Genomic DNA, 57671 nt, shown 5'->3' on the forward strand with positions numbered 1-57671 from the left:
CCCAGTAAACGGCGGCCGTAACTATAACGGTCCTAAGGTAGCGAAATTCCTTGTCGGGTAAGTTCCGACCTGCACGAATGGCGTAACGACTTCCCCGCTGTCTCCAACATAGACTCAGTGAAATTGAATTCCCCGTGAAGATGCGGGGTTCCTGCGGTCAGACGGAAAGACCCCGTGCACCTTTACTATAGCTTTACACTGGCATTCGTGTCGGCATGTGTAGGATAGGTGGTAGGCTTTGAAGCTTGGACGCCAGTTTGAGTGGAGCCATCCTTGAAATACCACCCTTATCGTCATGGATGTCTAACCGCGGTCCGTCATCCGGATCCGGGACAGTGTATGGTGGGTAGTTTGACTGGGGCGGTCGCCTCCGAAAGAGTAACGGAGGCGCGCGATGGTGGGCTCAGACCGGTCGGAAATCGGTCGTCGAGTGCAATGGCATAAGCCCGCCTGACTGCGAGACTGACAAGTCGAGCAGAGACGAAAGTCGGTCATAGTGATCCGGTGGTCCCGTGTGGAAGGGCCATCGCTCAACGGATAAAAGGTACGCCGGGGATAACAGGCTGATGACCCCCAAGAGTCCATATCGACGGGGTTGTTTGGCACCTCGATGTCGGCTCATCGCATCCTGGGGCTGGAGCAGGTCCCAAGGGTTTGGCTGTTCGCCAATTAAAGCGGTACGTGAGCTGGGTTCAGAACGTCGTGAGACAGTTCGGTCCCTATCTGCCGTGGGTGTAGGAATATTGACAGGATCTGTCCCTAGTACGAGAGGACCGGGATGGACATATCTCTGGTGGACCTGTTGTCGTGCCAACGGCATAGCAGGGTAGCTATATATGGAAGGGATAACCGCTGAAGGCATCTAAGCGGGAAACCCACCTGAAAACGAGTATTCCCTATCAGAGCCGTGGAAGACGACCACGTTGATAGGACGGGTGTGGAAGTGCAGTAATGCATGAAGCTTACCGTTACTAATAGCTCGATTGGCTTGATCGTTCTCATTGCTTATGTTCATCAGTGCTGCTCAGCAGCACCGATGATGCTTCTCTTTTGTCCTGACGCGCTTAAGCGCTCCGGACAGGCCGCGCCAAACCGGTATTTTGCCTTCGGCAAAAACCTGGGCGCGACGGCCTATCGGCCTGTATGGGAGCTTCCCTGCAGACGAAGGCAGAGAAAACTGACGTGTTCAAAATAAAACAGGCGAATGCCTGCCAGCTTCTCAACAACATTGCCCTTAGCCGACCTGGTGGTCATGGCGGGGTGGCTGCACCCGTTCCCATTCCGAACACGGCCGTGAAACGCCCCAGCGCCAATGGTACTTCGTCTCAAGACGCGGGAGAGTAGGTCGCTGCCAGGTCTGCTAAAGGCAATGTTGTCAGCTAAAAACGCTGAAAAACAATCTTCTCGACACAGCATCGGCCCAAGCCGAAATCTTAGGGCCGCAGAAAGCGGCCCTTTCTGCTTGATAAATAATCTCAAGCGCAACAAAGTTGCGCTCTTGGCGCGGGGTGGAGCAGCCCGGTAGCTCGTCAGGCTCATAACCTGAAGGCCGCAGGTTCAAATCCTGCCCCCGCAACCACTGAGACTTGCAAATTCTCCCACTCCGGCAATTTGCGTGACAGTTCATCGATGTAAGCGTCGATGAGCTTGTTCTTTTTGTCCTCCGTATCGATCTCGCCGGATGCCAGACGCGTCATCAGATCATTCTGAGCGGCTGCGATGAACTGCTGCTGGAGGATATCGATCGCGTCCATGGATGCCATGATGTGGGCGATGTCGCCATGCACCTGCAGGCTTGCCGGCTGGTGGCCAGGCGTCTTGCCGATCACGACTGTCTGGATGAGGTCGCGCACGATCGGCATCAGCCGCTGCTTGACCGCTTCGTCGGCGTTGTTGCGCGCGAGGAAGATGAGTTTGCGGATCCCAATCTCGATGTTTGCCGGGTTAAACTGCGCCTTCAGCTTCTCGATCTTCCCCTGGAAATCTTCTGCCGGCTCCTCGACTGCCGCCAGATCTCGGGCGAGCTGTTCGCGCTTCAGTTCCAGGTCGTCGAGTTGGTCGTCGAGGATGGCGAGCCGCGGCCGGCCTTCGGCGTGCCGGTCCTGGATCTGCTGCATCAGGCTCGTTTGTGCCGCCTTGATCTTTGCGAGTTCAGCCTCCACTTGCGCCTTGCGGGAGGGGCCGTTCTTCAGTTTGGCCACCTCGTGGGCGATCATCTTCTTCGAAATCCGGTCGAAGATGTCGACCGAGTAGAAGGCGACCGGAAGGCAGTTGAGGACGCGCTCTTCCAGTTCATGGCGGGTGATCGTCTTGCTGTTGGTGCAGCATTCCCCGTCAAGCTCATCGATCGGCAGGCGCTTCTTGCGGTTGGTGCAGCTATAGCGGTCCTTTCCGCTGATCGCGTAGGGCCCGCCGCACTCGGCACATTGCAGCATCCGGCTGAGGAGATACTCCGGACGGTGCGTCGCGTTGAGACGGTTGGTCGAGTGCCGGTCATACTCTTCCCGGCTTTCGGCCTGACGTTGCTTTGCCCGTTCCCACAGCTCATCCGAAATAATGCGCAGCTCAGGCTTGTCCCCGAACTCCCATTCGTCCCGGTCGTTTGCACGAGAGGTTCGCCGTTCTGTCGTCGGATCCTTGCGGAACTTCTGCTTGTTCCAGACGACTTTCCCCACATAGAGGGAGTTGTTGAGGATGCCGGTACCGTCAGTGACGCTGCCCCGGATGGTGGTGTCGCGCCAGTATTTGGTCCGTGCACCCGGGATCCCCAGCTCGTTCAGCTTCTGTGCAATGGCGGCCGGCGAGACGCCATCGACGTAATCCTTGAAGATCCCCCGCACGATCTCGGCCTTGACCGGATCGATCTCCCTCAGCCCCTTGATGCGGTCACCGTTGGCATCGCGCTGCTGGGAGAGCTTATAGCCGTAGGAGAGGCATGTGGTTGCCTTTCCCTTGCGGACCGCCGTCTTCATACCCTCGCGGGTGCGCGTCCGGCCCTGCTCGACGAGTTCATGGCTCATGGTGGAGCGCATGTGCAGTTCCATATCTGTGACCGCCCGGCCGGCTTCGACGGTCCAGATGGCGCAGTCGTGGTAATTGAGATCCTTCAGGATCTTCGAGGTGTGCTCGACATCGCGCGACAGGCGGTCGACATTGACGCAGAGCACCACATCGATCTGTTCGCGCTTCACATGCGCGAGAAGCTGCTGGATACCGGGGCGTGAGGTGAACGAGGTTCCGCTGATTGCGGAGTCGGAGTAAACGCCGCACAGCGTCCAGCCCCTGTCGGCAACGAACTTCTTGCCGAGTTCCGTCTGGGTCTCGATCGAGACCTCGTTCTGACGGTCGGTCGAGTAGCGGGCGTAGAACAAAACTTTCTTGGTCATTGGGTGCTCATTCATAAACGGATTGCGCGTGAGAGACATGCTTAGCTTGGCCGGGACAGCTTGGGAGCCCCGGCCAGAGCCAGGTCGTCATGACCTGGCGCTTCGCGTGTGCTTACGGGTGGGGGACCGGCTTCGTCAGGTGGTGCGCGGCCGAGTAGACCTGGCGCTGGACAGCGGATACGAATTCCAGCAACAGCACACGGGCCGCTTCACGATCGATCTCGGCCAGGCGCTTGTTCATCGACAACAGGTCGCCAATGCGCATGCATCCGACGATGTGCGCAAGGGTCAGGGCCTCTACCGAGCGCTCACCGATACGGCGCTCGCAGATCTCGAACTGAACATACGTTCCTGGGCCGCCAAGCTCCTTGCGCCGTGGCGGCTTGGGCGATGCCGTGAAACCTTGATCGGTCACGGTCACCCAGATCGGCCTCCGGAATACGTGGTAACCGTCCCGCACAACGCCGGGTGTTTGTTCGATCAACTCGAGCAAACGGTCTACCGCAGGCTCGTGTTGCCGTTGGTATTCCTCGATCCGCCGGCCATCATCCTCGGAGTGGATGAAGGTGAACGTCCCGCTTGGTGATTGGGGTGCATGCAGCATAGTGGCTCCTTTCGTGCACAGATCTTCGCCGTCGTATTCGACGGTGATCTGCGCCGAGAGCCTTCTCGGGCATGCGGCCGGTGCAGACCCCGAACACGGGCGTGGTCTGGCACTCTGGGTCTCCTGACGGCGGCATAACGGCGCCGGTGACATGGCCGTAATCGAACATGGGCGCCTCCTTTCCGTTCCTTGGACTGGCCTGGGTTGAACACTGCTGCCAGCCAGAGAACACAGGAGCTGCGATCACGCAAGTACCTGTAATTGTTGGTTAGATGGCTGCAGCTTGAGCAAAATCCGGTCGATTCTCAAAATGGGACAGCGCCTTTGCCTGAGAAGTTTGAGCACTTTACCGGCAGCTTATACTTGTTAACCACTTGGCAACCGCTGACTTAGATGGAGCAGTGTTGCCTGCGCGCAACAATCCCACGGTCGCCGACATAGGCCGAGACCCTCTAGAAATCCGATTCAGAATCAAACGCCGTTTTGTGAAGTAACGGGGGGAATGTGTCAGATCTTGCAAACGCGGTTTGTGACAGGCGATGCGCGATAGCGCATCTGTCAGATACCGATCAGGGGCAGGCGAGAAACCTGATCAACCCTCAGGCTCGTCACCGTCTGCCTCGCCCAGGTGAACCTTCCGACGAAAAGGCCACTCGCCCGTGCGGTACTTGGCGGCAAGCTCATCGAACACGGCATCCGATGCTCGCTCATCGAAGCCTTGGCGAACCAGAAGGGCAACAACGCGATCCTGCAGCTCGTCGAGTTCCGCTTCCGCCCGACGGTCCGCCATCGCAGAAATGATCATGAAGAGGGCGGTGCGGGCAACATCGTCGCGGTTTGGCCGCCTTGCCTTCCGGTCGGCATCGCGCAGTCGCTGCTGGCGTTCCCGCTGTTCGCGATTGCGGATCTCCTCCGATTTGCGTGCCATGAAGTCCTCTCACTCTGACAGGTCGACTGCATGCCAGACCGGCATGAGCGCAGCAACCGCGCTCGCGGCTGAATCGAAAATCCCGGTTTATGAATCGGAAATCTTCAACTCTGAATCTGGAGGGTTCTGTGAGGTCCGGCCGCTGAGCGTGCGGCATTCACTGACCGGACCTCATTGAAGCCGGATTGAACGAAGGCGCGGGTTGTTTTGCGCTATGGGGATTTCGCCGCTGCGGTCGATGGCGTCTGGTGGGGTCGTGCCTCAAAGAACCGCGTTGATTGATGAGGCAGGAGAACCAAAGCGGCATACAGGATGTTTTGGGGTGCCCTGTCGGCGGGTTGAGATGGCTCTGACACCAGGCGCCGGTTCTTTTTATGTGCCACCGGCGTAATCGGCCAAAGCGTGGCTCCCGCGGCCGCTTGACATGCCGACGCTGATCGCTGGACTGATCGAATTCCGGGCATAGTCATGAACTGTCGTCCCATGCTGGTCGGCAGACAGGCTGGAGTGGGGTCCACGCGCCTATGATTGTCATGGCTCCACCGCAACAGGGGCATCGGTGTGCCACAGGTGTTGGCCCTGCCTCCGGTTCTTCGACCTGCTGTTCTGGCGGCGGGACGTTGAGCAGCCTTCGGCACAGGTCCAGCTTCACTTGCCGATGACCATTGGCAAGCAGACCGTAATGTCGAATGCGATGGAAGCCGTCCGGCACGGTGTGCAGCAGGAAACGACGGATGAACTCGTGCGCATCGAGTGTCATCAGCTTCTGGACGCCGCCGGTTCGGTAATCCTTCCATCGAAAGGTGACGCGGTCACCGTCCATGCTGACGAGGCGGGAATTGGAGATGGCGATGCGATGGGTGTAGCGACCTAGATAGGCCAGCACCTGTCCGGGTCCTGCAAATGGTGGTTTTGCATAGACGACCCATTCGATACGGCGGGCCGCTTTAAGGGTTCGATTGAAGGCAGCCGGATCAGCCAGGCCGGCAATGTCGCCGAAGAACTGAAGCTGGCCGAGCTCGAAGGCCTGCTTCAAGTGTTCGAGAAACAGCCGCCGGAACAGGCGGGACAAAACGCGCACGGGCATGAAGAAGTTTGGCCTGAAAGCAACCCATCTGGATCGCTCGACAGACAATCCGCCGCCCGGCACGATGCAATGGACATGCGGGTGATACTGCAGGTTCTGGCCCCAGGAGTGCAGCACCGCGATGAAGCCAATCTCGGCACCGAGATGTCTAGGATCGGCCGCAAGCCTGCGCAGCGTCTCGGCGACGGCGCGAAACAGGATGGCATAGACCGCCTCCTTGTTCTGGAAGGCGATTGCCGCAATCGCTTGCGGCACGGTGAACACGACGTGGAAGTAGCCGATCGGTAGCAGGTCTGCCTGCCGCGCTGCAAGCCAGTCGCGGCTTGCCTGTCCCTGGCATTTTGGGCAATGCCGGTTGCGGCACGAATTGTAGGCGATGCGGAGCGTGTCACAATCCTGGCACTGCTGGACATGGCCGCCGAGGCGCGCGGTCCGGCACATCTCGATGGCGCTCATGACCCGACGTTCGACACGCCCGAGATGAGCGTCGTGTGTTAGACGATATCGTTCCCCGTGGCGGCGAAAGATGTCCGCCACCTCCAGTCCCGCCACCATGGCGAGACGTCCTCAGCCCGGCGGCACCACCTCCAGCGTCAGGCGGTCGAGGGGGCTGGTCGTGCTGCGGATCAGCCGATTGGAAACCTTCGTGTAGCGGGCCGTGGTGGACAGATTGTTGTGGCCGAGGAGAACCTGGATGATCCGAATATCGGTTCCGCTTTCCAGAAGATGGGTGGCAAAGCTGTGACGAAGTGTATGCACCGTCACCCGTTTGTCGATGCCAGCGGCAGTCCGCGCCGAACGGCAGGCCGAGTGCAAGACTTGGACACTGATCGGCATAGTCTCGTCCCTGCCCGGAAACAGCCAGAACTGCGGTCGTGCTAGTTTCCAATAAGCGCGAAGGATGCCCAGTAACTGTGCCGAGAGCATCACGGTTCGGTCCTTGCCGCCCTTGCCATGCTCGACGCTGATGACACCTCGTTCACTGTCGATGTTGCCGACTTTAAGACTGACAGTCTCTGAGGCGCGCAGCCCTGCCGCATAAGCCGTCGTCAGTGCTGCTCTTGTCTTCAGGCTTGGTATCGCTTCGAGAAAGCGCACGATCTCGTCGCCATTCAATATCGTCGGCAGCTTGGATGGCGTACGGGGATAGGCGATGCGCTCCGGTATATCATCATGCCCAAGGGTGACGCCAAAGAAGAACCGCAGCGCACAGACCGTCTGGTTCAAGGCCGGCCATGACAGGCCCGTCGACACCAGATGCACCTGAAAGGCGCGCACGTCTTCCAGTCCAAGTCGGTCTGGCGATCGCCCGAAATAGCGCGAGAACTTCGTCACCGCATGCAAATAGGATCGCTGCGTCGCCGGCGACAGGTTGCGGATTGTCATGTCCTCGATCATCCGCCGGCGTAGAGGGCTCATCTTACTCATGATAATCTCCCGTTCAAAGGTTGGCCAAAACAGCCAATCCTTCAAACCAGAGACACGCCATGCAAATCAGACGCCCCAACTGCCGCGAAAGCGGCTTCGTTCAATCAGGAATGCGCAACTTGAGACAGGTTGCAGGTAAATTGCGGCAGGTCGAGATGACTTCAACGGCGCAAACGGCGTTTGCACAAACGTGCTTCCACAGTTCTGAATCGGATATCCAGAGTTCGGAATCGTTGATTCGCAATTTGTCTCGATGTGAGATGGCGGCAGGATGATTTGCGTGCACATTGAGTCAGCTTGCGCGCTGATGCGCCACCGGCGCGATCAAGCCTACGCTTCAGGCCCAAGAAGCTGCTGCATCATCGTGCGCACCCTGATGAGGTCTGGCAGAGAGCTCTCACCAAGGTCAGAGAGCTCTCCGAGACCATCAAGAAGGTGGTTCCACGGAGACGCTTGGGGCGGCCATGCTGGAAAGATGTGAGTAGGGCTCGCGACGACTGGATGCGGCAGAAGGATCAGGTTGCCGATCATCGTCTCCAGGTGCTCGCGGCCGATGTGCAATTGGCTCTGGATGGCCTCGGACTCTTCGTGATTGAAGCCTACCTCTTCGAGGCAGTTGATCAACTGAATGATGCGGCTGACCATCTCCCGGAAGATGCGGAAACCGCTGCGTGTCTTCATCACGGCAAGTTCCTCCATGCTCGTCATATCGAAACGGAGCAGGGCATGATGCGGCGCTTGATAGGCGCGTAGTTCATCGGAGGGGTCCATCAGGATCTGCAGGTCGGCCAAAGAAATCCCTGGGTAGGTTTGGAGCGCCTGCACGCCGCGGTCAACGTCCTGCTCCTCACCCACTGCGAGAGCGCCGACCATGTCGGCAGATACGCCCATGCGCTCAAGGCTCGTGCGGTGGGGACCAAGCACTGAACCGGCGTACAAAGCCCGCTCTATAACGGCCCCCTCGATACCGGTTCGTTCTGCGATGGACGACAGCACCTCTGATGTTGGTATCTCGTCAAAAACCTCCGAAAGCGTAACCCCGATGTCGATGAGCGCCAGCGGAGCGGTTTGGTCGATCGTCTCGATGGTTCTGAGCGCGGACTCCAAGGCCTCAGCCCGGTCGGCGGCAACACGGCTTTTTTTACTCATCGGAACTCCTGATCCCCAAGCGGAACGAATGCGTCAATCATCACGGGTATCGGCGAGAGTTTAAGCGCTGATGAATGCTGGGAGCGACCGGAGGCCAATGCTGTTGGTGTCCACAGTTCGATCACTTCGACACGTCTGGCTGAACTGGTCAGCGAGGCAAGGCACGCTGCGATGCCCGCGTCAGTGCAAACGGCGTTTGCCGAAACGCCATTCCAGCGTTCTGAATCGGATGTCCAGAGGTCGAATCGCTGATGCGCAATTTGTCTTGACGTGCGTGCAGGTTGAGCAGACGCGCGATGACTTGTGAGGGTGGACATGAGCCGTCCCAGCCGTCGCCGCGACCCTCGGCGGCTTTACCTTTGGCGATCGTAAAAATACTTCGAATCGCCTCTGCGTCAAAAAAAAGTGCACTCTGCGTGCCCACGAGAGTTAGGCGGAGCGCACAATTTGAATGTCTCCTAACCGAACTGTATCCGGATCTATTGATATCGATGATATTAATTATAGACATTTAAACATCATTTGTCACATCGGTAGATTAGAGTGGTTAACAAGCCTTTATAATTTTGGTGTCTATACTGATTTTGTGGGTGAAAATGAGCAGAGTTGCTTTGCCTAGCGTTTGAGTGATTTAGGGAACAATTTGCAATTTTCGTAAATCCGGGCGGTAATAGCTTTATCCGATGCCTTCGTGTGTCGGATGATTGTAACGCGTAACTGGAGTACCAGATGAACACCAAGACCAAGACCAAGCCCAAGGCCCCCACCACCCCCGCCCACACATATGAAAAGCTGAAGATCGATCCAGCGCTTCAGGGCCTTCTCGAGAACAAGGCCGAGCGCATCTTCGAGCTCGGACGCCGCTCGACGGAGCAGACCTTCCTGATCGGCGACATCCTCAATGAAGCCGCTGATGTGCTGGAGGGCCCAACGTTCGCGAAATGGGTGAGCAGCCGTTGCGGGATCGCTGCGCGCACGGCGACCGGCTTCATTGCCGTCTCGCGGAACCTTGAGGCGTTCCGCGACGAGATGATCGATCTTAACGTCAGTTCGACCGTCCTGTTCACGATTGCCCATGCGGAGCCGGACAAAATCCGCGATGTTCTGAAGCATGCCGAGGAGCACGGTCAGGTCCGGGTCTCGGATGCCAAGGCCATCCTGTCTGATGGCCAGGAGAAACCCCGCGTCAATCCTTATGACATCGGCGGCGTGAGCGGACTTCAGGCGCTGATCGCCCTTAAATCCCGCGAGGGACAGAAGATCTTCCTTGCTCGGCTTCAGGCAATCGTCGGGGTCATGGATGCGGCTTTGAAGGGCAAGCGGCTCTATAAGGAAAAACTGCAGGAAGTGCTTATGCTGTCGGCAGGCACCGCTCGAAGCGAACTTCGCAATCTGGCGCAGTTCGTCGGTTCGTCTGAGGCGAGGAGCGAGCACCAGAACCTTGTGATGTTCCCGAATGGAAGCCAGTGGGCGCGGGTCGAGGCCGTGCTAACGCGACTGTCCGACAAGGATCGTTGGCCGAAAATGGTAGACCTGCGCAAGTGGCTCGAGGGCGAAGCCGTGCCGGTCCTGTCCTGGGCGATCTCGAAGGATCGGAAAGCGAAGCTGACCGGCCCAGAATTGAAGGACGCTGTCGAAGGTAACGATGACCTTGAAAGCCGTCAGATGCTCGAAGCGGTTCCGTCGCTCGACACGTCTGAACTGACCGAGGTCGGGGACGAGTTTGAGGACGAGGCCGAGGTTGAAGACGAAAACCTCGACGAGGTGACCTCGCCAGTGATGGCGGTGTGACCGGCGTCGAGATCGGGAAGGCGGCAACATTGCCGTCCCCCAAAACCTTCACTGGGGCCGCTTGTCGGCCCTTTTTTTGTTTGGGTGCCTGACCAGTTAAAACCGAACAACGCCACCGGCGTTCAGGGTCGTGAGCCCGCCGTTAACCTTGTACCGGCTTCGTTCTCATTTTGTAAGTTAGGGTCCTTGAGCCCGATCTCGGGTCCTGCCAGAGTAAGCGCGTTCCGATCACCGGAACAAGCGGCCCAAGCCGATGCGCCAACATCGACAAGGGCCTGACCGTCAACCTTGGTTAGAAGGAATCGGGCTATGAGCACGAATACCGCTTCTGTTCCCTGTGGGGAAGTTCTCCGTTCGACTACCAACCTTGTGGGCAACGCCGCTACTGGCTTTGGCCATTCAGGCTCCCGCCCGCGTCCGTTCGGCTTTGGCCGCAACGCACTTTCTGCACCGGCGTGCGTCCCCGCCGTGTTGCGCCGCCATCCGCACCTCGTCCGCGTCGCAGACGTCGAAGCCGATCTCGATGTCCTCATCGATCGCGCCATTACCGCGATCACGGATGGCGAACCGGCCGAAGACGAGATCTTGGGGCACTACGTTCACATCGCCTCGCTGGTGCGTGCGGTGTCGTTCCGGGAGGGCAAGCTGCTTGAGTATGCGTTCGAAAGGGTGGCCCGGGCGAATCCGAACGTTCTGGTGCTGACGCAGTCGCTTAAACTGCCGCTCGTGAAAGCAGCCCTCGAAGCCGTCTCAGGCAATGACTGGTCGAGCCTCGACGGTATCAAGCTCGATTGCGAGTCACCGGCAAAGGGCAGTTACACGCCCGACTTGATCGTCGTGAATCGCGCCCGACATACGGCCTATATCCTAGACCTCAAGCGCTCGCTCGCGTCTTACGGCGACACCAGCCGACTCGAGGAACTCAAGACCAAGATGATGGCTTCGGCGATGGTCTTGCCCGACTGGCTGTACAAGACGCAAAAGCGATTGATGGTCGATACAGTGGAGGTGGCTATCGTCGATGGAGCCAGCCGTCCGAGTGATCACGCCACCGGCATCTGGGCGCTCTCCGAAATCGATGACCTGCTGGAGATCGACGGGGCCGCGGCCTGCATGGCCGAGCTACGCCGCCGCTTCGGTGCCCGAGTGCAGCAGCTTCTCGAGGTCGAAGCGCGCAAGGCGATCGGGGTGGATGAGCGGTTCGTCACGAGCGCGGGCGATGCCGTGGCGCCGCTGATTGCGTCGAAGCCACCTCGGATCAACCTCAACGGTCCGAGCCGAACATTTGAGGAAGAGATGGCTGCCCGATCGTTCGACGAGGATTTGGATCGCGCCCCCTGGGAGGAAGAGCGCTTCGAGCGTCTGGATTCAATAGATGACGACGAGCCGCGCCCGGTCTTCTTCCGCATCGGCTATGCCAGACGCCCTGGGACGCACTGACCCAAACCGCTCGATGATCTGAACGCTGTAGCCAGACGCTTGCCGTCGGGCTGCAGGCGTTGGCCGCAATGGCTTTACGCCCGCGGCTTTCCTCACCATTCCCCATTCCACGTTTGCGCTGGGCCCCGCTACGGTCCGGCAAGGAGTTCCCATGTCTTCTGACATCCGTTCGGAGGGGCTGCCGCACATGCGTTGCGAAGCGCTCACCTCGAACATGCGACCGACGACTCTCGACTGCCACCGCTCCCACGACGTCTTGCTTCGCACTCCCGGCGCACCTGCTCATCGAGAGACTGCCGACGATCCTGCTGTAGTGATCGGACTCGCTCTCGGGCACGTGCGAACGCAAGAAGGGCTGACCGGCACTGTACCGCCTCGCGTGATGGCCCACCTGCTGGTCCATATCGAGCACGGTGATCCAGCCTGCGAAGTGGTCATGGACTGGCTCGTCAAGCGCAGCCGCAACGCAGCCGTGCAGCGCGAGCGTCGCAAGATTCGCGAGCGTCCCCGGCCGGAACCGGGCAGTCTCAGGAAACGCGCGTTGCGGGCGCGAGACCTTAGCCGATCCGGTTTGGCAATTATTGCCGAAACTGCGGAGGTTAACATCGATGAGTAAGGTCGCCCGTCTGTTTGTTCACCGGCTCGAACAGCTTGCCCGGCGCGAGGCGAGGCGCAATGCGCTTCGCAACGGGTTGCTCGACGTGAAAGCTGTCGAGATCGGAGGTCACATGATCCGGCGCTACACGCCCGTGTTCGACACCTCGTCCCTCATCGGCGATCGCGAGAAGGACTTGGCATGGGTACGGCGCCACTTCGGCGACTATCTGCAGCCAATGGCGGTATCGTTCGAAGGCGCATCTGTACCCGCAGGTCTGCGGTCGGCATCTCGGCGGAAGTCCGGTTCCAAAACTGAGCGGCTGTCTGACGCTGATCATGCAAACCGCGCTTATGCCCTCAGCCTCATTGGCCAGGGAGGCAAAAGTCCGCTCGTCAGCAACATCATCGCGGCGATCGTTCTTGCGAGGACGATCGAGAGAGCCCGTGTGACCTTGGCTGCCGTGACACGCGCGGCGGCGATGCCGGCTCCGGTGATCGCACTTCATGCGCCGATCATTGGCTTCGAGCAGGCTATCCGACGGCTGATCGAAGTCCCGGGCTTTGTACCCGGTGGCGATCTTAAGGGGCTTGATGGTGAGTATGTCTATGACGACATGACCATCGCCGGCGACGAAGGCCCGGGCAGGACCTACGTTCTGCTGCTTGGGCACCTCTTGCGTCGCGTGGCAGGCGGCAATCTGCAGCGTCGGCTTCTCAATGCGCTGCGGCGTGACTATCCCGTCGTTGCAATTTGTGAAGACACAAAAGGTGTTCCGGCGGAGATTGCCATCGCAGCCGATATCAATCTGATCGGCGGGAGATTGGACTATCCATTCCTGGTCCTAATGCTCGAAGCCATCTACGGCTCAAACGGAAGGTCAGCGCTCGATCGGTGGACCAATGCTTATGATGTTCACTACCTCACCATCGATGACGTCGTGCTCGCGTTCAGACCGGGTCGCAGTCCGGCCGAAGTCGTTGCGATCCTTGCGTCGCTCACCGAGCGCAACCGCATTGCGGCGCGCGATGGCGACAGTGACGACGATGAGAGCGACGGCTCCTCAAATGGCTCCAAGGCGTCGAAACAAAAGCCGGGCAAGGCAAGCCATGACACGCCTGCTTCGGGGCAAGACAGCAGCAGTGGCGGGTGGAAACGCGACAAGCCGTCCGGGGCGGAAGTCATCCAGCCGGAGCCTTGGAGCGAAGACGGCAGCCCACCGAGCCTCGCGGTCGAGACGCTCCCTGGATACGGCAAGGCGAAGACCTGGGCGCTTGATCTCAAGGCCGACCTTGATGACTACCGAGCCTCGATCCTTCCATGGTCTGACATGAGCACCAAACTGCTCCTCTCGGGACCGCCCGGGACCGGCAAGACGACATTCGCGCGGGCGCTCTGCAATAGTCTTCAGGTGCCGCTGGTGGTCAGTTCGGTGTCGACCTGGCTCCAGGGTGCGCATCTGAGCGACGTGCTCAATCGTATGACCCGGACTTTTGCCGAGGCGCGTGCCGCGGCACCCGCGATCCTCTTCATCGACGAGATCGACGGTATCGGAAAGCGGCAGCCGGCGGAACGCGAGTACGCGGACTACTGGAATAGCGTCGTCAACAAAGCGCTTGAACTGCTGGATGGTGCGGTCAAGGGCGAAGGCCTCATCGTCGTCGGCGCCACTAACAGACCGGAGCAGATCGACGAGGCCTTAAAACGTTCCGGGCGCTTGGAAACCCAAATCGGGATCCCGAGGCCTGACACGGCGACGCTGGCCGAAATCTTCCGGCATCATCTCGGTGAGGATCTGAAGCTGCTGGTCGCCGCGGGGCAGGAAACAAACAAGGAGCGGCCCGCGATCGCCGAGCTGCCCTCGGACACCGGCGCCAGTCTGAGTCAACAAGCAGCGCCGAATGGAGGAAGCCAATGACACATCAAGCCATGACCAATACCGGATCGACCGAGAGCGATGTTCAATCGGTTCTGAAGCGTCTGGGAACCCGCGCGATGGGCCTTACGGGTGCCGATGTCGAGCGCATTGTACGCGAGGCCCGCCAGGTCGCACGCCGGCAGAAGCGGTCGATCCGATATCAGGATCTGGAAGACGGCATCCGGATGAACCGCCCAGAGCTTCCGCACGATCTACGCTGGCGCTTTGCTGTTCATGAGGCGGGGCATGCCATCGTGCATCATGCCCTCAAGCTCGGTCCGATCCAAGGGATCACTATCGACATGCCCGAAGGCGGGTACAATCTCCTGTCGTTCCATAGGTCGGGCAGCGACACGCTCGGCTATCGCGAGGACCTGCTGGCGATGTTGATGGCCGGGCGGGCGGCCGAGCAGATTGTCTTCTGTTCGGTCTCAGTTGGTTCGGCCGGATCAGACGACAGTGACCTCGCGCGTGCGACCGGGCTTGCCCTGGCCCTTGAGCGCAGCCTCGGTTTTGGGGCGGTGCAGCCGCTCCTTTACCGCGACGACAAGGATCCGACCGTGGTGCTCGATGCGCAGCCGGATTTAGCCGCTCGTGTCCATGCTCGGCTTGAGAAGGCACTCGGGCGGGCGGCCGAGATCCTCAATGACAATAGGGCGCGGCTTGATCGGTTGACGGCGGTGCTGTTCGAGCAGCAGGTGCTTGATGGGGATGGGGTGAGCGAAATTCTCAATCATAGGTAAGGGCAACTGGTAGGCGCAAAGGTAACTGTGCGCCTTCAATTTTGGCCATCGTGGGCGAGCTCCGTCGATGGATTGCCGTATGCACGCTGGGTTCAAATTGTTTAATTGGATACCTATTGAATGTATCTCATTGTAGGTTCGTGACGCTGTAGTACAAATCTCATTTATCACTCCTGATACCCTCGAATATTCAGGGGTTTTTATTTAAAATACGATAAGGGTTACTTATCGGAGGTCAGCGACCCCGGGCTCTTTTATGAGAAGTACGGAACCTTAAGCTGCATATAGCTTTCGCTTAACGAATCATTTACCATAAATTCAATGACTTACGATTTTGCAAAATTGCCCATCCAGAGCCTGCTGAGGTAAGCGGGGCTAATCCGGTGGCAATGCCGAGAAAACCTGCAATTTCGGGGGCTTGTGCGCACTGCCAGGATCGGCTGCTGAGAGGGCAGGGTGGTCGTCAGAGACGCGCCGCAACCAGGGAGGCGAGCGGGGCAATAGGATGATCTTTGTCGCTGATCCCCAGCCGATCGCCGAGGTAGTGCCAGAACGACAGGCCGAGCTTCTGGCAGGTCTTCGAAAGGCCCAGCATGCTGTCGCGCGCCTGGCGGCCGTTGCGACTGACGGTGCCCCCGGAAATCTTTCGCTTGATGACAAAGCCCCGCAGATCGCGCTCCGACGCATTGGTGTGAAGCGGGATCTCCGGCCGCTCAAGAACCATGAGCAGCTCCGGCTTGCGACGCCTCAGCCGAAACAGCAGTTTGTCGAGATCGCTGTAGCCGGTGCGGATCGAGAAAATCCGGTCGAAGCGAGCCCGCAGGCCCTTGGCCATAGCTGGGTCAGGCCTTCGTCGATAGGCTTTCAGAGCCTTGTAGAAGTGCCAGATGAGCTCGCGCAGGGTCTCGACGTGCTTCACCTGGCCGGGCGTGGCCGGCATCAGCTTTTGCAGCAGCCGTTCCGCATGCACCCAACACAGCGCGTGTGTACCAACCCGAAACTGCCCGGCATCGTCGGAGACGATCACCGCGTTTCCAACCAGGCCATGATGGCGGATGGCGCCCCATATGCCGGCCTCAGCGAATGGCCGAAGCGTCTCCGTGTCGAAGATGTCGATGCCATGTTCGGCGAGATGCTGGAGGAAGGGCACCCGGTTGGCAAACCGCAGCGGTTCATGGGTGTTCAACCGGGCAGCAAGGGCAGGGTCGACCTGCCGGTCTTCCAGCAGCGCGAAAGCGGCGTCGTTGAGAACATAGTCCTGATAGTTGCCGCGCAGCAGGGCGAGGAAGTTCAGCCTCGACTTCGAAGACGCCGTGCGAAAGGCTGTGAAATGCTCGCCGCCAATATGCGTCGTATGGAAATTGCGGTTGGCGTGACGGGCACCGGTGTCGTCGACGGTCACGTAGGGCGCAGACACAAGGCCGGCATGCAGCACGGCGGCATCCTCGGCATGAAAGCCATCCAGCCTTTCTGTCAGGAACCGCACCACTTGGCGTTTGGAGATCTCGACACCGACGTCGTTGAGCAACGTCGTCATTCGCTGCGTCGTGACCTGCCCATGCGCATGCAGCATCAGACAAAACCGCCGCAGATTGGGCCCAAAGCCACCTCGTATCCCCGCAGGCAGCTGTGCTGTGATGGTGTCTCCGTCCGGCGTCACCCAGCACTCCCGCCGGTAACGAACCACCTCGACCTTGAGCACCAGATCCCGGACAAAGCAGTCCTTGTAGCCCTTGAAGCGCGATCCGGGCGGTACACTGACAGCCAGCACCTCTTCACGCGTCACCCGCTTCGTGTCGTTCTTCGGCCCTCGCGGCCGGGGTGCGGGATCCTTGGCCGAGACCGCCTTGTCGCCCGTTGCTTTTTCCATGCCCGACGGTCTGAAGGGCGGGCGGGGTGGCAGGTTTTTCAGGCGTGCAATCTCGTCACGCAGAAGCTGGTTGTCGATCTTCAGTCGGGTGTTCTCGAGCCTGAGCTGATCGTTCTCATCGCGAAGCCTTTGGTTTTCAGCTTCGAGCTTCTCAATCCGGGCGTCTGCCCGATCAACACGCTCCACCAGGCCAGTCACGAGCTCTCGCAGCGCCTTCAGCGACAGCGTGTCGGCATGCTCGACCATGGGCAGGCGGCGCTTCGTCATAACGGGAGTGAATCATGAATTACCGGAAACAGGAATCTGGAGGGTTCTGTGAGGTCCGGCCGCTGAGCGTGCGGCATTCACTGACCGGACCTCATTGAAGCCGGATTGAACGAAGGCGCGGGTTGTTTTGCGCTATGGGGATTTCGCCGCTGCGGTCGATGGCGTCTGGTGGGGTCGTGCCTCAAAGAACCGCGTTGATTGATGAGGCAGGAGAACCAAAGCGGCATACAGGATGTTTTGGGGTGCCCTGTCGGCGGGTTGAGATGGCTCTGACACCAGGCGCCGGTTCTTTTTATGTGCCACCGGCGTAATCGGCCAAAGCGTGGCTCCCGCGGCCGCTTGACATGCCGACGCTGATCGCTGGACTGATCGAATTCCGGGCATAGTCATGAACTGTCGTCCCATGCTGGTCGGCAGACAGGCTGGAGTGGGGTCCACGCGCCTATGATTGTCATGGCTCCACCGCAACAGGGGCATCGGTGTGCCACAGGTGTTGGCCCTGCCTCCGGTTCTTCGACCTGCTGTTCTGGCGGCGGGACGTTGAGCAGCCTTCGGCACAGGTCCAGCTTCACTTGCCGATGACCATTGGCAAGCAGACCGTAATGTCGAATGCGATGGAAGCCGTCCGGCACGGTGTGCAGCAGGAAACGACGGATGAACTCGTGCGCATCGAGTGTCATCAGCTTCTGGACGCCGCCGGTTCGGTAATCCTTCCATCGAAAGGTGACGCGGTCACCGTCCATGCTGACGAGGCGGGAATTGGAGATGGCGATGCGATGGGTGTAGCGACCTAGATAGGCCAGCACCTGTCCGGGTCCTGCAAATGGTGGTTTTGCATAGACGACCCATTCGATACGGCGGGCCGCTTTAAGGGTTCGATTGAAGGCAGCCGGATCAGCCAGGCCGGCAATGTCGCCGAAGAACTGAAGCTGGCCGAGCTCGAAGGCCTGCTTCAAGTGTTCGAGAAACAGCCGCCGGAACAGGCGGGACAAAACGCGCACGGGCATGAAGAAGTTTGGCCTGAAAGCAACCCATCTGGATCGCTCGACAGACAATCCGCCGCCCGGCACGATGCAATGGACATGCGGGTGATACTGCAGGTTCTGGCCCCAGGAGTGCAGCACCGCGATGAAGCCAATCTCGGCACCGAGATGTCTAGGATCGGCCGCAAGCCTGCGCAGCGTCTCGGCGACGGCGCGAAACAGGATGGCATAGACCGCCTCCTTGTTCTGGAAGGCGATTGCCGCAATCGCTTGCGGCACGGTGAACACGACGTGGAAGTAGCCGATCGGTAGCAGGTCTGCCTGCCGCGCTGCAAGCCAGTCGCGGCTTGCCTGTCCCTGGCATTTTGGGCAATGCCGGTTGCGGCACGAATTGTAGGCGATGCGGAGCGTGTCACAATCCTGGCACTGCTGGACATGGCCGCCGAGGCGCGCGGTCCGGCACATCTCGATGGCGCTCATGACCCGACGTTCGACACGCCCGAGATGAGCGTCGTGTGTTAGACGATATCGTTCCCCGTGGCGGCGAAAGATGTCCGCCACCTCCAGTCCCGCCACCATGGCGAGACGTCCTCAGCCCGGCGGCACCACCTCCAGCGTCAGGCGGTCGAGGGGGCTGGTCGTGCTGCGGATCAGCCGATTGGAAACCTTCGTGTAGCGGGCCGTGGTGGACAGATTGTTGTGGCCGAGGAGAACCTGGATGATCCGAATATCGGTTCCGCTTTCCAGAAGATGGGTGGCAAAGCTGTGACGAAGTGTATGCACCGTCACCCGTTTGTCGATGCCAGCGGCAGTCCGCGCCGAACGGCAGGCCGAGTGCAAGACTTGGACACTGATCGGCATAGTCTCGTCCCTGCCCGGAAACAGCCAGAACTGCGGTCGTGCTAGTTTCCAATAAGCGCGAAGGATGCCCAGTAACTGTGCCGAGAGCATCACGGTTCGGTCCTTGCCGCCCTTGCCATGCTCGACGCTGATGACACCTCGTTCACTGTCGATGTTGCCGACTTTAAGACTGACAGTCTCTGAGGCGCGCAGCCCTGCCGCATAAGCCGTCGTCAGTGCTGCTCTTGTCTTCAGGCTTGGTATCGCTTCGAGAAAGCGCACGATCTCGTCGCCATTCAATATCGTCGGCAGCTTGGATGGCGTACGGGGATAGGCGATGCGCTCCGGTATATCATCATGCCCAAGGGTGACGCCAAAGAAGAACCGCAGCGCACAGACCGTCTGGTTCAAGGCCGGCCATGACAGGCCCGTCGACACCAGATGCACCTGAAAGGCGCGCACGTCTTCCAGTCCAAGTCGGTCTGGCGATCGCCCGAAATAGCGCGAGAACTTCGTCACCGCATGCAAATAGGATCGCTGCGTCGCCGGCGACAGGTTGCGGATTGTCATGTCCTCGATCATCCGCCGGCGTAGAGGGCTCATCTTACTCATGATAATCTCCCGTTCAAAGGTTGGCCAAAACAGCCAATCCTTCAAACCAGAGACACGCCATGCAAATCAGACGCCCCAACTGCCGCGAAAGCGGCTTCGTTCAATCCCTCGTGCCACCGGATTTGCTCCAGGTACTGCTGCGGGTAAGCGGGGCTAATCCGGTGGCAATGCCGAGAAAACCTGCAATTTCGGGGGCTTGTGCGCACTGCCAGGATCGGCTGCTGAGAGGGCAGGGTGGTCGTCAGAGACGCGCCGCAACCAGGGAGGCGAGCGGGGCAATAGGATGATCTTTGTCGCTGATCCCCAGCCGATCGCCGAGGTAGTGCCAGAACGACAGGCCGAGCTTCTGGCAGGTCTTCGAAAGGCCCAGCATGCTGTCGCGCGCCTGGCGGCCGTTGCGACTGACGGTGCCCCCGGAAATCTTTCGCTTGATGACAAAGCCCCGCAGATCGCGCTCCGACGCATTGGTGTGAAGCGGGATCTCCGGCCGCTCAAGAACCATGAGCAGCTCCGGCTTGCGACGCCTCAGCCGAAACAGCAGTTTGTCGAGATCGCTGTAGCCGGTGCGGATCGAGAAAATCCGGTCGAAGCGAGCCCGCAGGCCCTTGGCCATAGCTGGGTCAGGCCTTCGTCGATAGGCTTTCAGAGCCTTGTAGAAGTGCCAGATGAGCTCGCGCAGGGTCTCGACGTGCTTCACCTGGCCGGGCGTGGCCGGCATCAGCTTTTGCAGCAGCCGTTCCGCATGCACCCAACACAGCGCGTGTGTACCAACCCGAAACTGCCCGGCATCGTCGGAGACGATCACCGCGTTTCCAACCAGGCCATGATGGCGGATGGCGCCCCATATGCCGGCCTCAGCGAATGGCCGAAGCGTCTCCGTGTCGAAGATGTCGATGCCATGTTCGGCGAGATGCTGGAGGAAGGGCACCCGGTTGGCAAACCGCAGCGGTTCATGGGTGTTCAACCGGGCAGCAAGGGCAGGGTCGACCTGCCGGTCTTCCAGCAGCGCGAAAGCGGCGTCGTTGAGAACATAGTCCTGATAGTTGCCGCGCAGCAGGGCGAGGAAGTTCAGCCTCGACTTCGAAGACGCCGTGCGAAAGGCTGTGAAATGCTCGCCGCCAATATGCGTCGTATGGAAATTGCGGTTGGCGTGACGGGCACCGGTGTCGTCGACGGTCACGTAGGGCGCAGACACAAGGCCGGCATGCAGCACGGCGGCATCCTCGGCATGAAAGCCATCCAGCCTTTCTGTCAGGAACCGCACCACTTGGCGTTTGGAGATCTCGACACCGACGTCGTTGAGCAACGTCGTCATTCGCTGCGTCGTGACCTGCCCATGCGCATGCAGCATCAGACAAAACCGCCGCAGATTGGGCCCAAAGCCACCTCGTATCCCCGCAGGCAGCTGTGCTGTGATGGTGTCTCCGTCCGGCGTCACCCAGCACTCCCGCCGGTAACGAACCACCTCGACCTTGAGCACCAGATCCCGGACAAAGCAGTCCTTGTAGCCCTTGAAGCGCGATCCGGGCGGTACACTGACAGCCAGCACCTCTTCACGCGTCACCCGCTTCGTGTCGTTCTTCGGCCCTCGCGGCCGGGGTGCGGGATCCTTGGCCGAGACCGCCTTGTCGCCCGTTGCTTTTTCCATGCCCGACGGTCTGAAGGGCGGGCGGGGTGGCAGGTTTTTCAGGCGTGCAATCTCGTCACGCAGAAGCTGGTTGTCGATCTTCAGTCGGGTGTTCTCGAGCCTGAGCTGATCGTTCTCATCGCGAAGCCTTTGGTTTTCAGCTTCGAGCTTCTCAATCCGGGCGTCTGCCCGATCAACACGCTCCACCAGGCCAGTCACGAGCTCTCGCAGCGCCTTCAGCGACAGCGTGTCGGCATGCTCGACCATGGGCAGGCGGCGCTTCGTCATAACGGGAGTGAATCATGAATTACCGGAAACAGGAATCCCTCGTGCCACCGGATTTGCTCCAGGTACGCTGCGGGGTAAGCGGGGCTAAAGCAGTGGCAATGGCGAGAAAACCTGCAGTTTCGGGGACTTGTGCACGCGGGCAGGACCGGCTGCTGAGAGGGCAGGGCGCTCGTCAGGGACGCGCCGCAACCAGGGAGGCGAGCGGGGCAATAGGATGATCTTTGTCGCTGATCCCCAGCCGATCGCCCAGGTAGTGCCAGAACGACAGGCCGAGCTTCTGGCAGGTCTTCGAAAGGCCCAGCATGCTGTCGCGCGCCTGACGGCCGTTGCGACTGACGGTGCCCCCGGAAATCTTTCGCTTGATGACAAAGCCCCGCAGATCGCGCTCCGACGCATTGGTGTGAAGCGGGATCTCCGGCCGCTCAAGAACCATGAGCAGCTCCGGCTTGCGACGCCTCAGCCGAAACAGCAGTTTGTCGAGATCGCTGTAGCCGGTGCGGATCGAGAAAATCCGGTCGAAGCGAGCCCGCAGGCCCTTGGCCATAGCTGGGTCAGGCCTTCGTCGATAGGCTTTCAGAGCCTTGTAGAAGTGCCAGATGAGCTCGCGCAGGGTCTCGACGTGCTTCACCTGGCCGGGCGTGGCCGGCATCAGCTTTTGCAGCAGCCGTTCCGCATGCACCCAACACAGCGCGTGTGTACCAACCCGAAACTGCCCGGCATCGTCGGAGACGATCACCGCGTTTCCAACCAGGCCATGATGGCGGATGGCGCCCCATATGCCGGCCTCAGCGAATGGCCGAAGCGTCTCCGTGTCGAAGATGTCGATGCCATGTTCGGCGAGATGCTGGAGGAAGGGCACCCGGTTGGCAAACCTCAGCGGTTCATGGGTGTTCAACCGGGCAGCAAGGGCAGGGTCGACCTGCCGGTCTTCCAGCAGCGCGAAAGCGGCGTCGTTGAGAACATAGTCCTGATAGTTGCCGCGCAGCAGGGCGAGGAAGTTCAGCCTCGACTTCGAAGACGCCGTGCGAAAGGCTGTGAAATGCTCGCCGCCAATATGCGTCGTATGGAAATTGCGGTTGGCGTGACGGGCACCGGTGTCGTCGACGGTCACGTAGGGCGCAGACACAAGGCCGGCATGCAGCACGGCGGCATCCTCGGCATGAAAGCCATCCAGCCTTTCTGTCAGGAACCGCACCACTTGGCGTTTGGAGATCTCGACACCGACGTCGTTGAGCAACGTCGTCATTCGCTGCGTCGTGACCTGCCCATGCGCATGCAGCATCAGACAAAACCGCCGCAGATTGGGCCCAAAGCCACCTCGTATCCCCGCAGGCAGCTGTGCTGTGATGGTGTCTCCGTCCGGCGTCACCCAGCACTCCCGCCGGTAACGAACCACCTCGACCTTGAGCACCAGATCCCGGACAAAGCAGTCCTTGTAGCCCTTGAAGCGCGATCCGGGCGGTACACTGACAGCCAGCACCTCTTCACGCGTCACCCGCTTCGTGTCGTTCTTCGGCCCTCGCGGCCGGGGTGCGGGATCCTTGGCCGAGACCGCCTTGTCGCCCGTTGCTTTTTCCATGCCCGACGGTCTGAAGGGCGGGCGGGGTGGCAGGTTTTTCAGGCGTGCAATCTCGTCACGCAGAAGCTGGTTGTCGATCTTCAGTCGGGTGTTCTCGAGCCTGAGCTGATCGTTCTCATCGCGAAGCCTTTGGTTTTCGGCTTCGAGCTTCTCAATCCGGGCGTCTGCCCGATCAGCCCGCTCCACCAGACCGGTCACGAGCTCGCGCAGCGCCTTCAGCGACAGCGTGTCGGCATGCTCGGCCATGGGCAGGCGGCGCTTCGTCATCACGGGAGTGAATCATGAATTACCGGAAACAGGAATCTGGAGGGTTCTGTGAGGTCCGGCCGCTGAGCGTGCGGCATTCACTGACCGGACCTCATTGAAGCCGGATTGAACGAAGGCGCGGGTTGTTTTGCGCTATGGGGATTTCGCCGCTGCGGTCGATGGCGTCTGGTGGGGTCGTGCCTCAAAGAACCGCGTTGATTGATGAGGCAGGAGAACCAAAGCGGCATACAGGATGTTTTGGGGTGCCCTGTCGGCGGGTTGAGATGGCTCTGACACCAGGCGCCGGTTCTTTTTATGTGCCACCGGCGTAATCGGCCAAAGCGTGGCTCCCGCGGCCGCTTGACATGCCGACGCTGATCGCTGGACTGATCGAATTCCGGGCATAGTCATGAACTGTCGTCCCATGCTGGTCGGCAGACAGGCTGGAGTGGGGTCCACGCGCCTATGATTGTCATGGCTCCACCGCAACAGGGGCATCGGTGTGCCACAGGTGTTGGCCCTGCCTCCGGTTCTTCGACCTGCTGTTCTGGCGGCGGGACGTTGAGCAGCCTTCGGCACAGGTCCAGCTTCACTTGCCGATGACCATTGGCAAGCAGACCGTAATGTCGAATGCGATGGAAGCCGTCCGGCACGGTGTGCAGCAGGAAACGACGGATGAACTCGTGCGCATCGAGTGTCATCAGCTTCTGGACGCCGCCGGTTCGGTAATCCTTCCATCGAAAGGTGACGCGGTCACCGTCCATGCTGACGAGGCGGGAATTGGAGATGGCGATGCGATGGGTGTAGCGACCTAGATAGGCCAGCACCTGTCCGGGTCCTGCAAATGGTGGTTTTGCATAGACGACCCATTCGATACGGCGGGCCGCTTTAAGGGTTCGATTGAAGGCAGCCGGATCAGCCAGGCCGGCAATGTCGCCGAAGAACTGAAGCTGGCCGAGCTCGAAGGCCTGCTTCAAGTGTTCGAGAAACAGCCGCCGGAACAGGCGGGACAAAACGCGCACGGGCATGAAGAAGTTTGGCCTGAAAGCAACCCATCTGGATCGCTCGACAGACAATCCGCCGCCCGGCACGATGCAATGGACATGCGGGTGATACTGCAGGTTCTGGCCCCAGGAGTGCAGCACCGCGATGAAGCCAATCTCGGCACCGAGATGTCTAGGATCGGCCGCAAGCCTGCGCAGCGTCTCGGCGACGGCGCGAAACAGGATGGCATAGACCGCCTCCTTGTTCTGGAAGGCGATTGCCGCAATCGCTTGCGGCACGGTGAACACGACGTGGAAGTAGCCGATCGGTAGCAGGTCTGCCTGCCGCGCTGCAAGCCAGTCGCGGCTTGCCTGTCCCTGGCATTTTGGGCAATGCCGGTTGCGGCACGAATTGTAGGCGATGCGGAGCGTGTCACAATCCTGGCACTGCTGGACATGGCCGCCGAGGCGCGCGGTCCGGCACATCTCGATGGCGCTCATGACCCGACGTTCGACACGCCCGAGATGAGCGTCGTGTGTTAGACGATATCGTTCCCCGTGGCGGCGAAAGATGTCCGCCACCTCCAGTCCCGCCACCATGGCGAGACGTCCTCAGCCCGGCGGCACCACCTCCAGCGTCAGGCGGTCGAGGGGGCTGGTCGTGCTGCGGATCAGCCGATTGGAAACCTTCGTGTAGCGGGCCGTGGTGGACAGATTGTTGTGGCCGAGGAGAACCTGGATGATCCGAATATCGGTTCCGCTTTCCAGAAGATGGGTGGCAAAGCTGTGACGAAGTGTATGCACCGTCACCCGTTTGTCGATGCCAGCGGCAGTCCGCGCCGAACGGCAGGCCGAGTGCAAGACTTGGACACTGATCGGCATAGTCTCGTCCCTGCCCGGAAACAGCCAGAACTGCGGTCGTGCTAGTTTCCAATAAGCGCGAAGGATGCCCAGTAACTGTGCCGAGAGCATCACGGTTCGGTCCTTGCCGCCCTTGCCATGCTCGACGCTGATGACACCTCGTTCACTGTCGATGTTGCCGACTTTAAGACTGACAGTCTCTGAGGCGCGCAGCCCTGCCGCATAAGCCGTCGTCAGTGCTGCTCTTGTCTTCAGGCTTGGTATCGCTTCGAGAAAGCGCACGATCTCGTCGCCATTCAATATCGTCGGCAGCTTGGATGGCGTACGGGGATAGGCGATGCGCTCCGGTATATCATCATGCCCAAGGGTGACGCCAAAGAAGAACCGCAGCGCACAGACCGTCTGGTTCAAGGCCGGCCATGACAGGCCCGTCGACACCAGATGCACCTGAAAGGCGCGCACGTCTTCCAGTCCAAGTCGGTCTGGCGATCGCCCGAAATAGCGCGAGAACTTCGTCACCGCATGCAAATAGGATCGCTGCGTCGCCGGCGACAGGTTGCGGATTGTCATGTCCTCGATCATCCGCCGGCGTAGAGGGCTCATCTTACTCATGATAATCTCCCGTTCAAAGGTTGGCCAAAACAGCCAATCCTTCAAACCAGAGACACGCCATGCAAATCAGACGCCCCAACTGCCGCGAAAGCGGCTTCGTTCAATCCCCGGTGCCACCGGATTTGCTCCAAGTACTGCTGCGGCCGATCTCCGAGGCCGCCGTCGCGCTTGCCCGCCTCGACGAGCGCATCGCCCGTTCTTCCGTTGGCGAGGGCTTTCTCGAGCGCTCGCATTTCCTCGATGCGCATGCCTCGCTCTGGGTTGACGGTGAACTCGTTCATCTTGAAGACCTCGTCCTGCATGACGCGCTCCGGGACATCCGCGCCCCCACTCATGAACTGACGGTCGCCCGCGACATCCTGAAAACCCGCCGTCGCATCGCCGCCCATCCACCGGCCTGGGCGCTCTCTGTTCAAGGCCTCGCTTCGCTGCGCGGGCGGGCGTGGCCCGCGGCATCATCGGGTGACGACGGGGAGGGTTTGCCGGATGGGAATGTTGAGGTGAGCGACACTCGGGCTGAGGTAGGGGAGGCCGGAGATCCTGATGCCGACGGTCTGAGTGATGCGTTTGCCGCGATCGATGCGGTGCTCGCCCGGTCGGAGGCCGCGATAGAAGAGGCGAAGAAGCCGGGTCGCGGCAAGAACGCTCCGGACAAGGATCCCTTCGTCTACGATCTCGACTGGGATGAAGACGAACGGCTGGAGGAGTGGCAAGCCGCGTTGGCTCGCGCCCAGGACTTGCCGTCAGTCCTTCGGGCCATCGTCGCCCTCGATGCCTGGAATGAAATCGCCGTCCTCCAGCATGCGCCCTGGCTTGGGCGGCTGCTGGCCGCATCGGTCCTGCGCGAAGGTGGCGTTACCACAAGCGGGCATCTCGTTGCGATCAATCTTGGGCTGAAAGCCATCCCTGTCGATCGGCGCCGGCATCGAGATCGCGAGACGCGGTTACTGGCGATATCAAGGGCGCTGACGATTGCTGCCGAGACGGGGCTCAAAGAACATGACCGGTTGGTGCTGGCGCGGCAGATGATGATGCGCAAGCTCGAGGGGCGGCGGGCATCGTCCAGGCTGCCGGAGCTGGTCGAGCTTGTCATGGCGCGGCCGCTGATCTCGGCAGGCATGGTGGCGAAGACGCTTGAGGTCACGCCTCAAGGCGCGCGTCGCATCGTTCAAGAGCTCGGCCTTCGCGAGATGACGGGCAGGGGGAGGTTTCGGGCGTGGGGGATTTTATGAGTTCTGACCGGCAGACATAAAAAGGTTATGCTAACTTCGGGGCGGGGCCGCTAGACCGTCACTTAGTTCCGCGGAACGGTATAGTAAGGGATTGGTTGTTAACCTTGGGGGAATTGCGTTGCAAATTGCGCTGCAGCTGATAGTCCAAAAGCAGAACGAAACGGCAGATTACGATGACCACCGCTCGCCACATTGTGACTCTTCTGAAAAGCCACATCGCCGGCGATGAGGACCGTTTCCTGTCGACGGCTCTCCAGTTGGCCGCCCATGAGGCGCGGCAGGGGCATGGTAAGCTGGCGCAGGAGGTTAAAGATCTCGTTGATACAGCAAAGACGCGCCAGCCGAGCATGCGCCGGGCGGGCGGGGCGATCGTACTTGTGCAGCCGAAGGGTGAACTCGCCGGTCTGCTGAGTGCCCGTTACCCCGACATCCGCCTAACAGACATGGTTCTGGCACAACCCCTTCGCCAACGTCTCGATCGTATTTTAGCCGAGCAGCGGCAGCAGGCGAGCCTCCAAAGCCACGGACTTCAGCCGCGCCGCAAGATCTTGCTCGTCGGTCCGCCGGGCGCCGGCAAGACGATGACGGCGAGCGCCTTGGCGGGAGAACTGCATCTTCCCTTGTTCACCATTCTCTTGGACGGCCTCATCACAAAGTTTATGGGCGAGACCGCGTCGAAGTTGCGCTTGGTTTTCGATGCCATGACCGCGACCCGCGGCGTGTATCTCTTTGATGAGTTTGATGCGATCGGAGCGAAGAGGGGAGACCGGCAGGACGTCGGAGAAATCCGGCGTGTGCTCAATTCCTTCCTTCAATTCGTAGAACAGGATGAAAGCCAGGCCTTAATCGTCGCTGCGACGAACCATCCCGAACTACTGGACCGGGCGCTTTTGCGTCGTTTCGACGACGTTATCGAATACACGCTTCCGGATGTGTCACTCATCGAAGCGATCCTTCGTAACAGGCTTGATCGCTTCGCAACACCCGAACTGTCGTGGGTAGATGTCGCGAACGCGGCACACGGCCTTTCGCCGGCAGATATTACTCGTGTGGCTGACGACGCCGCCAAGTCCGTCATTCTGGATAATTCGGGCACGGTCACTGCTGCAAGCATATTTGACGCGCTTGCCGAGCGCCGCTTGGCTGCCCAAGCTATGGATGCGAGCAACAGGCCATAATGGCAACCGGACCACGCGATCGCCCGCATTTCCTGCTGAGAGATAACGGCGCGGCAGAGCCATACCGGCGCCCAAACCGGAAAATTGACCCACCGGCGCTACCTCAACGCAATAGGCAGGCTCATGCCCAGGCGCTGGCGTTGGCAGTCGGAGGAGCTGTCGCGGCGGCAGAGCAGCAGCTTGCCGAAACCGGGGTAACAGCCTTTGAGACGCGCGGTTTCTATCTCGAGTTCGATCTTCCTGCCTCCGAGGGGGCCGCAATCGACCAGCTCGCGAACAGACAACAAAAAATGGAGGTTGTCGCAGTCCGCGAGCCGGAAGGCGACGGCGGTATCGTCAAGGCCTCGGTATTTGTGCCCGAGCGTGCAAAAAACTACTTCCTAAACAAGATTGAGCAGTATCGATCGACGGACACCGACAAAGGGCGTCCTCGAAATGAGCCTCTAATTTCAAGGATCGAAACCGCACAGCTGGCATCCGCGCGTTCTCTCTTCACGGATGACGCAGCGCTGTTTCCACCCGACCAGCAACTCGCGGTGTGGTGGGAAATCTGGTTGCGCGAAGGCAGGCGTGAGAAGTTTGAAGCCATAGCGGCCGCTTTGGAAATAGAGCTGCGCCAGCACGCCATCCGGTTCCCCGAGCGCGAAGTCGTCTTGGCGTTGGCAAGCACCGTGACCATGGATCGCGTCGTTGCTCGCAGCGATACCATCGCTGAGTTGCGCCGGGCAAAAGATACGCCAGCGTTTTTCAAAGGTCTTGGAGGTGCAGAACAAAGAGCTTGGACAGACGATCTCGCTGGTCGCGTTCAGGTCTCGCAGACTGCCGGTGACGTTGCTATATGCCTTTTGGACAGCGGGGTCCGCCGCACTCATCCTTTGATCGAGCCGGTGTTGTCGATCGATGATTGGCATACGATCAATCCGGCTTGGGGCGCCGACGACACGCCAGCTTGGCAGGGTCACGGCACGCGAATGGCCGGAGTAGCACTTTATAACGATCTGATTGATCCGCTTGCTTCTGAGGACGCTGTCGAACTGCAATATCGGCTGGAAAGTGTTAGAATTCTGCCACCTGGCGACGCGGATGAAAACCGACCTGATCTCTACGGCGCGATTACCGGTGAGGCGATTGCTCGAGCCGAGATTCAGGCGCCGCACAGAAGTCGGGTCGTAGCGACTGCTATAACAAGCACGGCTCCTTCGCGGGGGCGAGCCTCATCCTGGTCTGCTTCGATCGACCAACTCTGCTTCGAGACGGATGCGCAGCGGTTGATCCTGATAGCTGCTGGAAACATACGGGTTGACTTAAGCCCTGCGGATCACTTGGTTCGCAACGATATCGAACCGCTAGATGATCCAGCGCAAGCTTGGAACGCAATCACCGTCGGGGCTTTCACCAACAAAGTTGACGTTATCGATGCGCCTTTTGCCGGCTACGCCCCGATCGCGCCCGCTGGAGAACTGTCTCCGGCGAGCAGGACCTCCGTCACCTGGGATCGTCAGTGGCCGGTCAAGCCGGACATCGTCATGGAGGGCGGGAACCTGGCGCATGACGGCGTCAATCCTGGTGAGCCGATTGATGACCTGCGCATTCTGACGACGCACTTCCGGCCCGAAAACCGCTACTTCTCTACGATTGGCGACACCAGTTCCGCAACCGCGCAAGCTGCCAAGCTCGCGGCAGAGATCATGGTCAGCCGGCCGGGGCTCTGGCCCGAGACTGTCCGTGCTTTATTGGTTCATTCTGCCGAATGGACACCTGCGATGGCCGCCCGCGTCACGGCCTGCCACGGCAACAAAACGCAATTGCAATCGATTTTGCGCCGCTACGGTTACGGCGTGCCAAATCTCGGCAGAGCGCTGCTTTCCGCCAATAACGATCTGACTTTGATGATCGAGGACGACATTCGACCCTTCCAGCGAGAAGGGAGCGGATCAGTCAAAATGAGAGATATGAAGCTTCATCTGCTTCCTTGGCCGAAGGACAATCTGCTGGCCTTGGGCGCTGAGCCTGTCGAGGTCCGGGTCACGCTGTCCTATTTCATCGAGCCGAACCCCGGCGAGCGAGGCTGGACTAGGCGTCACAGATACGCTTCTCACGGATTGCGCTTCCAGATGAAAACAGCCACGGAATCCGTCGACGAGTTCCGTGCCCGCATCAACCAGGCTGCCCGAAACGAGGAAGAAGGTACACCCGTCAACGTCGGCGAAAGCTGGTTATTGGGTACATTCCGCGACAGCGGATCGCTGCATTCGGATGGTGGCGTCGCCTTAACCGCCTGTTTTAGCCGACTTGATATTCGGATTGTCATGACCGAATTCCCTGCCGCCCACTTCAGACGCCACCGCTTTCCTGCCGAGATCATCACCCATGCGGTCTGGCTGTATTTCCGATTTCCGCTCAGTTTACGCGACGTCGAAGATCTGTTGGCCGAGCGCGGCATCAACGTCTCATTCCAGACCGTCTCGGAATGGGCGGCGAAATTTGGCTTGAAGTTCGCCAATCAGCTCCGACGCCGCTCACGAGGCCAGTTTGCCGACAAGTGGCAGCTCGATGAGATGGTGGTGACGATCAAGGGAAAGAAATACTGGCTGTGGCGCGCCGTCGATGCCAACGGCTACGTTCTCGACGCCCTCTTGCAAAGCCGAAGGAACAAGGCAGCAGCCTTGCGTCTGATGCGCAAACTGCTCAAGGGTCAAGGCATCGCCCCGCGCGTGATGCTGACCGACAAGCTGCGTTCCTATTCGGCTGCGAAGGCGGATTTGATGCCGAAGGTCGAACATCGCTCGCACAAGGGATTGAACAACCAGGCTGAAAATTCCCATCTTGCTGTGCGACGACGAGAGCGGCGCATGATGCGCTTCAAGTCCGCGCGGCAATGTCAGCGTTTCGTCTCCACTCACGGCCAGATCGCCAATCTCTTCCTTCTTCACCGCAAAGACTTGACCGCCGCAGACCATCGTCAGCTTCGCACTCACGCCATCTCGACCTGGCGGGAAATCGCTTTGTCGATTGATGCGTGAAGTTCAGGTCGAAGAGACTACCGCATCCCAAACTCGGTTAAGGCGACGCCACCTGGTGAGGTTCTACAACCAGCGCGGCACCGCAGAGCAGCACATCAAGGAAGGCAAATATGCCTTTCGCTGGACGCGGCTGTCATGCCGGAAGTTCCGGCACAACGAGGTGCGGCTGCAACTGCACGCGCTGGCCTACAACCTGGCAACCTTCCTGCGCTGCATCGAACTGCCCGAGGCCATGGCGGACTGGTCGTTGACCAGCCTGCAACTCAAGCTGATCAAGATCGGCGCCCGCGTCGTCCGCCACGCCCGCGCCATTACCTTCCAGTTGGCCGAGGTCGCCGTCACCGGCCCGATGGTGCGGGCCGTCCTTGCCGCCATCCGCCGTCTTCGAACGCCTCCGTCATGCGCATGACCACGATCCATGCCCAAGCTGAACGAAAGCGGCAGGACAGGTCCGTCTGCCGCGCGGAAAAGCGGCTCTGCCGGGCCAGAATGCTGCGGGTTCGAGGCTTGATCCACCCGACTTCGGCCGTTTGCGCGACGACAGACACCGCTCGGGGCGAAAAACGCTTGCCCAGCGAGCAAAATCAGGCGATCTTGAAGTCAAGCGGCAGGCCACTTGGGGAATGTCGGATGAATAGGAGTGCCCAGTATGGCCGACCTCGTAGTACTTGATTTTGACGGAACTGACACGGCTGACATCGTGCTCGGCAAATTGCGCGAACTGCGCAAGGAGCATCTGATCGACATGCTCGATGCCGTGGTTGTCATCCGCCCCGAGGAAGGGGACATACAGATCAAGCAATCCGTCAATCTGACCGCGATCGGCGCGAGCAGCGGGCTGAGCACGGGGGCGCTGGTCGGCACTCTTGCCGGTCTGCTTGTCCTCAATCCGATGGCGGGTTTCGCGATTGGCGGCATGGCGGGCGCCGCGATGGGTGCATTGAGCGGTCGGCTGTCGGATTACGGAATAAACGACCAGTTCATCAAGGATCTTGGCGAGACCATCAAGCCCGGAACATCGGCACTTTTCGTGCATGTGGCAAAGGCAACGACCGACAAGGTCGTCGCCGAGATCAAACAGTACGAGCCGCGCATTCTCAAGACATCGCTGTCGAAGGAACAGGACGACAAGTTGCGCGCTCTTCTTGCCGGGCCCGCGCTTTCGGGGGACGTGTCTGCGGCGGGCTGAGGCGCGTCGGGCTGCAACACGGCGCTTCGGCGCAAGGATCGTCAGGCCGATGCAATCCGGGCATCGGCCTTTCGCCGAGCAAGCATTCTCTGGACAACCTGCGCAACTCGTCCGACTGTGGTGCTTCAGATGTAAACCCGTCACCATGGAAGAGATCGTGCGAACCCAGATCATGATCATGCGCGTTTCGGTCGATTTCAGTCGTTTCACGTTTATCCTTGTGACCCTGGCCCTGCTGGTTCTGGTAGGCTGCAGCCGCACGCCGGAGATCATTGGCATCGACAATCCAGAGCTTCGGGCCGAGGCGGAGGCGCTCAGCACACGCCACCGCATCTTCATCACCAGCACGCGGGCCCCCTCGGACGAGCCGGGTGCCTTGCTGTCGGCCAACCGGGCCCGAACGCTTGGGCTCGCGTCGGTGGATGTCCTCGTTCCGCCCACGCATGTTCTCGGCCAGCTGGAACGGCCCACGCGCCTTCCGCCCGATCCGAGCCAGCATTTTATGGCCGTCGATCCCGTGACCTAGGTTCTGTCGCAAATATTTCGGGCATCGTATAGCCCGGTATGATGCGGCGCTGTATGAGGTGACTTCGCAGGGTGGCGTCGCCTTAACCGCCTGTTTTAGCCGACTTGATATTCGGATTGTCATGACCGAATTCCCTGCCGCCCACTTCAGACGCCACCGCTTTCCTGCCGAGATCATCACCCATGCGGTCTGGCTGTATTTCCGATTTCCGCTCAGTTTACGCGACGTCGAAGATCTGTTGGCCGAGCGCGGCATCAACGTCTCATTCCAGACCGTCTCGGAATGGGCGGCGAAATTTGGCTTGAAGTTCGCCAATCAGCTCCGACGCCGCTCACGAGGCCAGTTTGCCGACAAGTGGCAGCTCGATGAGATGGTGGTGACGATCAAGGGAAAGAAATACTGGCTGTGGCGCGCCGTCGATGCCAACGGCTACGTTCTCGACGCCCTCTTGCAAAGCCGAAGGAACAAGGCAGCAGCCTTGCGTCTGATGCGCAAACTGCTCAAGGGTCAAGGCATCGCCCCGCGCGTGATGCTGACCGACAAGCTGCGTTCCTATTCGGCTGCGAAGGCGGATTTGATGCCGAAGGTGGAACATCGCTCGCACAAGGGATTGAACAACCAGGCTGAAAATTCCCATCTTGCTGTGCGACGACGAGAGCGGCGCATGATGCGCTTCAAGTCCGCGCGGCAATGTCAGCGTTTCGTCTCCACTCACGGCCAGATCGCCAATCTCTTCCTTCTTCACCGCAAAGACTTGACCGCCGCAGACCATCGCCAGCTTCGCACTCACGCCATCTCGACCTGGCGGGAAATCGCTTTGTCGATTGATGCGTGAAGTTCAGGTCGAAGAGACTACCGCATCCCAAACTCGGTTAAGGCGACGCCACCCCATCGCCAGCTTCGCACTCACGCCATCTCGACCTGGCGGGAAATCGCTTTGTCGATTGATGCGTGAAGTTCAGGTCGAAGAGACTACCGCATCCCAAACTCGGTTAAGGCGACGCCACCACCGCAGCGGCTGCAATCCGCAACTCGCTGCCGGATGGCGGCAACATCGAGACCATATTGTCCAAGGTTCGTCTCCTTCAGACAGCGCTGGGGGACACGCCAATGCACGGACTGGATGGTGCAGGCTATGCTGGGTTGGGGAAGTCGATTTGCGCAGCTATCGGAGAGATCGTCGGCGCCAAGCTACCTGAAGGTCGAACGCCATATCACGAACTGGTCTCTTGGGTGAGCGGTACGCAGCGAGCCCATCCCATAGAATCGAGAAAACCCCTATGCAGCAGAGCGGATGCACGTTCTCGAAAACGTTATCATGCCAGCAATGGAGCAGCGCACTATCCGCGCATGGCATTACACTCCTGATCCTCCGCTGATCAGTATGAGTTTCAGATGTACGGGCCGGTGGTCGGCTGATCATTGAGCCCGAGAGCATGCCTTGCGTCATCAGCGTCCGGGGGCACAAGAGATGGTAAGCGGCGCCACGAAAGAAATTGTACCGAGCATCAGCCGGGGACCGACAGGGAGTTCTAGTCCCTAGTCAGATTATTGCGCATCATGAGCACCGGAGCCGATCATGATCGTCCTTTTGACAACGCCTCATACGGGAGCTTCAAAGGCAGCGCCTCCTGCAACAGGACATGTCATCCTTACTGGGGAGAGCCTGGCCTTTGGAGACGGACGTATCGATGATGATCTGCTAGCAGGTTCTAATGGATCAGGAGAGGGCGTTTCTTGATACGCTCGCCATCACCAATCATTTGTCGATCGGAGCCAATGGGCGGTTCACCTGCTTTACAGCGACGAGCCTTCGATCAGGGCCAATCCCATGAAGACCAGCGTACTTCAAGCCTAGGCTTGTATCCATGATGTAGATGGTCAGTCCGCTGAACCTGCGGCCCAATTGTTGAGCCAAGCCCCGAGAGAAAAAACAGCGGCTGCGGCCACGCCGGCTCCCAGTATGTCGATCACATATCCGAAAAGCGGAACGCTCCGAGGACGGTCGATGTAAAAGAGAAATGCCGACATGCATAGGCAGCCCAGCACGAGGCCCCAAGTGGCGGATCTAATAATGCCGATTCTTTTCACCTTCTGCACCTCCGCGTTCAGCATACGGCCCGCTGCAGACAATGTCGATTCGTCGCTCGCAACATCGCGGTATAACCCGACATTCCCCAAGTGGCCTGCCGCTTGACTTCAAGATCGCCTGATTTTGCTCGCTGGGCAAGCGTTTTTCGCCCCGAGCGGTGTCTGTCGTCGCGCAAACGGCCGAAGTCGGGTGGATCAAGCCTCGAACCCGCAGCATTCTGGCCCGGCAGAGCCGCTTTTCCGCGCGGCAGACGGACCTGTCCTGCCGCTTTCGTTCAGCTTGGGCATGGATCGTGGTCATGCGCATGACGGAGGCGTTCGAAGACGGCGGATGGCGGCAAGGACGGCCCGCACCATCGGGCCGGTGACGGCGACCTCGGCCAACTGGAAGGTAATGGCGCGGGCGTGGCGGACGACGCGGGCGCCGATCTTGATCAGCTTGAGTTGCAGGCTGGTCAACGACCAGTCCGCCATGGCCTCGGGCAGTTCGATGCAGCGCAGGAAGGTTGCCAGGTTGTAGGCCAGCGCGTGCAGTTGCAGCCGCACCTCGTTGTGCCGGAACTTCCGGCATGACAGCCGCGTCCAGCGAAAGGCATATTTGCCTTCCTTGATGTGCTGCTCTGCGGTGCCGCGCTGGTTGTAGAACCTCACCACCCAGTCTGGCTCCATCGGCAGGTTGGTGACGATGAAGCCGACTTTGGGGAACAGCTCGCCCGGATGCCATTCGATCTTGGCGATGACGCGGCGCGGCTTGTCCCAGGACGCCGCCTGATACTCGAAGTCCTCGAAGAACCGTTTGACCTTGGTCAGCGAAGGCCGTCCCACGGGCCGTGTCAGCCGATGCGCGATCTTCTCGCGCAAGACGGCGTTGGCGGGCAGACGGATGGCGTAGAAGAACCTGGCTTCTTCCAGCCGCATATAGATCGCGGGGATCGCGTAGGCAGCGTCGGCCCGGAAGAAGCGTCCACCAAGGTCGCGGCCAGCATATCGGGCAATGACGGGATCAAGGACATCCCGCCAGCCATCGGCGCTGTGGACATTGCCGTTACGCAGGGCGCAGCGCTCCAGCATGCCAAACTGGTTGAACAAGAAGATGGGGTGATAGCAGGTGCAGTCGAAATGCCCGTTCCAGGCAGCACCTTCCTGATCGCCGTGGGTGGGGCTGACCGAGCTGTCCATGTCCAGCACGATGTATTTCAACCCGTTGCGGTCATGAAACCGGTCGATCCATTGGCCGTTCAGATCGGCCAGCGCCGCCCGGTTCGCGGCCAGAGCCAGCGTCTCGGTCTCGAACCGTCCCATCTGCGATGCCGAAGCAGCTTGCGCCTCGACGGCCCTGCCGCCAACGACCTGACGCATCACGGGATCGAGGGCCAAGCGGTCGGCATCGTTCACATCCTCGTATCCGGCCAGTCGTCCGAACACCGATTGCCGGAACAATCCGTCAAGCCGATGGAGCGTGTTCTTCCCGGTGCGGCTGTCTCGCAGCGCCTCCGACGCCAGATTGGACAGGCCGAGCACGTCATCAAGCTCGCGCATCACCAGCAGGCCACCGTCTGAACTGATCTGCGCACCACGGAACTCCAGACGCACACGGCGGTCGAAATCAACCCGATCTCCCCGCGCCAAGCCCGCACCCTCCAGGTGATCCATGAAACGCGCCCCTCGCAGCCGTCAACGCCATGATTTATATGCGAAATATCACGATTACGACAGCGAAATCAGCGACTTACTTGGAGAATGTGGGTAGAAATATTCACGACAAACTACGACCTATTGATTGAATCCGCCTTTTCATGGCGATGAAAAATTGATTGTCTGGCATGGGCTTCACGGTCCTGTGCCAATTTTGATCCATATCCGGCCCTGCGGGTCGGGGAAGGCAACACCCGCTGCCCGGCGGGAAGCACCCTGTTGAACAAGGAAGTTAATGCCATGCCGATCAGTCTTGCCGCCGCTGCACAGACCTACCGCGAAGCCGCGCGCGATGCGGTGCGCCGCCATTCGACCTTCCACCTGGTACAGGCGGCGCTGCTGGTCGTCGCGGGGATCGTCGCCATCGTCTTCCCGGCCTTTTCTTCGGCTGCTGCCGTCGTGGTGTTCGGCTGGCTGCTGATCGCCAGCGGCATCATTCAGGCCATCGGCCTGATCAGCGCACGCCATGCGCCGAACTTCTGGCTGCAGATCATCTCGGCCATACTTGGTGTGTTGCTGGGCATTCTGCTCTTGCGCAACATCGCGCAGGGGATGCTGCTGCTGTCGCTTCTGCTGATCATCTTCTTCATGATCGAGGGGATGTCGAAGGTTGTCTTCGCATTGACGATCCGTCCCTTGCCCAACTGGCTTTGGGTTTTTGCCAGCGGGGTGCTCTCGGTCGTGCTGTCGCTTGTGCTTTTTGCCGCGATGCCGGTCACTGCGCTGTGGCTGATCGGGCTGATGCTGGGGCTCGACCTCATCGCCATTGGCGCGGCCCTTGGTGCGATGGCGTGGAGGCTTCGCGGGCAAGCGGTGCCCGCCGCCTGATCCCCTAGGGCGCCCGGCTTCGGGCGCCATTTTCTTGCAATGAATTGACTGAAAGGCGCCGAAATGGCCAGCAACCCGAAATCGCAGACGCGAAAAACCCTTCCCATCGACCTCGCCTTGCAGGGGGGCGGTTCGCATGGGGCGTTTACATGGGGCGTTCTGGACCGCATCCTCGAGGAAGACTGGTTCGAGATCGATGGCATTTCCGGCACCTCGGCCGGCGCCATGAACGCGGCAATCCTGGCGGCCGGCATGGCCACCGGCGGGCGGCAGACCGCGCGTGAGATGCTGACCGCCTTCTGGCGCCGGACGGCCGATGCCGCGCGCTTCAGCCCGTTCAAGCGCGGGCCGCTGGAGGTCCTGACGGGCAAATGGACGCTGGACAACTCGCCCGCCTTCATCGCCATGGATCTGATGGCGCGGCTGATCTCGCCCTATTCGCTGGGTGGGGCGGCAGGGAACCCGCTGCGCGACATCCTGACAGACCTGATCGATTTCGACGCGCTGGCGACCGGGCCGGTCAAGCTGTTCATCACGGCAACCAATGTGCACACCGGGCAAGGCAGGGTGTTCCGCAAGCATGAGGTGACGGCCGATGTGCTGCTCGCCTCGGCCTGCCTGCCATCGATGTTCCAGGCCATCGAGATCGACGGCGTGCCCTATTGGGACGGCGGCTATGCGGGCAACCCGACGATGACGCCGCTCGTGCGTGAATGTGAAAGCCTCGATACCGTTCTGGTGCAGATCAACCCGGTCGAGCGGCGCGAGACGCCGCGCACCGCGCGCGAGATCGCAAGCCGCCTGAACGAGATCTCTTTCAACGCCCAGCTACTGAAAGAGTTGCGGATGATGGCGCTGCTGCGCCGTGTCATCGACCCCGGCAATGGCGAGGCGCGGTACTGGAAAGAGATGCGCCTGCATCGCATCACCTCGGACATCATGGTGGACCTTGGACATTCCTCGAAGCTGAATGCCGAATGGGACTTCCTGAAGATGCTCTTCGACGAAGGGCGCCGCGCCGCCGAGGATTTCGGCCGCACCCATATTCAGGACATCGGGGTGCGTTCGACCTTCGATATCGACGCGCTGGCGGATGAGCTCTGACATGCTGGGTCTGCTGGGTATTCTGTTGGGCCTTGCCCTGATCATGGTGCTTGCGTTCCGCAGTTGGACAATCCTGCTGCTGGCGCCTTTGGCTGCTGCGGTGGCGGCGCTTTTTTCCGGTCAGCCGATGCTGGCGCACTGGACGCAGACCTTCATGCCTGCGGCGGCGGGGTTTGTGGCGCAGTTCTTTCCGCTTTTCCTGCTGGGCGCATTGTTCGGCAAGCTGATGGACGACAGCGGATCGGTTTCAGCGATCGCCGATTACATGACGCGCCGGCTCGGCCCCTCGCGGGCGATCCTTGCCGTGGTGGCTGCGGGCGCGATGGTCACCTATGGCGGTGTCAGCCTGTTTGTGGCGTTCTTCGTTCTGGCGCCAATGGGGCAGGCGCTGTTCAAGGCGGGAAGCGTGCCGCGCAGGCTGCTTCCGGCGGCACTCGCGCTTGGAACCTCGACCTTCACCATGTCGGCCATGCCGGGAACGCCTGCGATCCAGAACGCGATTCCGATGCCGTTCTTTGGTACCACCCCCTTTGCCGCACCTGGGCTTGGCATCATAGCCAGCATCATCATGGCGGCCATCGGCCTGGGCTGGCTTTCCTTCCGCGAACGTCAGGCCAAGGCGCGGGGCGAGGGTTATGGCGCGGCCGAAAAAGGCTCCGCCGTCTCGCGCGAGCTGGCCAGCACCGCACGCGAGTTTGACCCTGCCGAGATCAGCCGCGCCGGATCCTGGGGCGGGCGGCCACCGATCGGCCTGGCCATTCTGCCGCTGGTTCTGGTTGTCGTGGTCAACCTGATCCTGACGCAGTTCGTGCTGCCCAGCATGGATTTCGATTTCCTCTCGCAGCCCGCATGGGGCGAAACCACCCTGTCGGCTGTCGGCGGGGTCTGGTCGGTGGCGCTTGCGCTTCTGGTCGCCTGCATCGTGCTGGTTGCCATGAACCGGCGCCGCTTTCGCAATCTGCGCGAAAGCATCGACTCGGGCGCGACGGCCGCAGTACTTCCGATCATGAGCGTGGCAAGCCTTGTGGGGTTCGGCGCGGTCGTGGCGGCCCTGCCTGCGTTCGAGATGGTGCGGGACTGGGTTCTGGGCATCGGAGGCGGGCCGCTCGTGTCACTGGCGGTAGCGACGAACATCCTTGCCGCGTTGACCGGATCGGCTTCGGGCGGGATGACCATTGCGCTGCAGGCCCTTGGCCCCACCTTCATGCAGATCGCGTCAGACACAGGGCTGGACCCTGCGCTGATGCACCGGGTGGCCGTGATCGCCTCGGGTACGCTGGACAGCTTGCCGCATAATGGCGCGGTGGTCACGATGCTTGCGGTCTGTGGCTGCACGCATCGCGAAAGCTATCTGGACATCGTCATGGCCGCCATTGTCAGCGCGCTTGTTGCCCTTGTGGCCGTGATCGTGCTTGGCACAGCCTTCGGTTCCTTCTAACCCGGGGTCGGAACAAGATTTGCTAAAAATCGTACGCTAAGGCCGAACGGAGCGTGAACTCTCGTCCCGGACTCGCATGATGGTCTGACGACTGGTCCCGAATTTCCGGGCGATGGCGGAAACGCTCAGTTCGTTTGCCAGATCCTCCCGCACATCCTGCTTCTGTTCCTCGCTGAGTGTCGATGGCCTTCCGAGGGTTTTGCCTTCGGACTTCGCGCGCCTGAGGCCGGATTGGGTGCGTTCGATAAGCAGATCCCGTTCAAATTGCGCGACGGCGTTGAGGACCTGCATGGTCATCGTGCCGGAGGAACTTGTGAGATCGGCACCACCCAGGGCGAGACAGTAGACCTTCACGCCCATTTCCGAGAGCGTCTTGACGGTGGTGCTGACATCGATGGCGTCACGACCGAGCCGATCAAGCTTGGTGACAATGAGAACGTCGCCGGATTCCAGCCGGTCCATGAGTTTGGAAAAGCCACGGCGCTGCGCGATTGCCGTGCTGCTGGAAACTGTCTCGGTGACGATCCGGCGCGGCTCGACCTGAAAGCCGGCGGCCTCAATTTCCTGAATCTGGTTTTCGGTGGTCTGGCCGGTCGTGGAGACGCGGACATAGGGGCTCCGTGGGCATTTCTGCAATAATACCCGCTAAGGGAAAGCGAAGTTGTTTGGATTGAAACGGTTAGCGCGGATCGGCCTGAAGCGTTCGAGGGGTCGGTCAATTTCGTTCCAGAGATAGTCGCCGGTGAGTGCGATATGAGCCCAGGGAAGTGGTGCGACTTGGGAGAGCAGCTCGGCGGGAATATCGATGCCCTGGGTGCGGACATAATCGACGGCGCGGCTGAGATAGACGGTGTTCCACAGGATAATGGCGTTGACGACGAGGTTGAGACCTGACGCCCGATAGGCCATGGTTTCCGCCACGCGGTTGCGCAGCTCGCCAAGCTGGTGGAGGAAGACCGCCCGGGCAAGGGCGTGACGGCTTTCACCCTTGTTGAGGATGGCATGCGATCTGCGCCGGAGCTTGGTGTCGAGCAACCAGTCGCAGATGAAGATCGAGCGTTCAATCCGGCCCATTTCGCGTAGCGCCTGATTGAGCCGATTTTGCCGAGGCGATGCGGCAAGCTTCTTGAGGATGACGGACGGCGGCACGAGGCCCGCGCCAATCGATGACTTCAGCCGCAAGACCTCATCCCAGTGCTGCTCGATGACATCCATGTTGACGGCTCCCGAGATCAGCGCCCCGAGCGGGTCGTACGCCGCGTCGGGATCGATGACGAAGAGCCTGCGATTGCCGAGATTGCGGATACGAGGAATGAGCCTATAGCCGAAGCCATGGAACATAGCGAATGTCGTTTCGGTCGCGCCGGCGGTATCGGTTGCATGCTCATGGATTTCGACGGAGCTTTCGTTGTGAAGGAGGCCGTCGAGCACGTAGGGCGCTTCGCTCTCGGACGCCTGGATCATCCGGGAGAAGAAGGAGGCGAAACGATTGGACAGGAAGCCATAGACCGAAGCACCTGGTCTTTTGCCGTATTTTGCATTGTATTCGAGGCTGGCTTCACCGCGCCCGCCTGCCGGAAAGAACTGCCCGTCCGAGGAGGAGATATGACCGTCGCCCCAGACCGCGGCGAAGGGATGAGCCTGCTGCGCATCGACCAGCACGGCGGTCGCCGTAGCATAGGTTTCCGAGCGCAGATGCCTATCTACCATCAGCATCATCTGGTGGATCGTGACGCCGCGTGAGCTTTCCGCCATGCGTTCAGCACCGGCGTTGGTGGCGTCGGCAAGGATAGCGGCCATCAGCGCCGGCTCGTCGTTCGCCGTCTCGCCGGTGCGATAGTGTGTGAAGCTGTCAAGGAACCTGGTCCAGCTGTGGACCTCGGCAAGCAGGCTGGTGATCCTGATCCGGGGAACGAGGATGTAAAGACGCCGGCTGAGCGCGACGATCCCGTCACGCTCCTCCTCGCGGATCGGGGAGACCGACAAACCCTTGTCGGAAATAGCCGCATCCGGAATGGCGTTGGCGGCCGCCGCCCTTGCCAGCTCTTTGAGTTTCGCGTCGAGCGTGGCGGTGCGTTCGGCTCGCCATTCGGCAAAGCTGTCAGGGATGGCAAGCCCGAGCCGGCCTTCGGCGCGCATCAGGGCAAAGATCGGTCGAGGCAGAAGATAATCCTCGAAACTGCGCCATGCTCGGCTGCCATCAACCCATATGTCACCGGCCCGCAGGCGCTCCCGAAGGTGAACGAGTACCGCCACTTCCCAAGCCCGAAGGTCGATGGTGACACCGTCCGAGCGCACACGTCGCCGCCACTTGCGGGTCATGAACGCGAACGGCACCTGCGCGGGTAGTTTCCTGCCACTGTAGAGCGCACGCAGATGATCCACTGCCTTCAAAACCGGATCATCGGGACGAAACGACCGGAAAGAGAACGCGCCGAACATGAGCCTGCCCAGCTTTCGCAGCGATTTGTGCCGCTCTATGAGCTCATCGAATTCGTCGCTGCGATCGGGGCGCACGACGGACCTGGCTGCGGCCACGCTGGCGGTCAATCCGTCCCAGCCGAGTGAGACTGCAATTGCGGATGCGAGATCGGTGTTGTTCTCACGGGCGGCCAGAAGCGCCTCGCCAAGCTTGAGATGATCGAGCGCCACCCCATCAAGAATCTCGGCTTCTTTCAGCCGGCGTTCTGTGCGGCTCAGTTCAGCCTTGCGCCGGGTGCTGCCGATCAGTTTGCAGAACATGTCGATCGCAAGGTCGGTGATTGCCGCCTGCCTCTCGATGACGAACGCCGTCAGCGTGGCGTAGCGGCGCTCGGATGTAAGGCGTCGTATCTCACGGGCATGCAGAATGCGGGCGTCCCGGGCGATGAGGGGTCGTTTGCGGGAGGGGGCGGAATCCTACGCTAAGGCTTTGGCCAACGATATTCTCCGGTAAGGTTGATGTGCTCCCATCCGAGGGGCGAGACATGGGCCAGCAGATCGGGCAATAGCAATTTTCCCTCGCGTTTCTGGTTGGCGACGACTTCGCCCAGCTTCATGGTGTTCCAGAAGATGATGATCGCAGCGAGCAGGTTCATGCCGGCGATCCGGTAATGCTGGCCTTCGGCGGAACGGTCGCGGATTTCACCCCGGCGATGGAAGCTGATTGCCCGCTTCAGCGCATGATGCGCTTCGCTCTTGTTGAGCCCGATCTGGGCGCGGCGTTGCAGATCGGCGTCCAGAATCCAGTCGATCATGAACAGGGTTCGCTCGACGCGGCCGACCTCGCGCAAAGCCGTGGCAAGTTCGTTCTGCCGCGGATAGGAGGCGAGCTTGCGCAGTATCTGGCTGGGCGCGATGCTTCCGGCCGCAATAGTGGCGGCGATGCGCAGGATGTCGGGCCAGTTGCGCTCGATCATGGCCTGGTTGATCTTGCCGCCGATTAAGGCCCGCAAGTGCGCCGGGGCGGCCGATGGATTGAACGCATAGAGTCGCTTGGACGGCAGATCCCGGATGCGAGGGGCAAACCGGTAGCCGAGAATGGCGCATGCGGCAAAGACGTGATCGGTGAAGCCGCCCGTGTCGGTGAACTGCTCGCGGATATGGCGGCCAGCGTCATTCATGAGCAGGCCGTCGAGGATATAGGGGGCTTCGCTCGCCGTTGCAGGTATCACCTGGGTCGCGAACGCCGCATATTGGTCGGAGACGTGGCTATAGGCTTTCAGGCCCGGGGTATTGCCGTACTTCGCGTTGACCAGGTTCATGGCTTCGCCCTGCTCTGTGGCGGCGAAGAACTGGCCGTCGCTCGAAGCCGAAGTGCCCATGCCCCAGAACTGGGCCATGGGTAACGCTGCCTGCGCCTCGACCACCATGGCCAGCGCCCGGTCGTACGCTTCGCCTTCGACATGCCACCGTCCAATGCGGATCAACTCCCAGAAGGTGTGAGTGTTGGTGGCGTCCGCCATTTTGCGCAGGCCGAGATTGATCCCCTCAGCCAAGATAACGTTCATAAGCCCGATCCGGTCGGCGCAGGGGGCGCCCGTGCGTAAATGGGTGAAAGCTTCGCAGAAGCCGGTCGCAGCATCCGCTTCCAGTAAAAGATCGGTGATGCGTGTGGGCGCTATCTGCTTGTAGAGATCGAGCACCAGGTCCTCGGCGCCGTCGGGTGCGGCGGCTTCGAGCTTGTCGATATGCAGGACGCCGCTTTCGATCGACCCGCCGGGAATCGTGCCCGTGCGCGCGGCACGGCCAAGCTCTCTCAAACGGATGTCGAGGCGCGCTTGCCGGTCTGCCAGCCATTCCTCCGGCCGCAACGGCACGGCAAGACGGCCGCTTTCCGCCGCGGCCTGCGCCGGAACGAGTGCGTGTTTCAGATCAGCATAGATGGGCTAATCGGCTTCGTGCCCCATCTCATCCGCCCGGAAGAATGAGCCGCACTTTACTGCCGATGATACAAGTGACTTGTCGGAAACCAGCCACAACCATCATGCGGAGGAGCGCAGCCATGAAACATTATGCAGGCCTCGATGTCTCGGTCAAAGAAACCAGCGTCTGTATCGTCGATGAAAGCGGGAAACTATGCCGCGAACGGAAGGTGCCATCTCATCCGGAGGACCTTGTAGCGATCCTGAGCGATCCGGCATTCAGCCTTGAGAGGGTAGGCGTTGAAGCTGGCCCCCTGTCCCAATGGCTGTTTGAAGGATTGGCAAAAGCTGGCTTGCCCGTCTTCTGTATCGAGACGCGGCACACCAAAGCTTTCCTTGATGCTCTTCAGCAGAACAAGAGCGACAGGAACGACGCGCGTGGCATCGCCCACATGATGCGAGTCGGCCTGTTCAAGGACGTACATGTGAAGACGCTCACCAGCCAGAAGCGTCGTGCCTTGCTAACGGCCCGGTCGTTGCTGCAGGAAAAGGCGATCGACCTAGAGAACGAGATGCGCGGGCTTCTGCGCAACTTCGGACTGAAGGTCGGCCATGTCTCTGGCGGCATGTTCGAGAGAAGGATACTCGAACTTGTCGAACACGACGCGGAACTGGCGGAAATCATGGAGCCACTGCTCGCCGGACGGCGAAAATTGCGCGAAGGTCTTGCCAAACTTGAAAAGAGGGTCCTAGCCGAAGCGAAGCAGGATGAGGTTTGCAGGCGATTGATGACGGTGCCTGGCGTTGGACCGATCGTCTCGCTCGCCTTTGTCTCGACGATAGATATCCCCAGCAGGTTTCGTCATTCTCGCTCAGTCGGAGCGATATTAGGACTTACGCCCGTACTGAAACAATCCGGTGAAATGAGCCGGGTCGGGCACGTTTCTCTGCGCGGGGATGCCATGATGCGAAAGCTGCTTTATGAAGCCGCCCAGTCGATGATGACGCGCGTGGTGAAATGGTGCTGGTTGAAGGCATGGGCCATGAACATTGCCAAGCGGCATGGCAGCAAGAAGGCCAAAGTGGCATTGGCCCGCCGTCTCGCTGTCGTCATGCACCGCATATGGGTGGATGGCTCGGAGTTTCGCTGGACGAGGGAGGACAATGCCTCAACCGGAGCGGCATGACGGTCAGCCATAGAGGCGGGCGAGAGACAGAGAACCAGGGTTCCGCGTAGCGGCGGAAGACGTCCTTCGCGGACGATGGTGATATGAGTTCGTGGCGGCGTTTATTCCGGTGAACTGTCATCAGGATGCAGCATAGATTGGACCACATCATCTACTGGACCCCATCGTGGGAGGGCTAGATGCCTATCCCGGAGAGAAGCGAGGGCCGCGAAAAGACGTGGAACGCTGCGGTTAGAATGGTACCCCTTTGAGTAACGAGGATTCCGCCCAGAGACCTCGTAGCCGTGTTGGCTGAGGGTTGAGAGTCAAAAGCACGGGTCGCATTCGACATAGGCGCGGTAACGCGGATGCTCAAGAAGCGCCATACCTCCTAAGATCGCCCCAAGCCAAATTGCAACCAGAGCGGATAGCAACAGCGTAATCAGCACCAACAAGCGCCGGCGGTATCCAGTGCGATAAACGAAAATAGAACCGATAGCTGCAAAAACTGCTATCAAAACCGGGAGCCAGAGGACAGCAAAATACATCTCGATCATAAGGACGACAGGAGTGCCTTCGCGAAACTGCATAATGCCTCGTTTGATAATCGGTCTATTCTTGCTGACTCTAATCCACGATGTGGACAAGTGCATCGAGGTGGGTTCGGATACAAGTCTTCCGATGTGCAATCAATAGAAGCTCATCGAAGCTTGACTTTGGCCCGCCGATTAGAGAAGCGCCGGGATCTGGCCAGCCAGACATCCCCGGATCGGAAGGCATCGCGCAGATGGAACAGCACCGCGATCTCCCAGAGGCGAGTGTCGCCAGCCGCCTGGGCACGAAGATGACGATGCCATTTCGAACTCGGCCGCAGGAAGCCGGTATGTGCACCATCGTTCAAACCGTTGCGTAGGACCATCACGGCTTCCAGCAGCGGCATTGCGACCGGCGCAGCCCGAAGATCAAGCAAACGCAACATCCGCGGGGAATAGCGACGGAAGCGATGATACCCGTCGAGCACATGATTGAGCGGATCGTCGGCCATGGTGGCGGTCAGCCTGGTTGCCACTGCAACAAGGGTTTTGAAGCCATCCCAACCCGAACCGCTCGCGATGACGGTTTCCAGCGGCTGGCCGTCATCCTGTGCATCGACCAGGGCACCGCCAATTTCGGCGAAGGATTTCAAGGTGTCGCGCACCGCGTTCGCTTCATCCGCGACCTTCGCCTGGCAAATGCGCTCCGAAGCACGGTAGAGCCTGCCGACGATCCGGTCATGGGTCTCGACCACGGCGTCGGCAAGCATCGCCTGCCATTCTGATGCGCACACGGCCAGAATCGCAAGCCGCCTGTCCTCCGGGAGATCACGCATGCCGTCGGCATAATACCGCTCGCCCTGCCTGCGCAGACGTGTCACCCGATGGGCAGGAACACTGGCCAGCAGATCCTCGGGAAGATCAACACGTTGCAGGTATTCTAGCCGATCGAGCAGCCGGTTGGCCGACGCAGAGTTCGAGCCAGGCTCAAACTGCCGCAGCCACACGAAGCGGGTCACCCGATCGTCCGCCGTCTCCTCGAGCAATGCCAGTAACTGTTCCCGGATCGGCATGGACAACCGGCTGGCGATCCTCGTCTCGGTCCGCCGCTCGGCGTCGACCAGGGCCGTGGCGCAAAGCCGCTCGATCGTCGATGTCGCAGGAAGGACCGTGCGAGTTCGACGGCACTCGATCACGAAGCGACGGGCGATATCCTCGTTCGACACCGCCATCTCGGCTTCTCGGAACAGCCAATCCTTCAGCTCGCGCGCACCACGTCCCGAAAAGGTGCGGTATCCGTAGAGCGCCCGCAACTCGGAAAGATGCTCGTGCCGCGTCTCCTCGCGAGCGGCATAGTCAACGAGATCGTCGGCATTCAAGCCGAGTTGCGCTCCGATGAACTCGACGACCTCCGCCGGAATCAGCTCGCCCGGAGCCAGCACCCGACCAGGATAGCGTAGGACGCATAATTGCAAGGCGAAGCCGAACCTGTTGTGCGGGCGGCGACGCTGCCCGATATGCCCGAGATCCTCGTCACTCAGCGTATAGTGTTTGAGCAAGTCCGCCTGCGAGGTCGGCAGGTGCAACAGCGCGTCCTTCTGCCGATCGGTTAGAGTGACGCGACGTGGCATCGATGTTCCTTTTTCAAAATTTGATGATGTTCAAGATGCTTTGTTTATGAAGCTGGTTGAGATACATTTCTAGAGACCGATGCAATCGTGGCCGGCGCGCCGCCTCAAACCAACGTTTAAGAAACATGCTGATCGGATATGCCCGCGTTTCCAAAGCCGATGGCTCACAGTCCCTCGACCTGCAGCACGACGATCTGCGCGCCGCCGGTGTCGAACAGGACAACATCTATGAGGATCGCGCTTCCGGCGCTCGGGATGATCGGCCTGGCCTGGCCGCCTGCCTAAAAACCTTGCGCGAAGGCGATGTGCTGGTGGTCTGGAAGCTCGATCGCCTCGGACGGTCGCTTGCCCACCTGGTCAACACCGTGAAGGATCTGTCAGAACGCAGGATCGGCCTGCGGGTGTTGACCGGAAAGGGTGCGCAGATCGACACCACAACCGCATCCGGCCGCATGGTGTTCGGTATCTTCGCCACCTTGGCCGAGTTTGAGCGGGATCTGATCCGGGAACGCACCATGGCCGGTCTCGCCGCCGCAAGGGCGCGCGGACGCAAGGGCGGTCGAAAATTTGCCCTCACCAAAGCTCAGGTGCGCCTCGCGCAAGCCGCCATGGCGCAACGCGACACGTCCGTTTCCAATTTGTGCAAGGAACTGGGGATCGAGCGCGTCACCCTCTACCGCTATGTCGGCCCGAACGGCGAACTCAGGAACTACGGAAAGCGTGTCCTCGGCTTAGCGTAGGATTTCGCCCCCTCCCGCAAACGACCCCAATTAGGTGGTCGATCCGTGGCGGTCTACGATGATGCCGGCCAGGGCCATCGCCCGACTGGGAAGGATCGTGCATGGAAAACGAACTCAGCCGGAAGATTCGCGCCTATGTAGACCATCGCCGACCGTTTCGGGCTGAATGCGCCCTTGATCGTGCAATATGGCCGCTGGCTTGCCGGCGCGCTGACGGGCGATCTCGGCACTTCGATCCGGACCGGGCGGCCGGTCGCGCTCGAACTCGGCTGGCGGCTCTCGGCGACCGGGCTCATCGCCTTGCTGGCGACGCTTGCCTCCCTCGCCCTGACCTTCGCCACGGTCACGCTCAAGCGCTCTTTTCCGACGCCAGCAGCCGCGCGAGGCTTCGAATTGCTCGCCGTCGGCTCGATCGCGCTGCCCTCGTTCTTTCTCGGCGTCGTCCTGATCATCCTGTTCTCGCTCCGGCTCGACTGGCTGCCGGTCAGCGGCTTCGACAGCTGGGCGCATGTCGTGCTGCCGGTCGCCGTGCTCGCGCTCGGGCAGTTCGGCTTCAACGCCATCCTGCTCGACGACACGCTGAGCGAGGCGCTCGGTGCGCAACACATCACGACGGCGCGCGCCAAGGGGCTCGGCGACCGCGACATCCTCTTCACCCACGCCCTGCCGAACGCGCTGATCCCGCTGATCCCCTATCTCGCGCTTCAGTTCGCCTTCCTCGTCGGCGGCGTCGTCATCGTGGAGCGGCTGTTCTCGATCCCCGGGCTGGGCGCCTATCTCACCGACGCGCTCGATAGCCATGACGGCCCGGCCTTTCTCGGCGCGATCGGCGTGATCGCGCTGGCGGTGGCCGTCGCCAATCTCGCAGCCGATCTCATCCTTACCCGCGTCGATCCGCGCATCCGCCTGAAACGGACCGCGCCATGACGGCTCTTCGCCGGAGCGACTGGCTCCTTCTCGCAATCGCGGCCCTGTTCGCCCTCTCCATCGCATACGGGCTGATGTTCGACCCGGTCGAGACCTCGCTGCGCAACAGCCTGCGCGCGCCCGGAGCCGATTTCCTCCTTGGCACCGACCATCTCGGGCGCGATGTGCTGGCCCGGATCGCTCATGGCTTCCTGCTCGATTTCGGCCTGTCGCTGACGATCGTCGCCCTGTCCTTCGCCATCGGCGTCAGCATCGGCATGCTCGCCGCCGAGTTCGCCGGACCGGCCGACCGGGCGCTGACTTTCGTCATGGACGTGCTGACCTCCCTGCCCCAGATCGTCATCGCGCTCATCCTCGCGGCCCATCTCGGCGGCGGCTCGCTGTCGCTGATCCTCGCCCTGTCGCTGACCGGATGGGTCAAATATGCGCGCATTGCCCGCGCCACCGCCTTCTCGCTGCGGGAGCGCGAGTTCGTGACCGCCGCGCGCGTGGCTGGCGGCGGCCGACTCTATGTCCTGCGGCGCCATGTGCTGCCGCATCTGCTGCCGATCTTCTCCGGGCTGATCGCCCTCCAGTTCGGCCACAACATCCTGAACATCGCCGCGCTGGGCTTCCTCGGCATCGGGGTCCAGCCGCCTGCCCCCGAATGGGGCGCGATGATCGCGGAGGCCCGGCCCTATTTCTCGCGGGCGCCCTGGCTCGCCATTATGCCGGGCATCTACCTGTTCGCGATCACGCTATTCGCGCTGATGATCGCCCGCAGCCGCTGGATTCGGGAGATGCCTACGGCCTACAATCAGGGCTCGCCCGCCACCGAAGCCCGATCATGAGCCAAGCCGAAACCGTCGTCATTCTTCACGGCCTGGCGCGCAGCAAGGCATCGCTCCTGCTGATCGAGAAGACCCTCGCGACCCTCGGCTACGACGTCGTCAACGAGACCTACGGCTCGACGACATGCGCGGTCGAGGACCTGCTCGACCATGTCGGGAACGCGGTCGGCGGCTGCGGCGACGCGCCCGTCCATTTCGTCACGCATTCGATGGGCGGCATCCTGTTGCGAGCCTGGCTCAAGCGGCATCGGCCGGCCAATCTCGGGCGCGTGGTGATGCTGGCGCCGCCCAATCACGGCTCCGAGCTGGTCGACGGGCTCGGCCGGCTGCCGGGCTTCGCATTGATCAACGGACCCGCCGGCCTTCAGCTCGGCACCGCGCCGGACAGCCTGCCCAATTCCCTGCCGGACGCCGATTACGAACTCGGCATCATCGCGGGAAGCCTCTCGCTCAACCCGATCCTGTCGCCGTTCTTCACCGGGCCGAATGACGGCAAGGTCTCGGTCGAGAGCACGAAGCTGGAGGGCATGGCCGACCATATCACCCTGCCCGTGACGCACACCTTCATGATGAACAACCCGCTCGTCGTCGCGCAGGTCGTGACCTTCATCCGGACCGGGCGCTTCAACCACGGCCTGACGCTATCCGAGCTTATCCGGGATGTGGCGACCTATCTTCAGGAGCGGGTCGCTCGCTCCTGAAGACGCCTCATCCTCAGCCCCCGCGATTGTCGTAAGCGCCCTCTTCGCCATCGCGATCATCGCTGCCGCGCTGGGCGTGATCCCAGAGATGACGCTTCAACGCGGCCTGCGCCTCCGGCGACCAGCTCCCCGCCCCGGCCACCGCGACCCAGGCTTCGACATAGTGCTGCGGAGCGTAGACATGCCCGTAGCCCATCGGCGTCCTCGTCGCGAAGGCCATGTCGACGAGAAGCTGCAGGCCGGTCACGACGGGATACCAGCGGAACTGGGGCGAGACGTCGGGGCCGCGCGTCGGCTCGAGCCAGGCAGGCTTTCGGAAGAAGCTACGGCGATCGAAGAAGGTCACCGCGTCGCTGGCATATTGGAGATAGACGATCCGCATCACGCCCCAGGGCGTCGCAGGCGGAACGGTCGGTCCATTCTGGTTCATGAAACGGACGGCGCGGCCCTCCCGGTATTCCGGCAGCCAGGCCGGCGAACCCTCATTGCGCCGGTCTGTGATGTCGCGCCAGAAACGGTTACCGAAGGGCGGGCCGCTCCAGACGGCGCCATCGATCGGATCGCCGATCAATTCGAGCAACTCGATCGATCGCTCCGAATTCATCGAACCCAGGCTCAAGCCGTGCAGGTAGAGCCGCGGCCGGCGTTCCTTGGGCAGGCGCGTCCAGTGGCCATAGACCTCGCTGAACAGCGCACGCGCCGCCTCGGAACCGTATTCCGGCTGAGCCAGCAGCGAGAGTGGGCTCGACAGATAGGAATATTGCAGCGCGACACTGGCGACATCGCCGTCGCCGAGATGCTCGATCGGGCTGATCGCCGAGGGATCGACCCAGCCGGTGCCGGTCGGCGTGATCACCACCAGAATCTTCCGGTCGAAGGCGCCCGAGCGCTTCAATTCCTCCAGCGCCAGCCGCGCGCGCGCCTCCGCCGTCCCGGCCGCGCGCAACCCGACATAGGTGCGGATCGGCTGCATCGCCGGCCGGCCCGACAGGGCGGTGATATCGGCCGCGCTCGGGCGCGAGGCCACAAACTCGCGGCCCGCCCGCCCCAGCTCCCGCCATTTCACCAGCGAGGCCTGACTGCCGGATTGAAGCGGGTCCGTCGGCTGCGGACTGGCCGGCTCGATCAGGGCGTCGCGTTCGCGGAAGGAGGAATCCAGCACGCGGAAGCCGACGCGCACCAGGAAGCCGTTGGCGAGCGACCAGACCAGAACCGTCGTGATCGCGAGGCCGGCCACGAGCGCGACCCGCCGCGGCATGAAGCCCAGCGGCCGGCGCGCCAGGAAGAGGGCCATCAGCCTGAACAGACGCGCCAGGGTCAGCAGCACTGCGAAGGTGACGAGCGCGATCAGGCTGACCTTGAACGGATGGGCGCTCTCGATCGGCTCCATCGACATCACGCGGCGGATGGAATTCTGCCATTCCGCCGCATTCGCGAGGAAGATGCCGGCGACCAGCAGGCATATGCCGGCGACGACGATGTTGACGATGCGGCGCAGCCGCTCATTGGGCGCCGGCATCTCCAGATAGGTCCAGAGCCAGCGCCAGGCCGTGCCGAAGCCATAGCCTGCCGCGAAACAGACACCACCCAGAACGCCCTGGATCACGGCCGTGCGCGGCACGAGCGTGGGGGTGAGCGAGGCTGCGAACAGGAAGGTGCCGAGCGCCAGGCCGATGCCGGACAGGCCACGGCTCCAGCGCAGCGGAAGCAGGAGAGCTCTCGTGCCGAAGCTCATCATCGCACCTGCTGTCCGTCATGCCCGCCGATCGAGCTATTATATCCATCGATCACGCAGCGCCGGGGCTGCGTCCGATAGCTTCGGCCGGTGAAGCGAGTTCGGGCGAGTGCCCGGCAAGCACGAGGCGACATTCAGAAGCTCCAGACCATCGGAACGTAGAAAACGGATATGGGGCTCCGTGGGCATTTCTGCAATAATACCCGCTAAGGGAAAGCGAAGTTGTTTGGATTGAAACGGTTAGCGCGGATCGGCCTGAAGCGTTCGAGGGGTCGGTCAATTTCGTTCCAGAGATAGTCGCCGGTGAGTGCGATATGAGCCCAGGGAAGTGGTGCGACTTGGGAGAGCAGCTCGGCGGGAATATCGATGCCCTGGGTGCGGACATAATCGACAGCGCGGCTGAGATAGACGGTGTTCCACAGGATAATGGCGTTGACGACGAGGTTGAGACCTGACGCCCGATAGGCCATGGTTTCCGCCACGCGGTTGCGCAGCTCGCCAAGCTGGTGGAGGAAGACCGCCCGGGCAAGGGCGTGACGGCTTTCACCCTTGTTGAGGATGGCATGCGATCTGCGCCGGAGCTTGGTGTCGAGCAACCAGTCGCAGATGAAGATCGAGCGTTCAATCCGGCCCATTTCGCGTAGCGCCTGATTGAGCCGATTTTGCCGAGGCGATGCGGCAAGCTTCTTGAGGATGACGGACGGCGGCACGAGGCCCGCGCCAATCGATGACTTCAGCCGCAAGACCTCATCCCAGTGCTGCTCGATGACATCCATGTTGACGGCTCCCGAGATCAGCGCCCCGAGCGGGTCGTACGCCGCGTCGGGATCGATGACGAAGAGCCTGCGATTGCCGAGATTGCGGATACGAGGAATGAGCCTATAGCCGAAGCCATGGAACATAGCGAATGTCGTTTCGGTCGCGCCGGCGGTATCGGTTGCATGCTCATGGATTTCGACGGAGCTTTCGTTGTGAAGGAGGCCGTCGAGCACGTAGGGCGCTTCGCTCTCGGACGCCTGGATCATCCGGGAGAAGAAGGAGGCGAAACGATTGGACAGGAAGCCATAGACCGAAGCACCTGGTCTTTTGCCGTATTTTGCATTGTATTCGAGGCTGGCTTCACCGCGCCCGCCTGCCGGAAAGAACTGCCCGTCCGAGGAGGAGATATGACCGTCGCCCCAGACCGCGGCGAAGGGATGAGCCTGCTGCGCATCGACCAGCACGGCGGTCGCCGTAGCATAGGTTTCCGAGCGCAGATGCCTATCTACCATCAGCATCATCTGGTGGATCGTGACGCCGCGTGAGCTTTCCGCCATGCGTTCAGCACCGGCGTTGGTGGCGTCGGCAAGGATAGCGGCCATCAGCGCCGGCTCGTCGTTCGCCGTCTCGCCGGTGCGATAGTGTGTGAAGCTGTCAAGGAACCTGGTCCAGCTGTGGACCTCGGCAAGCAGGCTGGTGATCCTGATCCGGGGAACGAGGATGTAAAGACGCCGGCTGAGCGCGACGATCCCGTCACGCTCCTCCTCGCGGATCGGGGAGACCGACAAACCCTTGTCGGAAATAGCCGCATCCGGAATGGCGTTGGCGGCCGCCGCCCTTGCCAGCTCTTTGAGTTTCGCGTCGAGCGTGGCGGTGCGTTCGGCTCGCCATTCGGCAAAGCTGTCAGGGATGGCAAGCCCGAGCCGGCCTTCGGCGCGCATCAGGGCAAAGATCGGTCGAGGCAGAAGATAATCCTCGAAACTGCGCCATGCTCGGCTGCCATCAACCCATATGTCACCGGCCCGCAGGCGCTCCCGAAGGTGAACGAGTACCGCCACTTCCCAAGCCCGAAGGTCGATGGTGACACCGTCCGAGCGCACACGTCGCCGCCACTTGCGCGTCATGAACGCGAACGGCACCTGCGCGGGTAGTTTCCTGCCACTGTAGAGCGCACGCAGATGATCCACTGCCTTCAAAACCGGATCATCGGGACGAAACGACCGGAAAGAGAACGCGCCGAACATGAGCCTGCCCAGCTTTCGCAGCGATTTGTGCCGCTCTATGAGCTCATCGAATTCGTCGCTGCGATCGGGGCGCACGACGGACCTGGCTGCGGCCACGCTGGCGGTCAATCCGTCCCAGCCGAGTGAGACTGCAATTGCGGATGCGAGATCGGTGTTGTTCTCACGGGCGGCCAGAAGCGCCTCGCCAAGCTTGAGATGATCGAGCGCCACCCCATCAAGAATCTCGGCTTCTTTCAGCCGGCGTTCTGTGCGGCTCAGTTCAGCCTTGCGCCGGGTGCTGCCGATCAGTTTGCAGAACATGTCGATCGCAAGGTCGGTGATTGCCGCCTGCCTCTCGATGACGAACGCCGTCAGCGTGGCGTAGCGGCGCTCGGATGTAAGGCGTCGTATCTCACGGGCATGCAGAATGCGGGCGTCCCGGGCGATGATGCCATAGCGGTTGGCATGGATCGTTTTACGTCGCTCATCGGAAATCGCCGCCGAACGCAGAACCTCAAGCCGGGCAATCAGGCCCTTGAGGTTTTTCAGTTTCGTCCCCTCCGGCGCTTCCGCAATCCAGCCGAGATGGCTCCGATCGCCGGACCGATCGATGAGAAGCTGATCAAGCGCCTCGATGGACGGTTGCTCCATGCCCCGGATCAAGCCGCGATAAGCCTGTCGTCGCGCTGCCGCCCGGCCCGCCATCGCCAGACGTATCAGCAGTTCCGGCACAGGAACGAGCAGCTTCCTCTCCTTCAGGGCTTCGATCACGGCCTTGGTGATCGGCTCGCCTTGTTCGGTAGCGGCTGCCTCGCGTGCCGCCGCGGTGATCAGGGATCGATAATCGCTCGCCCGGACGGGCCGGAGATCCAGTGCGACGACAATCTCCCGCGTATGTTCTCGACGGGTTTCCTCCCGCTGGGCATAGAGTGCGAACACCGCAGCGTCGATGCCCAACTGGTCGGCGACAACGGAGACGACTGCCTGAGGCGGAACTTCCCCAGCGCGGAGCGGACGACCGAGATCACGCACCAGGGCGAGTTGGATGGCAAAACCCAGACGATTATGCGATCGGCGATGCGCCCTGGCGAAAGCGATGTCCTCAGCGGACAGCGCATAGCGCGCGAGGGCCTCTTCATAAACATCGGGTGGGTCGAACAGAACGGTGCGCGACTGCGCGTCGAGGAAGGCCATCGGTCACACCCGCTCTCAAACTGGGGGAGCAGGCTCATCTTCTTTGCCCGGTCCGGTCCATCCGGTTCGCCGCAATGTATCGATGAGAGTCGAGCGCGGCACCTTGAATGTCCGACACACCGACGCCTTGCTGGCGCCGGCTTCCAGCGCCGCCAGAATCTGCTCAACCTTTTCGGTGTCGATCGTCGGTGGCCTACCGCCCTTGCGACCGCGCCGGCGTGCCGCCGCCAGTCCAGCGTTGACCCGCTCCGTGATCAGCACTCTCTCGTATTCGGCGAGCGTGCCAAACAGGTTGAACAGGAACGCACCGTGCGAATTCGTCGTGTCGATAGCTTCCGTCAAAGAGCGGAAGGCGACCCCGCGCATCTTCAGATCCTCAACGATTCTGATCAGGTGGGAGAGTGATCGGCCCAGACGGTCGAGCTTCCAAACGACCAGCACGTCACCCTCGCACAATTCCGCAAGGCAAGCCTTCAGCCCCGGCCGATCGTCGCGCGCGCCCGAAGCGCGATCCTGATGCAGGTGACGCTGATCGACCCCGGCCGCGAGCAGGGCGTCGCGCTGCAAGGCAACCGACTGCCGCTCATCACCGCTCGATACCCGCATGTAACCGATCAACATGCACGACAAACCTCAAATTCCGTGTTGCCGCACAGTCTCACATTCCGACAGGGTTTGTCGCGCAAATAATTGCCCAGTCACCCCGTCGATTTCGACCCGCCGAACCGCTACGCGGAAATCATCTGTTTTCCGTCACGCCAAAAATCTCTTAGCGGGTAATATTGCAGAGATTCCCACGGAGCCCCCAGATGCTGGCCCAAGGCGGTGATGGGGGCGGCGGATCCATCGTCAACCTGTCCTCGATCGCCGGGCTGATCGGCTTTCCGGGGCTATCGGCCTACGTCGCCTCCAAGCACGGGGTGAACGGGCTGACGCGCAATGCGGCGCTGGAATATGCCAAGGCGGGGATCCGGGTGAATTCGGTCTGCCCGGCGGGGATCGACACGCGGATGCTCGATTCGCTGGCCGATCAGGCGACGGGCGGCAAGATGACCAGCCGGCAGATGATGGACGGACTGCACCCGATGGGCCGCATCGGCACCCCCGACGAGGTGGCGGGCCTGATCGTCTGGCTGTGCTCGGCCGAGGCCGGGTTCATGACCGGCGCGGTGGTGCCGGTCGACGGCGGCTACGTCGCGCAATAGGCTAGAGTCGCGCCGAAGTCGGGCCAAAGTCGGGCCAGTCTAGATCAGGCTGGCCGCGACGACCGCCCCCGCGATGGCCAGCAGCAGGATGGCGGCGGCGGCGCCTTCGCGGAAGATGTCCTCGATCCGGTCCAGATCCTCGCCGATGACGGCCTGCTTTCGCGGGCGCGAGCGGCGCAGCGACCGTGACCCGGCGCGCAGGGCAGCCCTTGCGGCGGCGGTCAGGGCCGCTGCCCGGCGCTGCACCGGGCCAAGCGCGTCGCCCTCGGGCAGGGCGGGCGGCTTCAACCCGACCGCGACCGCGCCCGCGATCAAGAGCACCGCGAGACCCAGCGGCCAGGCCTCGGCCAGCTTCGACGCGAGGTCCGCCGCCAGCGGGGACTTGCCGGTCACATCGGCGTAAAGCAGCCAGGGCAGCCATAGCGCCGCCCCGGCCAGCGCCAGGAACGGCAGAGCCATCAGAAGCGGCGGGCGGCGGCGCGGTTTCGCCTTCGGCAGCACCGCCAGATAGCGCGCCATGGCCAGCGCCGTGGTCAGTGCGGA

41 protein-coding genes, 1 tRNA gene, 2 rRNA genes and 4 pseudogenes (2 of these 48 running past the window's edge) are annotated in these 57671 nt (G+C 61.0%); 25 read left to right on the forward strand and 23 right to left on the reverse strand.

Annotated features, from left to right (window positions below):
* From D4A92_RS06320 to D4A92_RS06330, 3 genes are all read left to right on the forward strand, one after another.
* A 23S ribosomal RNA gene (locus D4A92_RS06320) occupies positions 1-996 on the forward strand; it begins 1804 nt to the left of the window's first position.
* Between the two features lie 246 nt (positions 997-1242).
* A 5S ribosomal RNA gene (gene rrf / locus D4A92_RS06325) occupies positions 1243-1357 on the forward strand.
* 145 nt (positions 1358-1502) lie between these two features.
* Positions 1503-1579, forward strand: a tRNA-Met gene (locus tag D4A92_RS06330).
* Here D4A92_RS06330 and D4A92_RS06335 read toward each other — a convergent pair.
* The 6 genes from D4A92_RS06335 to D4A92_RS06360 form a co-directional block, all read right to left on the reverse strand.
* Positions 1536-3425 (reverse strand): recombinase family protein, encoded by a 1890-nt coding sequence (locus tag D4A92_RS06335; RefSeq protein ID WP_348649894.1) that lies wholly within the window; start codon positions 3423-3425, stop codon positions 1536-1538. The genes D4A92_RS06330 and D4A92_RS06335 overlap by 44 nt on opposite strands.
* A gap of 73 nt (positions 3426-3498) precedes the next feature.
* The gene (locus D4A92_RS06340) at positions 3499-3990 is read right to left on the reverse strand and encodes a hypothetical protein (RefSeq protein WP_203018814.1); all 492 of its coding nucleotides are present in this window, start codon (positions 3988-3990) and stop codon (positions 3499-3501) included.
* Between the two features lie 592 nt (positions 3991-4582).
* A complete protein-coding gene (locus D4A92_RS06345) occupies positions 4583-4918 on the reverse strand; it encodes a hypothetical protein (protein ID WP_203018816.1) in 336 nt (111 codons plus the stop codon).
* Between the two features lie 466 nt (positions 4919-5384).
* The gene (locus tag D4A92_RS06350; protein WP_203018818.1) at positions 5385-6560 is read right to left on the reverse strand and encodes an IS91 family transposase; all 1176 of its coding nucleotides are present in this window, start codon (positions 6558-6560) and stop codon (positions 5385-5387) included.
* Between the two features lie 12 nt (positions 6561-6572).
* Entirely contained in the window at positions 6573-7433 is an 861-nt protein-coding gene (locus tag D4A92_RS06355) for a tyrosine-type recombinase/integrase (RefSeq protein WP_203018820.1), read from the reverse strand.
* A 330-nt stretch (positions 7434-7763) separates the two neighbouring features.
* A complete protein-coding gene (locus tag D4A92_RS06360) occupies positions 7764-8540 on the reverse strand; it encodes a hypothetical protein (RefSeq protein WP_203018822.1) in 777 nt (258 codons plus the stop codon).
* A gap of 771 nt (positions 8541-9311) precedes the next feature.
* Between D4A92_RS06360 and D4A92_RS06365 the strand changes: the two genes are divergently transcribed.
* The 5 genes from D4A92_RS06365 (at position 9312) to D4A92_RS06385 (ending at position 15069) form a co-directional block, all read left to right on the forward strand.
* Positions 9312-10373, forward strand: a complete 1062-nt coding sequence (locus D4A92_RS06365; RefSeq protein ID WP_203018824.1) for a hypothetical protein — start codon at positions 9312-9314, stop codon at positions 10371-10373.
* A gap of 309 nt (positions 10374-10682) precedes the next feature.
* Complete coding sequence (locus D4A92_RS06370; RefSeq protein WP_203018826.1) at positions 10683-11813, forward strand: hypothetical protein; 1131 nt, start codon at positions 10683-10685, stop codon at positions 11811-11813.
* A gap of 151 nt (positions 11814-11964) precedes the next feature.
* Positions 11965-12429 carry a hypothetical protein gene (locus tag D4A92_RS06375; protein ID WP_203018828.1) on the forward strand — a complete coding sequence of 155 codons (465 nt, stop codon included), beginning with the start codon at positions 11965-11967 and terminating at the stop codon, positions 12427-12429.
* Entirely contained in the window at positions 12422-14326 is a 1905-nt protein-coding gene (locus D4A92_RS06380; RefSeq protein WP_203018830.1) for an ATP-binding protein, read from the forward strand. Before D4A92_RS06375 ends, D4A92_RS06380 begins: the two co-directional genes overlap by 8 nt.
* Positions 14323-15069 (forward strand): ATP-dependent Zn protease, encoded by a 747-nt coding sequence (locus D4A92_RS06385; protein ID WP_203018832.1) that lies wholly within the window; start codon positions 14323-14325, stop codon positions 15067-15069. Before D4A92_RS06380 ends, D4A92_RS06385 begins: the two co-directional genes overlap by 4 nt.
* A 463-nt stretch (positions 15070-15532) precedes the next feature.
* On the opposite strand, the gene D4A92_RS06390 is transcribed toward D4A92_RS06385, so the two are convergent.
* The 7 genes from D4A92_RS06390 to D4A92_RS06420 all read right to left on the reverse strand — a co-directional run bounded on the left by D4A92_RS06390 (position 15533) and on the right by D4A92_RS06420 (position 25837).
* A complete protein-coding gene (locus tag D4A92_RS06390) occupies positions 15533-17206 on the reverse strand; it encodes an IS66 family transposase (RefSeq protein WP_203018834.1) in 1674 nt (557 codons plus the stop codon).
* A 386-nt stretch (positions 17207-17592) separates the two neighbouring features.
* On the reverse strand, positions 17593-18768 hold the full coding sequence (locus D4A92_RS06395; RefSeq protein WP_203018818.1) for an IS91 family transposase: 1176 nt from the start codon (positions 18766-18768) through the stop codon (positions 17593-17595).
* A 12-nt stretch (positions 18769-18780) separates the two neighbouring features.
* Complete coding sequence (locus D4A92_RS06400; RefSeq protein ID WP_203018820.1) at positions 18781-19641, reverse strand: tyrosine-type recombinase/integrase; 861 nt, start codon at positions 19639-19641, stop codon at positions 18781-18783.
* Between the two features lie 241 nt (positions 19642-19882).
* Positions 19883-21556, reverse strand: coding sequence for an IS66 family transposase (locus tag D4A92_RS06405; RefSeq protein WP_203018834.1), 1674 nt, complete (start codon positions 21554-21556; stop codon positions 19883-19885).
* A gap of 172 nt (positions 21557-21728) precedes the next feature.
* Positions 21729-23402: an IS66 family transposase gene (locus D4A92_RS06410; RefSeq protein ID WP_203018836.1), complete on the reverse strand. Its 1674-nt coding sequence runs from the start codon at positions 23400-23402 to the stop codon at positions 21729-21731.
* Between the two features lie 386 nt (positions 23403-23788).
* Complete coding sequence (locus tag D4A92_RS06415; protein ID WP_203018818.1) at positions 23789-24964, reverse strand: IS91 family transposase; 1176 nt, start codon at positions 24962-24964, stop codon at positions 23789-23791.
* 12 nt (positions 24965-24976) lie between these two features.
* Positions 24977-25837 carry a tyrosine-type recombinase/integrase gene (locus D4A92_RS06420; RefSeq protein ID WP_203018820.1) on the reverse strand — a complete coding sequence of 287 codons (861 nt, stop codon included), beginning with the start codon at positions 25835-25837 and terminating at the stop codon, positions 24977-24979.
* A gap of 59 nt (positions 25838-25896) precedes the next feature.
* On the opposite strand from D4A92_RS06420, the gene D4A92_RS06425 reads away from it, so the two are divergent.
* The 8 genes and pseudogenes from D4A92_RS06425 (at position 25897) to D4A92_RS06460 (ending at position 33820) form a co-directional block, all read left to right on the forward strand.
* On the forward strand, positions 25897-27069 hold the full coding sequence (locus D4A92_RS06425) for an RHE_PE00001 family protein (protein WP_203018838.1): 1173 nt from the start codon (positions 25897-25899) through the stop codon (positions 27067-27069).
* Between the two features lie 173 nt (positions 27070-27242).
* Positions 27243-28247, forward strand: a complete 1005-nt coding sequence (locus D4A92_RS06430) for an AAA family ATPase (protein ID WP_097143403.1) — start codon at positions 27243-27245, stop codon at positions 28245-28247.
* Positions 28247-30505: pseudogene (locus tag D4A92_RS25310) on the forward strand (S8 family peptidase); the annotation flags it as partial. The gene D4A92_RS06430 and the pseudogene D4A92_RS25310, both read left to right, overlap by 1 nt.
* A gap of 51 nt (positions 30506-30556) precedes the next feature.
* Positions 30557-31270 (forward strand): IS6 family transposase, encoded by a 714-nt coding sequence (locus D4A92_RS06440; protein WP_037095196.1) that lies wholly within the window; start codon positions 30557-30559, stop codon positions 31268-31270.
* Between the two features lie 52 nt (positions 31271-31322).
* Positions 31323-31679, forward strand: a pseudogene (locus D4A92_RS06445) (transposase); the annotation flags it as partial.
* 240 nt (positions 31680-31919) lie between these two features.
* Complete coding sequence (locus D4A92_RS06450; RefSeq protein ID WP_203018840.1) at positions 31920-32459, forward strand: DUF1269 domain-containing protein; 540 nt, start codon at positions 31920-31922, stop codon at positions 32457-32459.
* A gap of 157 nt (positions 32460-32616) precedes the next feature.
* Positions 32617-32985 (forward strand): hypothetical protein, encoded by a 369-nt coding sequence (locus tag D4A92_RS06455; RefSeq protein ID WP_203018842.1) that lies wholly within the window; start codon positions 32617-32619, stop codon positions 32983-32985.
* A gap of 121 nt (positions 32986-33106) precedes the next feature.
* Positions 33107-33820: an IS6 family transposase gene (locus D4A92_RS06460; RefSeq protein WP_037095196.1), complete on the forward strand. Its 714-nt coding sequence runs from the start codon at positions 33107-33109 to the stop codon at positions 33818-33820.
* A gap of 1553 nt (positions 33821-35373) precedes the next feature.
* Here the strand turns inward: D4A92_RS06460 and D4A92_RS06465 are convergent.
* On the reverse strand, positions 35374-36729 hold the full coding sequence (locus tag D4A92_RS06465) for an IS1380-like element ISPme1 family transposase (RefSeq protein ID WP_012112698.1): 1356 nt from the start codon (positions 36727-36729) through the stop codon (positions 35374-35376).
* A gap of 282 nt (positions 36730-37011) precedes the next feature.
* Between D4A92_RS06465 and D4A92_RS06470 the strand changes: the two genes are divergently transcribed.
* The 3 genes from D4A92_RS06470 to D4A92_RS06480 all read left to right on the forward strand — a co-directional run bounded on the left by D4A92_RS06470 (position 37012) and on the right by D4A92_RS06480 (position 40141).
* Entirely contained in the window at positions 37012-37599 is a 588-nt protein-coding gene (locus tag D4A92_RS06470) for an HdeD family acid-resistance protein (protein WP_035715069.1), read from the forward strand.
* Positions 37600-37662: 63 nt separating this feature from the next.
* Positions 37663-38703, forward strand: coding sequence for a patatin-like phospholipase family protein (locus D4A92_RS06475; RefSeq protein WP_035715050.1), 1041 nt, complete (start codon positions 37663-37665; stop codon positions 38701-38703).
* 4 nt (positions 38704-38707) lie between these two features.
* The gene (locus D4A92_RS06480) at positions 38708-40141 is read left to right on the forward strand and encodes a GntP family permease (RefSeq protein ID WP_035715066.1); all 1434 of its coding nucleotides are present in this window, start codon (positions 38708-38710) and stop codon (positions 40139-40141) included.
* Positions 40142-40177: 36 nt separating this feature from the next.
* Here D4A92_RS06480 and D4A92_RS06485 read toward each other — a convergent pair whose 3' ends face one another.
* The 3 genes and pseudogenes from D4A92_RS06485 to D4A92_RS06495 form a co-directional block, all read right to left on the reverse strand.
* Positions 40178-40777, reverse strand: a complete 600-nt coding sequence (locus tag D4A92_RS06485) for a recombinase family protein (RefSeq protein ID WP_136543144.1) — start codon at positions 40775-40777, stop codon at positions 40178-40180.
* A gap of 9 nt (positions 40778-40786) precedes the next feature.
* Entirely contained in the window at positions 40787-43009 is a 2223-nt protein-coding gene (locus D4A92_RS06490) for a Tn3 family transposase (protein ID WP_432445034.1), read from the reverse strand.
* Between the two features lie 35 nt (positions 43010-43044).
* Positions 43045-44502, reverse strand: a pseudogene (locus D4A92_RS06495) (Tn3 family transposase); the annotation flags it as partial.
* A 122-nt stretch (positions 44503-44624) separates the two neighbouring features.
* Here D4A92_RS06495 and D4A92_RS06500 point away from each other — a divergent pair.
* Positions 44625-45671, forward strand: a complete 1047-nt coding sequence (locus D4A92_RS06500) for an IS110 family transposase (RefSeq protein ID WP_203018844.1) — start codon at positions 44625-44627, stop codon at positions 45669-45671.
* A 305-nt stretch (positions 45672-45976) separates the two neighbouring features.
* On the opposite strand, the gene D4A92_RS06505 is transcribed toward D4A92_RS06500, so the two are convergent.
* Entirely contained in the window at positions 45977-46240 is a 264-nt protein-coding gene (locus D4A92_RS06505; protein ID WP_203018846.1) for a hypothetical protein, read from the reverse strand.
* 137 nt (positions 46241-46377) lie between these two features.
* Positions 46378-47814 (reverse strand): annotated as a pseudogene (locus D4A92_RS06510) (DUF4158 domain-containing protein); the annotation flags it as partial.
* A gap of 125 nt (positions 47815-47939) precedes the next feature.
* On the opposite strand from D4A92_RS06510, the gene D4A92_RS06515 reads away from it, so the two are divergent.
* The 4 genes from D4A92_RS06515 (at position 47940) to D4A92_RS06530 (ending at position 51012) form a co-directional block, all read left to right on the forward strand.
* Positions 47940-48554 (forward strand): recombinase family protein, encoded by a 615-nt coding sequence (locus D4A92_RS06515; protein WP_108610824.1) that lies wholly within the window; start codon positions 47940-47942, stop codon positions 48552-48554.
* A gap of 180 nt (positions 48555-48734) precedes the next feature.
* Positions 48735-49481, forward strand: coding sequence for an ABC transporter permease (locus tag D4A92_RS06520; protein ID WP_246754087.1), 747 nt, complete (start codon positions 48735-48737; stop codon positions 49479-49481).
* Positions 49478-50311, forward strand: a complete 834-nt coding sequence (locus tag D4A92_RS06525) for an ABC transporter permease (RefSeq protein ID WP_203018850.1) — start codon at positions 49478-49480, stop codon at positions 50309-50311. Before D4A92_RS06520 ends, D4A92_RS06525 begins: the two co-directional genes overlap by 4 nt.
* Positions 50308-51012 (forward strand): esterase/lipase family protein, encoded by a 705-nt coding sequence (locus D4A92_RS06530; protein WP_203018852.1) that lies wholly within the window; start codon positions 50308-50310, stop codon positions 51010-51012. Before D4A92_RS06525 ends, D4A92_RS06530 begins: the two co-directional genes overlap by 4 nt.
* Before the next feature lie 13 nt (positions 51013-51025).
* Here the strand turns inward: D4A92_RS06530 and D4A92_RS06535 are convergent, their stop codons facing one another.
* The 3 genes from D4A92_RS06535 to D4A92_RS06545 all read right to left on the reverse strand — a co-directional run bounded on the left by D4A92_RS06535 (position 51026) and on the right by D4A92_RS06545 (position 56544).
* Positions 51026-52747 (reverse strand): alpha/beta hydrolase, encoded by a 1722-nt coding sequence (locus D4A92_RS06535; protein WP_125988456.1) that lies wholly within the window; start codon positions 52745-52747, stop codon positions 51026-51028.
* Between the two features lie 206 nt (positions 52748-52953).
* Positions 52954-55923 (reverse strand): Tn3 family transposase, encoded by a 2970-nt coding sequence (locus D4A92_RS06540; protein WP_072495413.1) that lies wholly within the window; start codon positions 55921-55923, stop codon positions 52954-52956.
* 15 nt (positions 55924-55938) lie between these two features.
* Positions 55939-56544 carry a recombinase family protein gene (locus D4A92_RS06545; protein WP_055971942.1) on the reverse strand — a complete coding sequence of 202 codons (606 nt, stop codon included), beginning with the start codon at positions 56542-56544 and terminating at the stop codon, positions 55939-55941.
* 188 nt (positions 56545-56732) lie between these two features.
* Here D4A92_RS06545 and D4A92_RS06550 point away from each other — a divergent pair, with 188 nt between their 5' ends.
* Entirely contained in the window at positions 56733-57128 is a 396-nt protein-coding gene (locus tag D4A92_RS06550) for an SDR family oxidoreductase (RefSeq protein WP_203018854.1), read from the forward strand.
* A 39-nt stretch (positions 57129-57167) separates the two neighbouring features.
* Here the strand turns inward: D4A92_RS06550 and D4A92_RS06555 are convergent, their stop codons facing one another.
* Positions 57168-57671, reverse strand: the 3' end of a protein-coding gene (locus D4A92_RS06555) for a complex I subunit 5 family protein (protein WP_203018856.1). 1185 nt of this gene lie beyond the right edge of the window; the window shows 504 of its 1689 coding nt (coding positions 1186-1689); the start codon falls outside the window, past its right edge; it ends in the stop codon at positions 57168-57170.

It is taken from the genome of Rhizobium rosettiformans (genome assembly GCF_016806065.1).
Lineage (GTDB): Bacteria > Pseudomonadota > Alphaproteobacteria > Rhizobiales > Rhizobiaceae > Allorhizobium.

Coding starts and splice junctions, on each gene's coding strand:
- D4A92_RS06395 (WP_203018818.1), bottom strand. CDS start 18,768: ATGGTGGCGGGACTGGAGGTGGCGGACATCTTTCGCCGCCACGGGGAA.
- D4A92_RS06415 (WP_203018818.1), bottom strand. CDS start 24,964: ATGGTGGCGGGACTGGAGGTGGCGGACATCTTTCGCCGCCACGGGGAA.
- D4A92_RS06410 (WP_203018836.1), bottom strand. CDS start 23,402: ATGACGAAGCGCCGCCTGCCCATGGCCGAGCATGCCGACACGCTGTCG.
- D4A92_RS06430 (WP_097143403.1), top strand. CDS start 27,243: ATGACCACCGCTCGCCACATTGTGACTCTTCTGAAAAGCCACATCGCC.
- D4A92_RS06370 (WP_203018826.1), top strand. CDS start 10,683: ATGAGCACGAATACCGCTTCTGTTCCCTGTGGGGAAGTTCTCCGTTCG.
- D4A92_RS06535 (WP_125988456.1), bottom strand. CDS start 52,747: ATGAGCTTCGGCACGAGAGCTCTCCTGCTTCCGCTGCGCTGGAGCCGT.
- D4A92_RS06420 (WP_203018820.1), bottom strand. CDS start 25,837: ATGAGTAAGATGAGCCCTCTACGCCGGCGGATGATCGAGGACATGACA.
- D4A92_RS06375 (WP_203018828.1), top strand. CDS start 11,965: ATGTCTTCTGACATCCGTTCGGAGGGGCTGCCGCACATGCGTTGCGAA.
- D4A92_RS06400 (WP_203018820.1), bottom strand. CDS start 19,641: ATGAGTAAGATGAGCCCTCTACGCCGGCGGATGATCGAGGACATGACA.
- D4A92_RS06365 (WP_203018824.1), top strand. CDS start 9,312: ATGAACACCAAGACCAAGACCAAGCCCAAGGCCCCCACCACCCCCGCC.
- D4A92_RS06440 (WP_037095196.1), top strand. CDS start 30,557: ATGACCGAATTCCCTGCCGCCCACTTCAGACGCCACCGCTTTCCTGCC.
- D4A92_RS06500 (WP_203018844.1), top strand. CDS start 44,625: ATGAAACATTATGCAGGCCTCGATGTCTCGGTCAAAGAAACCAGCGTC.
- D4A92_RS06340 (WP_203018814.1), bottom strand. CDS start 3,990: ATGCTGCATGCACCCCAATCACCAAGCGGGACGTTCACCTTCATCCAC.
- D4A92_RS06460 (WP_037095196.1), top strand. CDS start 33,107: ATGACCGAATTCCCTGCCGCCCACTTCAGACGCCACCGCTTTCCTGCC.
- D4A92_RS06515 (WP_108610824.1), top strand. CDS start 47,940: ATGCTGATCGGATATGCCCGCGTTTCCAAAGCCGATGGCTCACAGTCC.
- D4A92_RS06350 (WP_203018818.1), bottom strand. CDS start 6,560: ATGGTGGCGGGACTGGAGGTGGCGGACATCTTTCGCCGCCACGGGGAA.
- D4A92_RS06335 (WP_348649894.1), bottom strand. CDS start 3,425: ATGTCTCTCACGCGCAATCCGTTTATGAATGAGCACCCAATGACCAAG.
- D4A92_RS06475 (WP_035715050.1), top strand. CDS start 37,663: ATGGCCAGCAACCCGAAATCGCAGACGCGAAAAACCCTTCCCATCGAC.
- D4A92_RS06355 (WP_203018820.1), bottom strand. CDS start 7,433: ATGAGTAAGATGAGCCCTCTACGCCGGCGGATGATCGAGGACATGACA.
- D4A92_RS06380 (WP_203018830.1), top strand. CDS start 12,422: ATGAGTAAGGTCGCCCGTCTGTTTGTTCACCGGCTCGAACAGCTTGCC.
- D4A92_RS06550 (WP_203018854.1), top strand. CDS start 56,733: ATGCTGGCCCAAGGCGGTGATGGGGGCGGCGGATCCATCGTCAACCTG.
- D4A92_RS06545 (WP_055971942.1), bottom strand. CDS start 56,544: ATGTTGATCGGTTACATGCGGGTATCGAGCGGTGATGAGCGGCAGTCG.
- D4A92_RS06505 (WP_203018846.1), bottom strand. CDS start 46,240: ATGCAGTTTCGCGAAGGCACTCCTGTCGTCCTTATGATCGAGATGTAT.
- D4A92_RS06465 (WP_012112698.1), bottom strand. CDS start 36,729: ATGGATCACCTGGAGGGTGCGGGCTTGGCGCGGGGAGATCGGGTTGAT.
- D4A92_RS06540 (WP_072495413.1), bottom strand. CDS start 55,923: ATGGCCTTCCTCGACGCGCAGTCGCGCACCGTTCTGTTCGACCCACCC.
- D4A92_RS06385 (WP_203018832.1), top strand. CDS start 14,323: ATGACACATCAAGCCATGACCAATACCGGATCGACCGAGAGCGATGTT.
- D4A92_RS06525 (WP_203018850.1), top strand. CDS start 49,478: ATGACGGCTCTTCGCCGGAGCGACTGGCTCCTTCTCGCAATCGCGGCC.
- D4A92_RS06425 (WP_203018838.1), top strand. CDS start 25,897: ATGCAAATCAGACGCCCCAACTGCCGCGAAAGCGGCTTCGTTCAATCC.
- D4A92_RS06390 (WP_203018834.1), bottom strand. CDS start 17,206: ATGACGAAGCGCCGCCTGCCCATGGTCGAGCATGCCGACACGCTGTCG.
- D4A92_RS06345 (WP_203018816.1), bottom strand. CDS start 4,918: ATGGCACGCAAATCGGAGGAGATCCGCAATCGCGAACAGCGGGAACGC.
- D4A92_RS06470 (WP_035715069.1), top strand. CDS start 37,012: ATGCCGATCAGTCTTGCCGCCGCTGCACAGACCTACCGCGAAGCCGCG.
- D4A92_RS06530 (WP_203018852.1), top strand. CDS start 50,308: ATGAGCCAAGCCGAAACCGTCGTCATTCTTCACGGCCTGGCGCGCAGC.
- D4A92_RS06450 (WP_203018840.1), top strand. CDS start 31,920: ATGGCCGACCTCGTAGTACTTGATTTTGACGGAACTGACACGGCTGAC.
- D4A92_RS06405 (WP_203018834.1), bottom strand. CDS start 21,556: ATGACGAAGCGCCGCCTGCCCATGGTCGAGCATGCCGACACGCTGTCG.